The 57,671-nt window shown below is 51.6% G+C and carries 46 protein-coding genes and 2 pseudogenes; 21 read left to right on the top strand and 27 right to left on the bottom strand.

Annotated features, from left to right (window positions below; all coding sequences use genetic code 11):
- Positions 1 to 1,028: 1,028 nt before the first annotated feature.
- Positions 1,029 to 1,454 carry a hypothetical protein gene (locus JXQ78_RS14400; protein ID WP_330633222.1) on the top strand — a complete coding sequence of 142 codons (426 nt, stop codon included), beginning with the start codon at positions 1,029 to 1,031 and terminating at the stop codon, positions 1,452 to 1,454.
- A gap of 176 nt (positions 1,455 to 1,630) precedes the next feature.
- On the opposite strand, the gene JXQ78_RS14395 is transcribed toward JXQ78_RS14400, so the two are convergent.
- Complete coding sequence (locus JXQ78_RS14395) at positions 1,631 to 2,683, bottom strand: saccharopine dehydrogenase family protein (RefSeq protein ID WP_330633221.1); 1,053 nt, start codon at positions 2,681 to 2,683, stop codon at positions 1,631 to 1,633.
- 226 nt (positions 2,684 to 2,909) lie between these two features.
- On the opposite strand from JXQ78_RS14395, the gene JXQ78_RS14390 reads away from it, so the two are divergent.
- Positions 2,910 to 3,320 carry a winged helix-turn-helix transcriptional regulator gene (locus JXQ78_RS14390; protein ID WP_330633220.1) on the top strand — a complete coding sequence of 137 codons (411 nt, stop codon included), beginning with the start codon at positions 2,910 to 2,912 and terminating at the stop codon, positions 3,318 to 3,320.
- Between the two features lie 636 nt (positions 3,321 to 3,956).
- Here JXQ78_RS14390 and JXQ78_RS14385 read toward each other — a convergent pair.
- Positions 3,957 to 4,112, bottom strand: coding sequence for a hypothetical protein (locus JXQ78_RS14385; protein WP_330633219.1), 156 nt, complete (start codon positions 4,110 to 4,112; stop codon positions 3,957 to 3,959).
- 375 nt (positions 4,113 to 4,487) lie between these two features.
- On the opposite strand from JXQ78_RS14385, the pseudogene JXQ78_RS14380 reads away from it, so the two are divergent.
- The 4 genes and pseudogenes from JXQ78_RS14380 to JXQ78_RS14365 all read left to right on the top strand — a co-directional run bounded on the left by JXQ78_RS14380 (position 4,488) and on the right by JXQ78_RS14365 (position 10,028).
- Positions 4,488 to 5,016 (top strand): annotated as a pseudogene (locus JXQ78_RS14380) (site-specific integrase).
- 964 nt (positions 5,017 to 5,980) lie between these two features.
- Positions 5,981 to 7,342, top strand: coding sequence for an aldehyde dehydrogenase family protein (locus JXQ78_RS14375; RefSeq protein ID WP_330633218.1), 1,362 nt, complete (start codon positions 5,981 to 5,983; stop codon positions 7,340 to 7,342).
- 908 nt (positions 7,343 to 8,250) lie between these two features.
- Positions 8,251 to 9,837 carry an acyl-CoA carboxylase subunit beta gene (locus tag JXQ78_RS14370; protein WP_330633217.1) on the top strand — a complete coding sequence of 529 codons (1,587 nt, stop codon included), beginning with the start codon at positions 8,251 to 8,253 and terminating at the stop codon, positions 9,835 to 9,837.
- A gap of 47 nt (positions 9,838 to 9,884) precedes the next feature.
- Complete coding sequence (locus JXQ78_RS14365) at positions 9,885 to 10,028, top strand: hypothetical protein (protein WP_330633216.1); 144 nt, start codon at positions 9,885 to 9,887, stop codon at positions 10,026 to 10,028.
- 134 nt (positions 10,029 to 10,162) lie between these two features.
- Here the strand turns inward: JXQ78_RS14365 and JXQ78_RS14360 are convergent, their stop codons facing one another.
- Positions 10,163 to 11,092: an ACP S-malonyltransferase gene (locus tag JXQ78_RS14360; RefSeq protein ID WP_330633215.1), complete on the bottom strand. Its 930-nt coding sequence runs from the start codon at positions 11,090 to 11,092 to the stop codon at positions 10,163 to 10,165.
- Positions 11,093 to 11,190: 98 nt separating this feature from the next.
- Here JXQ78_RS14360 and JXQ78_RS14355 point away from each other — a divergent pair, with 98 nt between their 5' ends.
- Entirely contained in the window at positions 11,191 to 12,240 is a 1,050-nt protein-coding gene (locus tag JXQ78_RS14355) for a quinone oxidoreductase family protein (protein WP_330633214.1), read from the top strand.
- Positions 12,241 to 12,987: 747 nt separating this feature from the next.
- Here JXQ78_RS14355 and JXQ78_RS19070 read toward each other — a convergent pair.
- The 3 genes from JXQ78_RS19070 to JXQ78_RS14345 are packed head-to-tail and all read right to left on the bottom strand — an operon-like array spanning position 12,988 to position 14,932.
- On the bottom strand, positions 12,988 to 13,398 hold the full coding sequence (locus JXQ78_RS19070; RefSeq protein WP_407934068.1) for a holo-ACP synthase: 411 nt from the start codon (positions 13,396 to 13,398) through the stop codon (positions 12,988 to 12,990).
- On the bottom strand, positions 13,395 to 14,621 hold the full coding sequence (locus JXQ78_RS14350; protein WP_330633213.1) for a beta-ketoacyl-[acyl-carrier-protein] synthase family protein: 1,227 nt from the start codon (positions 14,619 to 14,621) through the stop codon (positions 13,395 to 13,397). The genes JXQ78_RS19070 and JXQ78_RS14350 overlap by 4 nt, the downstream gene beginning before the upstream one ends.
- Complete coding sequence (locus JXQ78_RS14345; protein WP_330633212.1) at positions 14,618 to 14,932, bottom strand: phosphopantetheine-binding protein; 315 nt, start codon at positions 14,930 to 14,932, stop codon at positions 14,618 to 14,620. Before JXQ78_RS14345 ends, JXQ78_RS14350 begins: the two co-directional genes overlap by 4 nt.
- Positions 14,933 to 15,152: 220 nt before the next feature.
- Between JXQ78_RS14345 and JXQ78_RS14340 the strand changes: the two genes are divergently transcribed.
- The 4 genes from JXQ78_RS14340 to JXQ78_RS14325 all read left to right on the top strand — a co-directional run bounded on the left by JXQ78_RS14340 (position 15,153) and on the right by JXQ78_RS14325 (position 18,375).
- On the top strand, positions 15,153 to 16,034 hold the full coding sequence (locus JXQ78_RS14340; RefSeq protein WP_330633211.1) for an SDR family oxidoreductase: 882 nt from the start codon (positions 15,153 to 15,155) through the stop codon (positions 16,032 to 16,034).
- Between the two features lie 23 nt (positions 16,035 to 16,057).
- On the top strand, positions 16,058 to 17,047 hold the full coding sequence (locus JXQ78_RS14335) for an ACP S-malonyltransferase (protein WP_330633210.1): 990 nt from the start codon (positions 16,058 to 16,060) through the stop codon (positions 17,045 to 17,047).
- Positions 17,044 to 17,793, top strand: a complete 750-nt coding sequence (locus JXQ78_RS14330; protein WP_330633209.1) for an SDR family NAD(P)-dependent oxidoreductase — start codon at positions 17,044 to 17,046, stop codon at positions 17,791 to 17,793. The genes JXQ78_RS14335 and JXQ78_RS14330 overlap by 4 nt, the downstream gene beginning before the upstream one ends.
- 99 nt (positions 17,794 to 17,892) lie before the next feature.
- Positions 17,893 to 18,375: a cupin domain-containing protein gene (locus JXQ78_RS14325; protein WP_330633208.1), complete on the top strand. Its 483-nt coding sequence runs from the start codon at positions 17,893 to 17,895 to the stop codon at positions 18,373 to 18,375.
- 119 nt (positions 18,376 to 18,494) lie between these two features.
- Here JXQ78_RS14325 and JXQ78_RS14320 read toward each other — a convergent pair whose 3' ends face one another.
- Positions 18,495 to 18,941: a MaoC family dehydratase gene (locus JXQ78_RS14320; RefSeq protein ID WP_330633207.1), complete on the bottom strand. Its 447-nt coding sequence runs from the start codon at positions 18,939 to 18,941 to the stop codon at positions 18,495 to 18,497.
- 415 nt (positions 18,942 to 19,356) lie between these two features.
- Positions 19,357 to 20,094, bottom strand: a complete 738-nt coding sequence (locus JXQ78_RS14315) for an alpha/beta fold hydrolase (RefSeq protein WP_407934067.1) — start codon at positions 20,092 to 20,094, stop codon at positions 19,357 to 19,359.
- A 1,178-nt stretch (positions 20,095 to 21,272) separates the two neighbouring features.
- Between JXQ78_RS14315 and JXQ78_RS14310 the strand changes: the two genes are divergently transcribed.
- The 4 genes from JXQ78_RS14310 (at position 21,273) to JXQ78_RS14295 (ending at position 29,230) form a co-directional block, all read left to right on the top strand.
- The gene (locus JXQ78_RS14310) at positions 21,273 to 23,420 is read left to right on the top strand and encodes a DUF1349 domain-containing protein (protein ID WP_330633205.1); all 2,148 of its coding nucleotides are present in this window, start codon (positions 21,273 to 21,275) and stop codon (positions 23,418 to 23,420) included.
- 992 nt (positions 23,421 to 24,412) lie between these two features.
- On the top strand, positions 24,413 to 26,827 hold the full coding sequence (locus JXQ78_RS14305) for a hypothetical protein (RefSeq protein WP_330633204.1): 2,415 nt from the start codon (positions 24,413 to 24,415) through the stop codon (positions 26,825 to 26,827).
- Positions 26,828 to 27,301: 474 nt separating this feature from the next.
- Positions 27,302 to 28,207, top strand: coding sequence for an ADP-ribosylglycohydrolase family protein (locus tag JXQ78_RS14300; RefSeq protein ID WP_330633203.1), 906 nt, complete (start codon positions 27,302 to 27,304; stop codon positions 28,205 to 28,207).
- Positions 28,208 to 28,465: 258 nt separating this feature from the next.
- Positions 28,466 to 29,230, top strand: coding sequence for an MBL fold metallo-hydrolase (locus JXQ78_RS14295; RefSeq protein ID WP_330633202.1), 765 nt, complete (start codon positions 28,466 to 28,468; stop codon positions 29,228 to 29,230).
- A 149-nt stretch (positions 29,231 to 29,379) separates the two neighbouring features.
- Here JXQ78_RS14295 and JXQ78_RS19065 read toward each other — a convergent pair.
- The 9 genes and pseudogenes from JXQ78_RS19065 to JXQ78_RS14250 form a co-directional block, all read right to left on the bottom strand.
- A pseudogene (locus JXQ78_RS19065) lies at positions 29,380 to 29,493 on the bottom strand (zinc ribbon domain-containing protein); the annotation flags it as partial.
- A gap of 49 nt (positions 29,494 to 29,542) precedes the next feature.
- Positions 29,543 to 30,208, bottom strand: a complete 666-nt coding sequence (locus tag JXQ78_RS14285; RefSeq protein ID WP_330633200.1) for an SPFH domain-containing protein — start codon at positions 30,206 to 30,208, stop codon at positions 29,543 to 29,545.
- Positions 30,209 to 30,411: 203 nt separating this feature from the next.
- Complete coding sequence (locus tag JXQ78_RS14280; RefSeq protein ID WP_330633199.1) at positions 30,412 to 31,281, bottom strand: energy-coupling factor ABC transporter ATP-binding protein; 870 nt, start codon at positions 31,279 to 31,281, stop codon at positions 30,412 to 30,414.
- Complete coding sequence (gene cbiQ, locus JXQ78_RS14275; RefSeq protein ID WP_330633198.1) at positions 31,278 to 32,090, bottom strand: cobalt ECF transporter T component CbiQ; 813 nt, start codon at positions 32,088 to 32,090, stop codon at positions 31,278 to 31,280. Before cbiQ ends, JXQ78_RS14280 begins: the two co-directional genes overlap by 4 nt.
- A 2-nt stretch (positions 32,091 to 32,092) precedes the next feature.
- On the bottom strand, positions 32,093 to 32,416 hold the full coding sequence (locus JXQ78_RS14270) for a cobalamin transport operon protein (protein ID WP_330633197.1): 324 nt from the start codon (positions 32,414 to 32,416) through the stop codon (positions 32,093 to 32,095).
- On the bottom strand, positions 32,416 to 33,096 hold the full coding sequence (locus tag JXQ78_RS14265; protein ID WP_330633196.1) for an energy-coupling factor ABC transporter permease: 681 nt from the start codon (positions 33,094 to 33,096) through the stop codon (positions 32,416 to 32,418). The genes JXQ78_RS14270 and JXQ78_RS14265 overlap by 1 nt, the downstream gene beginning before the upstream one ends.
- Positions 33,097 to 33,190: 94 nt before the next feature.
- The gene (locus JXQ78_RS14260) at positions 33,191 to 34,000 is read right to left on the bottom strand and encodes an ABC transporter ATP-binding protein (protein WP_330633195.1); all 810 of its coding nucleotides are present in this window, start codon (positions 33,998 to 34,000) and stop codon (positions 33,191 to 33,193) included.
- A complete protein-coding gene (locus JXQ78_RS14255) occupies positions 33,991 to 34,833 on the bottom strand; it encodes an ABC transporter permease (protein ID WP_330633194.1) in 843 nt (280 codons plus the stop codon). The genes JXQ78_RS14260 and JXQ78_RS14255 overlap by 10 nt, the downstream gene beginning before the upstream one ends.
- Complete coding sequence (locus JXQ78_RS14250; protein WP_330633193.1) at positions 34,830 to 35,810, bottom strand: ABC transporter substrate-binding protein; 981 nt, start codon at positions 35,808 to 35,810, stop codon at positions 34,830 to 34,832. Before JXQ78_RS14250 ends, JXQ78_RS14255 begins: the two co-directional genes overlap by 4 nt.
- 449 nt (positions 35,811 to 36,259) lie before the next feature.
- On the opposite strand from JXQ78_RS14250, the gene JXQ78_RS14245 reads away from it, so the two are divergent.
- The 3 genes from JXQ78_RS14245 (at position 36,260) to JXQ78_RS14235 (ending at position 39,175) form a co-directional block, all read left to right on the top strand.
- Complete coding sequence (locus JXQ78_RS14245; RefSeq protein WP_330633192.1) at positions 36,260 to 37,276, top strand: methyltransferase; 1,017 nt, start codon at positions 36,260 to 36,262, stop codon at positions 37,274 to 37,276.
- 162 nt (positions 37,277 to 37,438) lie between these two features.
- Complete coding sequence (locus JXQ78_RS14240) at positions 37,439 to 37,921, top strand: chorismate--pyruvate lyase family protein (RefSeq protein WP_330633191.1); 483 nt, start codon at positions 37,439 to 37,441, stop codon at positions 37,919 to 37,921.
- Between the two features lie 30 nt (positions 37,922 to 37,951).
- Complete coding sequence (locus JXQ78_RS14235; RefSeq protein ID WP_330633190.1) at positions 37,952 to 39,175, top strand: FAD-dependent monooxygenase; 1,224 nt, start codon at positions 37,952 to 37,954, stop codon at positions 39,173 to 39,175.
- A 101-nt stretch (positions 39,176 to 39,276) separates the two neighbouring features.
- Here JXQ78_RS14235 and menA read toward each other — a convergent pair whose 3' ends face one another.
- On the bottom strand, positions 39,277 to 40,236 hold the full coding sequence (gene menA, locus JXQ78_RS14230; RefSeq protein ID WP_330633189.1) for a 1,4-dihydroxy-2-naphthoate octaprenyltransferase: 960 nt from the start codon (positions 40,234 to 40,236) through the stop codon (positions 39,277 to 39,279).
- A gap of 368 nt (positions 40,237 to 40,604) precedes the next feature.
- Entirely contained in the window at positions 40,605 to 41,948 is a 1,344-nt protein-coding gene (locus JXQ78_RS14225) for a phenylacetate--CoA ligase family protein (RefSeq protein ID WP_330633188.1), read from the bottom strand.
- A gap of 473 nt (positions 41,949 to 42,421) precedes the next feature.
- Between JXQ78_RS14225 and JXQ78_RS14220 the strand changes: the two genes are divergently transcribed.
- Both JXQ78_RS14220 and JXQ78_RS14215 read left to right on the top strand, forming a co-directional pair.
- On the top strand, positions 42,422 to 44,974 hold the full coding sequence (locus tag JXQ78_RS14220) for an N-acetylmuramoyl-L-alanine amidase (RefSeq protein ID WP_330633187.1): 2,553 nt from the start codon (positions 42,422 to 42,424) through the stop codon (positions 44,972 to 44,974).
- A gap of 305 nt (positions 44,975 to 45,279) precedes the next feature.
- On the top strand, positions 45,280 to 46,416 hold the full coding sequence (locus JXQ78_RS14215) for a S8 family peptidase (protein ID WP_330633186.1): 1,137 nt from the start codon (positions 45,280 to 45,282) through the stop codon (positions 46,414 to 46,416).
- 168 nt (positions 46,417 to 46,584) lie between these two features.
- Here the strand turns inward: JXQ78_RS14215 and JXQ78_RS14210 are convergent, their stop codons facing one another.
- Positions 46,585 to 47,241 (bottom strand): helix-turn-helix domain-containing protein, encoded by a 657-nt coding sequence (locus JXQ78_RS14210; protein ID WP_330633185.1) that lies wholly within the window; start codon positions 47,239 to 47,241, stop codon positions 46,585 to 46,587.
- A gap of 82 nt (positions 47,242 to 47,323) precedes the next feature.
- Between JXQ78_RS14210 and JXQ78_RS14205 the strand changes: the two genes are divergently transcribed.
- Positions 47,324 to 48,697 carry a cytochrome P450 gene (locus tag JXQ78_RS14205; RefSeq protein WP_330633184.1) on the top strand — a complete coding sequence of 458 codons (1,374 nt, stop codon included), beginning with the start codon at positions 47,324 to 47,326 and terminating at the stop codon, positions 48,695 to 48,697.
- 234 nt (positions 48,698 to 48,931) lie between these two features.
- Here JXQ78_RS14205 and JXQ78_RS14200 read toward each other — a convergent pair whose 3' ends face one another.
- The 7 genes from JXQ78_RS14200 to JXQ78_RS14170 form a co-directional block, all read right to left on the bottom strand.
- Complete coding sequence (locus JXQ78_RS14200) at positions 48,932 to 49,786, bottom strand: DUF3891 family protein (RefSeq protein ID WP_330633183.1); 855 nt, start codon at positions 49,784 to 49,786, stop codon at positions 48,932 to 48,934.
- 243 nt (positions 49,787 to 50,029) lie between these two features.
- On the bottom strand, positions 50,030 to 50,626 hold the full coding sequence (locus JXQ78_RS14195; protein ID WP_330633182.1) for a DJ-1/PfpI family protein: 597 nt from the start codon (positions 50,624 to 50,626) through the stop codon (positions 50,030 to 50,032).
- Between the two features lie 302 nt (positions 50,627 to 50,928).
- Complete coding sequence (locus JXQ78_RS14190; RefSeq protein WP_330633181.1) at positions 50,929 to 52,362, bottom strand: PKD domain-containing protein; 1,434 nt, start codon at positions 52,360 to 52,362, stop codon at positions 50,929 to 50,931.
- Between the two features lie 1,164 nt (positions 52,363 to 53,526).
- The gene (locus JXQ78_RS14185) at positions 53,527 to 54,609 is read right to left on the bottom strand and encodes a Gfo/Idh/MocA family protein (RefSeq protein WP_330633180.1); all 1,083 of its coding nucleotides are present in this window, start codon (positions 54,607 to 54,609) and stop codon (positions 53,527 to 53,529) included.
- Between the two features lie 73 nt (positions 54,610 to 54,682).
- Complete coding sequence (locus JXQ78_RS14180; protein ID WP_330633179.1) at positions 54,683 to 55,531, bottom strand: hypothetical protein; 849 nt, start codon at positions 55,529 to 55,531, stop codon at positions 54,683 to 54,685.
- Positions 55,531 to 56,718, bottom strand: coding sequence for an ABC transporter ATP-binding protein (locus JXQ78_RS14175; protein ID WP_330633178.1), 1,188 nt, complete (start codon positions 56,716 to 56,718; stop codon positions 55,531 to 55,533). The genes JXQ78_RS14180 and JXQ78_RS14175 overlap by 1 nt, the downstream gene beginning before the upstream one ends.
- Before the next feature lie 22 nt (positions 56,719 to 56,740).
- The gene (locus tag JXQ78_RS14170; protein ID WP_407934066.1) at positions 56,741 to 57,670 is read right to left on the bottom strand and encodes a carbohydrate ABC transporter permease; all 930 of its coding nucleotides are present in this window, start codon (positions 57,668 to 57,670) and stop codon (positions 56,741 to 56,743) included.
- Position 57,671 lies beyond the last annotated feature (1 nt).

The following is a 57,671-nucleotide window of genomic DNA, read 5'->3' as shown; positions in this document are numbered from 1 at the left end:
AGGGTTTCCTTGTCCGGAATATTCGAGTCAACGTGTGCTCCCTCTATACGTCAGGGGAGAGTTGTGACTCCGTTCGCGAGGGCAGACACAATCCGTATCGATGTCTCATCCATGATCCGTGAGCCTCCAACTTCATTATCCAACAATATCATGACCTCCTCGCTGTTCTCTTAGAGAACGTGTTGGAACTGCAGAAGTACATCTTGTCAACGCGCCAGTGGTTGGTCTTTCCAGTCGCTTTGAGCTGCTACTGTCCAATTTGCAGCGTTGACATCTCTTTCAGTTGCAACCGAGACCTCACTGAACACCTCTCAAGTCGAAGGATTTTCGTCGGTCAGCGTTGAACCGCTCTAACCGCTAGTCCACTCACCATCTATGTAGTGAGCGTTCCAGTCGGCCTCAGGTGATAGATCCTTTGATATCGGTAGCTGATTAGTCTTAACTCGGAAGATGGATAGGAATGAGAAAGCTGACCACGGCCGATTGGTCACATGGAGTGGTGTCAATTTCAAGCGTCTAAATGTATCATCTGACCCACATAATTGTCAGTAAAATTATTTAATTGATGTATCTGTCGACGATTCAACAGTAGAGGTTGATCGTTGACCGTCACGATTGTGTCTGCGTGTTATCGGAGTTTTTCAATCCACTCGTTCGCGTTTTGTTCGCAGTCATCAACTGAGCGTCCGTTGAGACACACAACAAGTGTGTCCTGCACTGTGCCAGTGACTACAGGTGTGTTGTCCATTTCGGCAAAGCGATGAATAACCATCACACACTCGTGCAGTGAGTAATCGGATACATCCAGGAGTGACACAACATCCTTCAACGGAGCTGGTTCAGGACAATACCATCCTTGCGTACGCAGAACATTCAAAAATTCTATTAGTATCACCCGTTCGTCGTCAGTGAATTCAGTCATAGATATACCAATAGCCAATCCTCTCACACAAATATCTTTCTAAGCAATCAAAGGGAGACTAGTGATTCACGGAAAGGTTTATCTCATGTCCCAATAAGTATAGCGTATGTCAACGCCAGATGAGTCTACCGTCCTCGATGATTCTACCGAAACCTCAAGTGGGATTGCAGAAATCGTGGATTCTGTAGAATGGAGTGAGTCAGATATCGATTTTGATGAATCGACTCGAGAACTATTGGTAGACACACCAATCCTCCAGCTGCTGTATCCTGAATCGAAGATGAAAATCATTCTCTTATTGGATATAGCCGAGCGCCCACGATCGATGACGGACATTATCACTGCGCTCGACATGAGTACGCAGACGTGGTACAACAACTATGAGACGCTAATGGACTATGGCGTGATCGAGGTGGCGTATACGACCGGTAATTCTGATCTCTACCAATTGAACGAAAATTCAGCTTTAGTTGCATTACTCCAGCAGATGATTCAGAAATCAGCTGTGAAATATGCCAAAGACGTTCGGTGAAAGTCGAATAATCAAACGTATGTGAACTACCTGCGGCCCGCCCTTGGGGCTTCCCTCGGATTCTTCTACACACCCATCCGTCGCGGACCCGCTCGTTTGGTCGTTGTTTTGCCGTGAGCTCACGGGACGTTCGTGGCTCTACGAGCACCGCTCAACTGAGCACCCCGCCGTCGCCGTCACTCGTCTGTCCGCTCCACGCCGTCAATATCGAGTGCAACATCCGGGCCGAACGCACTGGCGGGTGTTTGGAAGCCGACAGGCGCCTCGCCGTCGCGAACGCGGGCAGCTAAGTAGGGCGCGCTGTGGCTGGTGAACAGATACGACTCCGGTGTCACTAGCCGCGAAACCACCGATTCCTCGCCGTTCGTCGCCCGTCCCCAGACGTACATCGACTCCTCACGGCGGGCGGCCTCGCTCGGCCCGTCGACGAATCGGTCGACGAGACCGTGCAACGCGGACTGCACGGGATCGCTCCCGAGCAGCCATCGCAGCCGGTTCGACAGCTGGAGGAATCGGATGGTCATCTCCGGTTGGTCGGCGTAGACAGTCACGTCCGGGATGCCTGTTGTGTGGTATGCCGTGGAGACATCACCCCAATGGATGGCCGCGGCAGTCGTCGGGCCGTCACCGAAGTCGATGGTGCGGATATCGTGTGCGACCGGCACATCCACGAGGATGCCGTCCCGACGGACCGTGCCGCTGTCATCAAGCGACTCGACGACCGTGTGGGCGGTGCCGGGCGAGAGTTCGTCAAGCCCCTGGAAGCCCAGTTCGAGGTGGGTCGCGTCGGGGAGCCGGTCGGCAAGGTGGGCAGCGAGGCTGTCGGTCGGAACCACGTCGAAGCCAACGCCCGGCAGAAGCATCACGCCAGCGGCTTCGGCCTCGCTGTCGCGTGTGGCGATGGCCTCGAACACCGCTATTTCGCCCGTAATGTCGAGATAGTGGGTACCCGTCTCGATGCAGGCGTCGACCAGCGGGGTGCTGGTCCGGTCAAACGGCCCGGCACAGTTGAGGACGACCGCCACGTCCGCAAGCGCGTCCGCGACCTCGCGGGGATTGTCCAGAGTAAAAACGCGATGGTCGAGACCATGGGTGACCGCCACCGATTCGACCTTCTCGGCGGAACGGCCGGCAACGATGGGGTCAAGACCGTCCGCGACGGCCTGCCTGGTTACGAGCCGCCCGGTGTAGCCGTACGCGCCGTAGATGAGGATGGGGTCGCTACCCATCGGACGCACCTGTAATGGAGAGAGGAGATAGTTCCGCGTCGATTCCGCCGGAGTCGTTCATGATGAGCGTCATCTCGTGAATTGCCGGTGTCATCCTATCTATTACTCCACACTCTGGAGCTATAAACTATCAAGTTTAGAGTGTTGGAGTAACTCCGTATTTCCGGAGTGATACCCAGTGATCCATTGAAGAAAGTGTTATTACTCCAGAAATAGGAGTATTGCCATGGCTGAGTCTACCGCCAGCGACGAACTGTCTCGCTCAGACGATGACTGCGGGCACCTAGAGGACCTCGAGGCAGAGAACGCCGTCAGAGACGTACTCTCGCTGTTCGGGAAGAAATACACACTCGCCATTATGTATGAATTCGCGTTCAGCGAAGGGGGCCTTCGATTCAAAGACTTGGACGCGCGGCTGGATATCTCCTCGACCACGCTGTCGAACCGACTGGCTGAACTCACGGAAGCAGAGTACGTCGAGCGCCACTCCTACGATGAGGTGCCGCCACGGGTGGAGTACGTCGCCACGGAGAAGACCCACGCGCTGACGCACATCTTCGAGGACCTCTACGACTGGGCTGGTACCTACGCAGCCGAAGATCGACACCTCGTCAGGAACGAGCCGGACGCGGAATAGGTACAGAATGGATCGAGGTTTTCATTGGGGGAGTACTATTTGTCGCCGCTCACCACACACTGCTATTTATTGGCCAACAATACGTAACTAGTGCGGTAACGAGTAGTGTCGTCAGTCTCGATCCAGTGCTCGCGGCCGTTTTTTCGAGCATTCGCTGTTAGTTCGTCTGCCCGCTGAAGAATCTCTCGTTGGGTGGAACCACCTTCTAATTCTTTTAACGGACGGGGGTCGTCCCAAGTGAACTGGATTTACTCACAGGAGTAAACTCGCCACATCGTCGGCTGGTCTGGAACATCTTCGAACCTCAGAGCGTGACGAGCGAGTCGGCCACCGAGATAGTTCACCAGCGCTGTTTCGTACTCCCTGCCGTGTAGCTCCAGCACCATCAGTGCACGAATCATCGGGACTACCGGCTTCGTCTTCGCGTGCCACGATGGGTGTGCGTCATGAGGACCGAAATCGAGGTGGTACAGCGAACACCAGCTGATGAATGTCACCAGAAATCTGAGATTTCTGGCTGGCGAACGAGATCTCCGATCTCGTCAACATCATCAGAATCGCTCTGCGATTCTGATTGGCCGACAAGAGCTTTGCTCTTGTCAACGCTTCTACGTCATCATGGGCGTCGTGTTTGAATCACTCGCAAGCGAGTAGGTGTACGTCGTGCTTGAACGCTTCGAGGTCGTTACTCGTGAGATCGGTCTCTAGATCACGGTAATACGGCCAGTAGGAATCTGAAGCGTCTGCTATCGTTTGAAACACAGCCCGTTTGGAGGCGACCGTTGACGGCATAGTCACCCTTTCAACAAAATATGTGTAGACTGTAGCTATTTTTAGCAGCGTAGAATTAATTAAAATATAATATTTCATTTCGTAGCAAGTATCTGCTGTCTTCTCTCAAATCGGGCTGAGTTCGAAGTCGGAATCGAATCACGCTGTTCGAGCTGTACTGTTGTCGAGTCGAAACCAAAATCATAGTCGTACAGACAGTCGTCCAGTCATTAGAGACGAATCCATGGTTGCCAAACTCGGGCTGGCAGGAAAGCAGTAACTAGAGGATAGAGAAAGTGGTGATTTATTCTACTAATCAGAAACTCACCCACTGATCAACCCTGAAAACGCCAGAATTACACACAAATTACCTCTGTTTTCTGTCCAATACAACGTATGGAACTCGAACACCTCTGGCGATCTGATGCCAGTCATCGCGACGATCTCATTCTCCAGTTCGGTGGGGGGTTCGAGATTCCCCAGGTGTGTCCGCAACATGTGAAAAAGACGACGGACGGTGATCACTACCGGCTGCGTGTCCCACGAGGGAAGAATACCACCGGTTCGGTGGAAAGCCTCGCGATGCCTACCTCCCACCCTACATCGAGAGTGATGTCCATCGCCATCCACTGCCGAGACGATCGCACCCGCCGCTCGTCGATCTCTCCGCCCGAGAGTACGCGCAGTTGTGAAGCGAACGGCTGAAAGAGCAGCTGAGGAAACTGGTGATCCCGACTATCGGCATGTCTCTTCGCACGATCTCCGGCGACGTTTCGCTCAGCGGCTCCTCGTCGATCGGCAGATAAACCCACGAGTCGTCATGCAGGCCGGCGGTTGGGACTCGTTCCAGGCCATCAAACCCTATCTCAATGCTCCAACGCCAGACGTCGTTAACGAAGCTTTTGAGGAAGCTGGGTTGACGTGATTTCCAATAATCCTAATTCCCGAAGATGGTGCCCATGAATATCCACAGGTCAACGGTCGGCGAAACTAGTATCTTTGGGCGACTGCTGACAATGAGTGAGTCAACTCTTTCTCTACACTACTCACTGAGTCCTAACAGTGGTAGCAAGGCTCATCGTTGCGGAAAACCTGTCCGTAGTCACATGATCGTGCCTCAGCCATTTGTCGGATAATGGACACAGGCAACTGTCATCGCTCCCGATCTCGGACGCAGCCTCTGCGAAGCCTACCCGAAACGCCGCTGAGCCGGCAGCCAGGCGCGGGAGCGGTCCCGATAAAGACAACACAAGGACTCGTATGATCCGGGAGAACCGTGTCGTGAGCATCACGCACCCATCTGCCGATCCTGAATCCCAGTCGGTAATCAGAGCCCGACACCTACAAACGAAGATGACCACAACCACGACAGTAATCCCGAGTCTTCGTACCGAAACCGTCACCAGCCATTGCTATCCTCAAAGCTCAGCTCGAATTAACGAATCTCACCGTCGACGTCGGTGCGGAGGGAAAAATGCTCATCGTCTCCAAATTCGGCCACGAGTATCAACCTTATGGCAGCGTCAAAGACACAGGCCTCCACCGAAAACATCTCTAACGGTCCCTCTCCGGCTGATCACTCTCAGTTCACTCCCACTATCCTCACGCTCTCGATTGGATAGTCATCCCCGAAACAGGAACCAAAGAAGAAACATCCTCTAAGAAAATTATCTATTAAAGTTGCATTTTCGAAACTAATATGTCATAGCAATATTTATTTTATAGTATGTGTGTATCAAATATAAAACCATCTACTCGTTACAGTATTGATCCAGCAGTCGTTTTTGCTGTTAGGAACTGCACGCCTGAGGCCTTAGACGCGACGGGTGAGAAAAATGAACGGAGATAATATAAATCTGCCTCGGGACGAGCGGTCACCCCAACCAATAGTGACCGATCTCATCGAGTCGGCGTCCAACGCCTACAAGCAAATTGCTGGATACGATCAGCAACAGGTTGATGATCTGATTCGGGCGATCGGGTGGACAATCTATCGAGAAGAACACGCAGAATCGATCGCGAAAACAGCCCATGAAGAGACTGGGCTCGGAAACAAGGCTGATAAAAAGCAAAAGATTCAGCGTTGTTGTAAGGGCGTTTTCACAGATATCATTGACGAACAGTCCGTTGGCGTCCGAAAAACAGAGAGCCCGAACATTATCGAAATCATGAAACCGGTCGGAGTTATCGGTACCTCCATTCCGTCAACGAATCCGGGTACGACGATAGTAAACGTCGCGATGCTTGCCGTGAAGGGTCGTAACTCGATTGTCATTTCCTCGCCTCCTCACTGTGTCAATACGGCGGCTCTGACGGTCCAATACGTCCGCGAGGCACTTGCTGATGCTGGTGCACCTCGTAACCTCATCCAGTTACTCCCGGTTCCGGTAAACAGAAATCGTGAGTACGAGCTCATGGAACACGTCGATCTGGTCCAGGTGACCGGTTCATCGAGAAAGGTCAAAGCTGGACAGGAGTCAGGAACGCCAAACTACTGCGTTGGCGAAGGAAACATCGTCGCAATCGTGGATGAGACAGCAGACGTTCGGGAGGCAGCAACGGATATTGTCACTGGGACGACGTTCGATAACAGCATCGTATGTGTGTGTGAAAACGCGGTCGTAGCCCATGCTGACGTGTATTCGAAACTGATAGCAGCACTCGAAGCAGAGGGCGGATACTTGTGCACCGAAACGGAAGCCAAATCCATTGAAGCGACCATGTTCCTTTCCGATTCGATCAACCCCTTAGTCATCGGAAAGTCGGCAAGAGAAATCGCCGAGAAAGCGAATGTGTCCGTATCTAACAAAACCGACCTTATTATGGTAGAAGAGAGCGGAGTGGGAGCTGCACACCCACTCAGTGGAGAAAAGCTCGCGCCGGTGCTAACAATGTATCAGGCGGATACCTTCGAGGATGCGGTGACGACGACCAAGCAGATACTCGACTACCAAGGAACGGGCCATTCCTGTGTCATCCATACTACATCTCCCGATCGGACCGAACAAGTTGGACGAGAAGTTGATGTTTGTCGTGTTGCTGTCAATCAATCGGGAATCGATATCGCCACTAGCTTTAGAAACGACCTTACCAATACGGCGGCGCTCGGCGCTGGACCATGGGGCGGAAACCAGCTCGATGAGAATCTTTCGTATGAGAGATTCATCACCTCGACACGAATCGCGTTGCCAACAGATCAGAAGGAGCCAATAGATGATGTCTTCGGCAACGATGAGACCACTGATATATAACTGGGAATTCATTCTTATTTCTTATAAATATTCACAAAATACTGATAGTCTGGAGAACGGAAAAGATAGACTTTGCTACTACGAAGTAGTTCGTATAACAGAATGTTACAGTCATCTCTATCTACTAATCGGATCGTGGAATCGCGATAAAATCATTGTAGGACTCAAAAAGCAACGGATCTAGTAAAAACAGTTCAATGTCGCTCTAAACTCCGCAGTTGCGAACGCCGCAGAAGATATATTGAAGTCCAAAGGATAATGCCAATATTCGTGAATAATGCTTGTATTACAGACAACAATTATTGGTATAAACAAGCGATGGAAGGGAATATATTATAAAGAGAATCTATGCAGTTCATTTTACTATTGTAAGAGGCGTGGAATAGAGGGATGTTCGAGAGAATCAAAGGAAGGTCAATATATAATAAGTTCAATATATACTTATGTGAGTGGAGTAGCTATGGATCGAGCAACGCTGGGTGATCCACATCACTCGAATCCTTGCACAAAAACTCGGTAGGTGGAACATTCGGAGGAATGCAATTGTCCCTGAGTCTACAAAATCTAGAATGTATCACACAACCTCCCACGGATTTGCGGGAGAACACACAAACTGCGGTTCCCTTCGGACGGCCTGTTGGCCAAGAAGTAATGGGCAGCTGATAATAATATTTGTTTGGAAAACACTGTAAGCTCAGCAGCTGTTCTCCGAAGAAAAACCACATTATTGATACAGGTCTATCAATAAAAAATTTTCTAATGTGAAGTCCTTTTATTATTTGAATGTTAATAGAAAAATAGTAGTGGATTAGTATTAAACATCGAAAACGTAGAATCGACAGTTAATGATGACACGTATTATTTGATAAATAAATATCATATGAACAAAATAATAGAGATAGTAAGTTATGGGACAGAGTAACAAGAATTCGAACGAGCAAAAAGAGAACATCGAGGCCCTGATTGCCGAGTTAAATCATCACCGCGAGCGTTCGCTATTGGGTGGTGGCGAGGAGCGGATCGCTGCCCAACACGAGAAGGGGAAGATGACCGCTTACGAGCGCATCGAGTACCTCCTTGATCCGGGCACCTTCCGGGAGATGGGGCCGTTCGTAGAGCACCGGTGTACCGAGTTTGGACTAGAAGACAACCATGTCCCCGGCGACGCGGTGGTGACAGGGCATGGTGAGATCGACGGACGCAAGACGTTCGTCTTCGCCCATGATTTTACTGTGTTAGGTGGCTCGGTCGGCGAAGTAGTCGCTGACAAGATCTGTCGGGTAATAGATCAAGCCGTCGAAGCGGGCGTGCCAGTCGTGGGACTGAACGACTCGGGAGGGGCACGGATCCAGGAGGGCGTCGACGCGCTGGGTGGATTCGCCAGGGTTTTCAAGCGCAACACAGACGCCAGCGGGATGATTCCCCAGATTTCCTGTATAATGGGGCCGTGTGCGGGCGGCGCGACCTACTCGCCGGCACTCACCGATTTTACCTTCATGGTTGCTGACACCAGCCACATGATGATCACCGGCCCGGACGTGGTCGAAACTGTCACCGGCGAGCAGATTTCGATGGCCGAGCTCGGGGGGGCGGCCGCTCACACTGCCACCAGTGGCGTCGCCCACCACGCCTACGAGAACGAGACCGATGCACTGGATGGTATCCGCCGACTGCTGTCCTACCTCCCTCAGAACACGATGGAAGATCCACCCCGCGTCAAGGCGTGGGACGATCCCGACCGGGCGTGTGACCGACTAACCAAGCTCGTCCCCACCGACGGAAAAAAACCCTACGACATGGTGGAGGTGATCGACGTACTCGTCGACAAAGACTCGTTATTCGAGTTGCACAGTCAGTTTGCACAGAACATGATCATCGGGTTTGCGCGCTTGGACGGCCGGGCAGTCGGCGTTGTCGCCAACCAGCCCCGGACCATCGCCGGCACCATCGACATCAACGCTAGCGTCAAGGCTGCCCGGTTCGTTCGATTCTGTGACGCCTACAACCTCCCTATCATTACACTGGTAGACACGCCAGGGTTTCTGCCCGGTACCGACCAAGAACATAGCGGCATCATCCGCCACGGCGCAAAACTCATCTACGCCTACGCCGAAGCCACGGTCCCGTTACTCACCGTCGTAGTCCGGAAAGCGTACGGAGGGGCCTATATCGTGATGGGCTCGAAAGAGCTGGGTGCCGACCGTGCGTACGCGTGGCCGACCGCTGAACTGGCAGTCCTCGGTCCGCGAGGCGCGGTCAACATTCTCCACCGTACGGAGCTGGCCGCCGCTGACGACACTGACGCCACACGCGAAGAGCTGATTGAGGAGTACCGCGAGGAGTTCGCCAACCCGTATACACCAGCCGAAAACGGCTATATCACCGACGTGATCGACCCACGGCAGACACGAAGTCGCCTTATTGAAGACCTTGATCTCTTCGCAGGCAAACGCGGTGAACGTCTCCCCAAAGAACATGGCAACATTCCGTTGTAATGACCCCAGATAAATCCATATCGACTCTCTACGGAGGTTTCGACTCGGTGTCACTCTGGGACTGTAGCGAAGACGAACGTGATTTTTCGTGTGATTCGAAGCTCACCGACCCCGAGATCACAGCCCTCGCGGTGTGTCTCTACGCATATCTCAACGAACAACGTGCAGAGAGAAATTCAGATCAGACTTGAGAGGAGGACCCAGTGAGTGATCGGACAATCGCTCACCGATGTACTCCCCCGGTTTCGAAGACGTAACAGGGCCTGTCGGACACGGAGATGCACAGAAACTAGCCAGTCGAGTGGTGAGCCTGTAACAGTACACATTATTTTATTGATGATTCCAAGCTCCGAATATCATCGTATGAATCGATGGACACTACGTTTTTATCAGGATATGTGTCTTCGAAGAATTTGCTGAGCGTGCCAGCAGGTGGGAACTCGACGATCGTGTCTACATCAGCATTATCTAACGTTTGCATGACTGCTCGCCAGTTGATCGGCTGTATTATTTGATCGGCAAGGATCGATGTAAGGTCTGACATAGCGGTGTACATCTCACCTGTAATATCGGAAACGATTGGGGACTCAGTCTCCTCTGAGAAATCCACCGCTTCGAGGACCTGTGAGAACTGCCTGTTTGCTTCGTTCATGAGTGGCGAATGGAACGCTTCATCCGTATCGACCTTGATGAATCGGGCGTTCGTCCTCTTTTGTAGCTCCTCTTGTACTGCTTCGACAGCACCTTTTTCTCCGCTGATCACCGTCTGGTTTGGCGTGTTAAACCCGGCAATTCCGACCGTATCGAACTCCTCGCAAACGTCACTGATATCATCCGAATCGGCAAACAGAACGGCGTACATCACACCCACTCGACCTGAGGACGTGGTCTCCATGAGCCTTCCCCGTGTTCGTACTAACCTAATGCCATCTTCATTGGCAATACCTCCTTCGGTAGTTATGGCCGTGTACTGACCGAGGCTGTGGCCGGTAACGACATCAGGCACAACAGGCGTTGTTTCGGTTACTGCAGCGTATGCGGCGACCCCTGTCGCAAGGACGGCAGGTTGTGTGTTCCGAGTTCGTCGCAGTTCCTTTGAGGGGGCTGTCAAACACAGTCTTTGGAGGTCGAACGTACATGCGCCATCAAGACAGTCCAGTTTCTCTCGAACGACACCACTTTTCTCGTAGAAATCCGCAGCCATCCCTTGTTTTTGGCTTCCTTGTCCTGGATATACGAAGGCAATCTTCCTCATATATTATTCATATTCTTGAAGATTATTAATATTGTCGTTATATATAATTTTTATCTTTTTTAGTAATTTATTTTTATTTGGCCTCCTACAATTATTATATGAGAGAAATAATTGTCCACGAGCCGGGGGGGCCTGAAGTTTTCCAAGTTGAGCAAGCACCGATGGTAGGTCCTAACGAAGGTGAGATGTGTATCCAAATGACGTACAGCGGGATTAACTACACATCAGTCGAGAAAAGACGTGGAAACTATCACGGTGTGGTTATGGATTGGAGTCCGCCGTATCAGGCGGGATTAGAAGGAGTAGGGACCATAACGGAAATCAATGGAAGACTGGAAGGTTGGAGCACTGGAGAACGCGTTGGAATGATAAAATTCCAAGGGGGAACATGGAGCGATCAGGCGACAGCCGATTTTTCGGAGGCGATTCATGGAACGAACTGTTTCTTTAATCCACAGTCGGCGGAATTGGTTTTCAAAATTCCAGATGGTATTTCCGACAAAAAGGCGGCAGCGATCCCTGTCTCATTCCTGACCGCCTATGGCATTCTAAAACCGATCGGCGAGATAGAGCCCTCAGACACCGTACTCGTCCATTCTGCTGCGGGGGGCGTTGGCAACGCTGCTACACAGATCGCCACCTGGTCTAACGCTACAGTGATTGGCATCGCCAGTAACGAAGATAAGATTGCGTTCGCGACTCGCATGGGGGCGGACCACACGATAAACTACGCGACCAACAGTATCACGACCGAAATCGACGACATTTGTGACGATACTGTCGGAATCGATATCGCACTCGAAAGCATCGGTGGCAGAACATTCAAACAGACGCTTGCGGTTATGAATGAAAGCGGATCGATAATCACGTATGGCGTTTCAAGTGGAACACCAGGTATCGTTACGACCCCCGATCTGATATTTTCTGGCGTGTCCATTCACGGATTCCACCTTTTGTTGGCATTGTTGAATGAGAAGACGAGAACGAGTATAATGGATGGCATCACCACCATGTTCGAAATGGTAGAGAGAGACACTTATCACGTAGAAATAGACGAGGTGTTTGATATGACAGACGTTTCATCTGCACATGAATACTTAGAGAGCAGAAACAGCATCGGTAACATAGTCATGGCGATCAATCCATAGGTACACTGCGACAGAACCGTTCGTTTAGTCGATGGCCACTGTGACACCGAGGTCAGGTGCCGTCGCCCAACTGGGCATAATCTATGAATGGAGAGCGGAAAGCGGCTATGAAGGCAGCGGTGTTTGGTGTCCGGTGGACCTGAGCAAGAAGACCTCCATCACACGACTTCCATTCTGGCGAGCGTGGGTGGGCGATTCCGTTTCGTTCTCATCTAGGATTTTGAGGAACCGCTACAGGTCCGTTGTGACCGCTCGCTCGATACACAAGCGACGGCAGGGGTACGAGCAGGATGGTCCTGCCTGTGTTGAATTCGATCACGAAATGGAGGATAAAGCTGGGGAGTGAGTCGATCAATCAGCCGTGTTTTATGTCGGCGCAGCCATGGGAACGAGACGTCGTACCGACGGATAAACCCCCAGTCCAAGAAGGGATGCGAACCAACGATCCCCGCTATAGGTAGTAGAATTTAGGGACTGTGCCGGTGTGGGCTGTCGTATCCAGCACCGTTTACCGTGATTGATTGGGTGCGTCGGTGTGATGGACTTTAACACCACGTAATCACCGTTGAGGTATGGATAACATTCCTGAAAAAGTTGGCAATAGAATTATTAGATAACTAGAATTATCATTCTCCATTTTTTCTTTATAAAATGCCGCATTGCTATACGGAGACTCAGCACAGCTCGTTCAATAGGATTGTGTTGAGACTGAACGACAGAAACGAGTGCCAACCAAGTCGACAATAGTCACGTTAGAATGACGATGATACACGATGCTGATGCGATATTGGCCACCTCATCGTGCGAGATGCTAATACTAATGCTGTATGATAGCATACCGCTAGGAAGTGATCGTTCGAACACACGCTTGGTGTCTCCTAGTAGTTCTAACTGCGGAGATCCGCCTTCTTTCCCAACTATTATTTCGTCAAAATGTACTGATTCTGTAGCACTCATTTCCTGAAGTGCCTTAATGAACGACTCCTTTACACACCATCTCCCACCGAAAAAACGTGCTGGACGCTCTTTACTGTCAGAGTAGTCAATCTCGCCCTCTGAGAAAATCCCTTGTTTAAATCCAGTATCCCGCGACAGCGCCTGTTTTATTCGCGTGATAGAAATTACATCTATCCCAGAACAAACTAGTAAATCATTCATGCATCCGTGAATATAACCGTCCCGTTTGTCCCACCGAATCCTGCAGAATTCGAGAGAACAGTAGAGACGTTTTGTTCTATCGGTTCTGTTACAACCGGAATATCGCACTCACTATCACGGTTCTCTAGATTTATCGTCGGGGGAATTACATTGTTGATAATCGATTGGACTGCGATAACGGCTTCGATCGCACCAGCGGCACCGAGCGTATGTCCGGTTTGGCTTTTCATCGCCGTGACATACGGCATCTTTTGATCACCAAAGACTTTGTTAACTGCAGTTGCTTCGTGGACATCCCCACCGGGGGTGCTCGTTCCGTGTGCACTGACGTAATCGATTGCATTCTTTTTGATTCCAGCGTCGGTAATCGCCATCTCGATCGCATGGATTAAACCGTGGGCATCATCCGGAGGACTGATCGGATGCATCGCGTCACTGGAGGCACCGAGACCAGCAACAGTCGCGTATACGTCAGCACCGCGTCGTTGGGCGTGTTCACGTGTTTCTAAAATCAATGCCCCACTACCATCTCCCACCACGACACCATCCCGGTCCTGGTCGAAGGGACGGCACGCTTTGGTCGGTTCGCCGTTGTGGCTGGTAGAGTAGGCACGGATCGCATCGAATCCACCAACGCCGAACCTATGCACTGCTTTTTCAGCACCACCGACAATCATTATGTCTGCACGTCCTTGCCTCAGTTCCTGAACTGCAGTATCGATCGCGTGTGTGCCGGCAGCACATGCTGTTGTTGGTGCTTTATTGGGACCTCTCGCGTTGAACTGGCTGCTAATATGGCCTGCAGCGAGATTGGGAAGGAATTGAATTGAGATATGGAAGCTAAATTTTCCGTTTCTTATATCATTCCCTAGTTCTTTGACACCGCCAAAGCAGGTGCCGAAGCTCGTTCCGACTCGGGATGACTCCCATTCTGAATCGTTTGGATCCAATCCTGCATCTTCAAGTGCTTCATTTGCTGCTACAAGACCAAACTGAGTGAATTCTCCAGTCACTCGTTGCTCAATAAAATCATAGTTTTCGGGAGAAAATGTGGTAATCTCGTGGGCAACTGAACCGCGTAAGGATGTTTCCGATGGATTGAACGCCTGAATGGTGTTGCCACCGCTTGTTCCTTCCACCACCGCATCCCACTGGGACTGTGCATTCTTACCGATGGAAGAAATAGCGCCCAGTCCAGTAATGACGATCTCCGGTACGTTCATAGTTGCGCTATTTCTTTGAACCGTGATTTATCCAGATCTAGCTTTTCTGCATCAGTAGCATCGAACTTGTCCGAATGCGTAATGATGTACAGCTTGAGATCTCCAACCGTCCTGATCTCCTCAATATTTTCATCAGCAATTTCGATCCCAAATTTATCAGTTACACTATACATAATCTCGACAATAGCGAGAGAATCAGCATCAAGCCCGTCCTCATCGAATGTTTCGTCGTTATTAATATCGCTACCACTCTCTGGGATCAATTGAAGTATTACTTCATTTGTCCACTTATCTAATTCACTAGATTCCATATTATTATTTTATTGCCAGTAATTATAAATCTTATTATAAAATTTATTAAATTTTATCTATGATATGAATGGGAATTTTTATTACGGTGTATTATCTATTAAACAAGATAGGATATGGCAAATACGATCCCAGTTACACCAGTGATACGAACCTGTCGGACCAATCTCAGGCAGTTGAGAGGGTCACTCACGCGAGGGCTCTACAATACCAGTATAGACCATGTTTGAGAAGCCGGATCTCACCGGTAAAGTTGCGCTTGTTACCGGTTCAACCCGTGGCATCGGCAAGGACATACTACTCTCACTTGCTGATTGTGGATGTAACGTTGTCTCAACAGGGAGAACCTCAAAACCACTGAGAAGCAGAGAAGGAACAATTCACCAGACCGCAAAAGAGGCACAGGCACGTGGGAATAAGTCGTTAGCAATCAAGATGAATGTACGTGATAAGCAAGAAATATACAATGCTATCGATGAGACTATTAATGAATTTGGACGACTCGATATTCTCATCAACAACGCTGGTGCAGTTCTAGCAGATATCGACAATATAACTGATATGTTAGATAATATGGGATCTGTTGAGACAGATTCTGTTGAAAAATTTGAGAAATTATTCGAAACGAATGTGCGCGCTGCATATATTTGCTCGCGTGCCGCGATCCCACATATGAAAAAACAGGATCATGGACACATCCTAATGAATTCACCACCTATCGGAACACACGATATATCGGGACGAGCTGCCTACGGTATCACGAAGTTTGGGATGACGCTCCTTGCGAAGGCATTGGCTGAGGAACTACGTGAATACAGTATTGGCGTAAACACATTCTGGCCCAGTACCGCTATCGAATCCCGTGCAACACAATACTACAGCATCGGAACTGAAAGAGACTGGCGAGACCCACAAATAGTGTCGGACGCCGTTCTTGAGATTGTTTCGAGACATCCCGATGATTGTACCGGTAATGCATTTTATGACGAAAAACTACTTCAGGAGGTAGGGGTAGAAGACTTCTCGCAGTATAATGTTGTAGACGGAGTAGAGCCGGAACCGTACTCAGCGTTAATGTTTGATCCAGACTATGAAAGATATTAATAAGAATACCACATCCAACATGGATGATTTGGAGTATTCGTCGCTACATAACCATTACGGAAAAATACATGAGTAGAGATAACTTCAGTACAAAGACAGCTTTCGTCTTTCCTGGTCAAGGAAGCCAGAAAACGGGCATGGCTCGATCGTTCTACGAGCAAGACTCCCATGCGCGAGCCGTATTCAAGGAGATGGACGCTGCCGTTGATTTCGAGTTATTGGATCTCTGTTTTGAGGGTGATTCTGAAGAATTGCGACCAACAAGAAATACGCAGCCAACAGTACTTGCAGCAGGTATTGCAGCCTACATGGCAGTACATAATCAAGTCGGCCGCTTTCCCCATTACATGAGTGGTCACAGTCTGGGACAGTATACAGCAGTTACAGCCGCTGGCGGTCTCGATCCAACAACCAGTGTCCAAGTGGTCCGAAAGCGCGGCGAAGTGATGGAAGCTGTCTGTGAGGATATCGATGGACGAATGGTTGCCGTTCTATTAGTCTCGCCTAATATTGTTGCCTCCATCTGTGAGGAGTTCACTGAGGTCAGTGTCGCGGGATTTAATGGACCGAAACAGACAGTGATAAGTGGTACTGCAACGGCCGTCGATGGTGTCATCGAAACACTTAAGAAGAGTGAAGATAACCCAATCCGTTTCATCGATCTCGACATCAGTGAACCGTTCCATTCGCCAATTATGAAACCTGCAGAGCAGAAACTCGCTCCAGTTCTTCAAAGATATCAACCAGACACTGTCCTTCACACACCGGTCGTTTCAAGTACCACGAAAGAGATGATCAAAAACCCGAATGAGGTGTTGGCTTCTCTCAAAACACAAATTACAAATCCAGTTGACTGGACTGGAGTGGTAGACCGACTGAAAGCAGAAGGAGTACAACAGTATGTCGAATTTCCACCCTCAGGAACGCTTGCTAGTTTTATCACCACAATTCACCCTGATGCAGAAGTAGTGGCAATTGATTCTATAGAAGACATAGATAAACTAAAAATATGACAAAAGGATATGAATTTGCAAATGACGTAGTGATAATTACTGGTGGCACACGTGGACTTGGACGAGGAATTACAAAGCGGTTCGCAGAGGAGGGCGCAGCCGTAATTCCAACATATTACTCAGACGACGAGGCTGCGGAGGAGATGAAAGAGATCCTTTCAAATTATGATGTTAAATCAGATATAATAAAATTTGATGTTGCCGATTATAACGCCGCAAAAGCAGCGATCGATAGTGTTGCAGAAGAGTTTGGTCCACCATCAGTGCTTGTCAACAACGCAGGAATGATGACCGCAAAAGTGCTGTTTCGTCTAGAAAAGGAAGAATGGGACCGTAACATAGCGGTTAACCTTGATGGGGCATGGAACTGCACAAAGATTGCAACAGAGTATATGAAAAGGGAAAACAATGGAGCCATCGTGAATATCTCATCGATGGCCGGTGTTCGCGGCTTCACAGGACAAACAGCATACTGTGCGAGTAAAACCGGTCTTATTGGGTTGACAAGGGCTGTCGCTCATGAGTATGCTCGACGAGGCATCCGATCGAATGCAGTCGCATTCGGATACGTAAAAACGGATCTGTTCGATCAACACATCTCTGAAAACGACGTGATTAAAGAGATTCCACAGCGGGAAATTCCATCACCAGAGGAGGTCGCAGGTGTCGTGGCGTTCCTCGCAAGCGATGAGGCCAGCTATATCACAGGTTCTGTCCTTCGGGCTGATGGAGGACAGCTTTCATAAAATGATCAATAATCGAACAATGGTATACCATGTATTGCTCCAATACTAAATTTCTATAATATTATAAAGATTTATTGGTCTGTATTTGCAATACTAACTATGGATAAGATAAATATTGAAGATGCACGAGTAGTATTAAGTCCATTAGATGTTCATAGCGAACGGCGACCGATCTCCTATGAACTCGGGACAACAGATTTCGTAATGAACTTTTTTCGTCTGGAGCCAGGAGAGTCGATCGCTGGTCTCTTCCACAAACACGACGATCAAGAAGAGGTCTTCTATGTCGAGAAAGGAATAGCTACGTTCACAGTGGGTGAGGACAAAAAAACAGTGAAAGTAAAAGAGGGAGAGCTAATCAGATTTCCTCCTGGCGAATTTCAGAGGGGAGATAATAAAGACGATGAACCACTCACAGTTTGGGCAATCGGTGCACCGGGTGCTGGACACGATCCGGACGAAGTGAGCGTATTATACCCATGCAATAGATGTCAAGAAGAAACAATACATGAGATAGATAGATCCACTATCGGTGAGACCCGGGTTATCTGTAATGAATGTTCAAACGATGAAATACTGTGAGCATAACCACCATCTCCATTAACTTGGGTGTGCTATGCTCCTATACGGTGCTCTTTATTAAATCAATTAATCAGATTTCTCGCGAATTTAAATCAAATATGGGTGCTGTGGGAAAGCCCCTACGCATCATCATTCATTCCAAACTGTATTAATACAATAAGAGATACTAATTTCTCATCATTCTGATTTACTACAGTCATTTGAATGCTAACAATTCCAAGGTCATCGATCCAAGGCCTTTTTTTTACTATTTCAGTCTTCACAGAGAGAGTATCTCCAGGACGAGTAGGTTGTTTCCACCGTAGATTATCGACTCCGAGAGCCCCCCTAGCACTGGAATTGAGAAGCATATTCTCAACCATCATCCGTTGTCCAATTCCAACAGTCTGGAGACCACTAGCAACGAGCCCTCCAAATGCCGACTCTTTGGCAACTTCCTCATCAACATGAAACGGCTGTGGATCGTACTGCTCAGCAAATGCGGTTATCTCCTCTTTGCTTACAGTATAGCTTCCGAATTCGTCTGTGTCACCAACTGAGATGTCTTCATAGTGTAGTTCCTCCATATGATAATATTCTAGTTACATTTATATTAATCTTTTTGTTCATATATAATTTATTATATATTATTATCTATGAATTGTATTTATAATATTCAAAAACTAATTGACGGTATCTGTGCTCAACTTGCGCATCTCATACTGATTTTACGAAAGGACACACATTCGGTCTGGATCAAAATTAGGGGTACGTTCTTGAGGATCAGCCATGATGTTTCATGGGAGAGACGATTGCCACCGTCGAATACCGGAACGCGCATCAGTATTACTTGCATGCGCTCTGGGCGTTACCGCTAGTTTCAGTGTGAGTGCCAGCACCACCTGCCGCTCGCAACTGCTCACAACACCCACACAATTCAAGCAATGAATTCGCGCTTTTTCTCACTGCCATTATACAGTATTAATCAAGGATGGAAATATTTCACCAAACACTGAATTGTGACTGAATCTGGCATGTCGAGACATCCGAAAGGAATTCTCGAATGGCGTGGTTTACGGGATCAGGTCGTTCAATCGGCGCGCTATGTCCGGCATCCTCAATCAACACCTGGTCTCCATACGGGACCTGTGTAAGCATTGATTCAGTGCGTTCTGGAGCAAGTACGGTATCTTCCGTGCCGTGGATCGAAAGAAACGGAACTGTAATATTGGACAATTTGTCCGTAAAGTCCTCTCGACCGATCCACGATTGCATCTCGTAGTAAATAGCCTCCCCAGGATAGGTGCGCCACCGATTGACCCAGTGCTCGACAAGGACTGGATTTGTTTCGCGTGTTGTCTCACCAAACATCCGGACTCGACCGATGTCGAGCAATTGATCGGTCGGTCCGTTCTTACGAACTTGCGCTGCGAGATTGCTGTACTCATTTCGTTCTGTTTCGGTATGCGACGCTGCCATACTGTTGATGAGGATGATCCCTCGAACGCGTTCAGGATAACGGTTCACAAAGTCCAACGCCATGAATCCTCCTGTCGAAACACCGGCAAGCACAATCGACTCGACGTTGAGGGTGTCGAGCAACGCTGCGAGATCATCAGCGAGTGCGGAAAGGTTGTACGGACCTTCGTATCGATCTGTCCGAGCGCGAAGATCGTAGGCAATCGTCCGATACGTGTCTGACAATGTTGACAACTGTGGCGTGAATAGCGTTCGATCCATCAACATACCGTGGGCGAATACGACCGGGGGGCCGTCACCAGATTCCGTTACGACTGATTTTGGGCGCTGCCGATATCGTTCCACCGAATTCGAATTCCCTACCATAGTATCTATAGTATATACTCAATAAAAATAATATTTCCTATACTATAATTTATTATTTATAGCAGTGAAATTTTATTGATGCAGAAGTGCGACACACATGTCATACACGATCAGACTCCGAGGACTATGTGGGGAGAACATCCTCCTTGTGAGTTATTGATGACCATCAGTTACAGAAACGGATATAAGTGGAGAAAAATTTGATAGGCTCTCTGTAGCAACTTAGATAGTATGAGAAGAACAACCATAAATATTCAATCCCAAATATTTGTAAACTTATTTATATAAAACTATATTAAGTAGTGTGTTTTATTTAAATATGGTTAAATTATCATATATAGGTATATTTTATATTTGGGAATTATAATAATATATTACAGGGAATAGTTCCATTAATATTGTGGCGAGATTAATGATTTTCAGACAGTGAAAAGGATGCCTTCGTTTGACACACACGATTCCTAGCCGCTTTACGTAGAAACGGCCGCTGCAGAAGAACCAATATTTAATGATCTCGTCGTGTAATTTCCATACGGTTTTCCAATTTTCGATTGCCTGCGATGGGCTCTCCCGTGTGTATGCATCTTCAAAGGAGATCCAGTTCACACGACGTGGCTTCAAACTGCCATCCCGTAGCGGTGGTAGCATCCGTGCCACCGGCTATATCATCGAGCAGGCGACCGCAGTACTGTTACAGTGGTACGTCTGTAATCGCTCGATTGCCTGGGCAAATTGCGACAGATATCCAGCCATCTGATCTTGTGGCTAACTGTTGATCTGACCCGATTACAGGGTAGACTTTGCAAACGGGGTTCACCATGTCGAGAATCAGCTGATTCAGGCCGCGTCGACCAACTTAACAACACTAATATGAATTCATTCTTTGAGTTCGTTGATACTGTCGATTCTGTTCCCGCCTCGGGAATTGATATCGGCCATAGCAGATGGCTGTCATCGTCGGAGCCGATCAGTGAAAATCGTAGTAGATCAGTTTCTCATCCTCACCCTAATGATAATTATTACTAGGATAATTTTATTATCTGACTTGTATATTGTCGTAATGGTGTCTATTGATGGCACACGACAGACGCACGTTTTTGCGTGCGATCGCAGCGGGGAGTATCGGGACGGCCGTGCTTGGCGGGACGGCCACGGCAGCACCCACGATCACCATCGAAGGTGGCGGTGAGGACATCTGGAACCAGGCGGATGAATTCCATTACTACTACGAGGAGATAGACGGAGACTTCGACGTTACTGTCCAAGTTGACAGCGTAGAGGACACCGATGAGTGGGCACGGGCGGGCATCATGGTTCGTCAGACACTAAACGATGATGCCGAGCACGCAATGGTTCGGAAGACGCCAGGAAACGAGACATCGTTTCAGTGGCGCTCCAATAACGGCACCGCAGCAAAAAGTACAACATCGGATGAAGGGGAAGGTGAGAGCGAAATCTCCGGCGGGACGATGGCAGCCGATTGGTTGCGATTAACGCGCACCGGTGACACGGTTTCGGCGTACGGGTCAAGCGACGGCAGCACCTGGACGCTCATCGCCGACATCTCGCCGAACCAGATCGATTTGGCGGCCAGCGCGTACGTCGGATTGGCCGTCTGTAGTCACGACGCGGGCACTCTCTGTACAGGGACATTCTCGAATCTTTCGGGCGTTGGGCCGAGCGACAACCAGGATATCGGAGCCGTCGATGTGGCGGGGGGCGTCTCGACCGACGATGGCGGTGGCGACACCGGTCCGGTCGTATCGACAGGCTCGGCGTCAAACGTAACCGATACGTCGGCGACACTGAACGGCGCGCTCGATGCGCTGGGCGGGGCATCCTCAGCCGATGTCTACTTCGAATGGCGCGAGTCTGGCGCGAGTGCGTGGACCACGACGAACAAGGAGACACTCACCACAACGGATTCATTCAGCCAGGGCGTATCGGGACTCTCTCCGGGAGCCGACTACGAATTCCGAGCCCTGACGGACGCCAGTGATGACGATTCCGATACCGGCTCGATAAACACGTTCACAGCCTCAGAAGATAATGGCGGTGGAACGTCCGGTGGATCGTATTTCGATGGCAGTGACGGCTTCGCATCGATGGGTTCGTGGCTCGATGACAGTACACAAGTCATCACGGTAACCGAGCCGACCCGTAGCGCCATCGAAAGCGCGTTCCACGCGAGTGGTTCGCGCGTGGTGGTCTTCGAGACCAGCGGCACGATCGATCTGGGCGGGGATACGCTCCAAATCACGGAGGACAACTGCTGGGTGGCAGGCCAGACCGCACCCTCACCGGGGATCACGTTCATCAAGGGAATGGTGCAAGTCGATGCCAATAACTGCGTCGTACAGCACATCCGTTCCCGCGTCGGGCCTGGTCCCGACGGCAACATTCAGGGCAACGACGCGATCAGTACCCAGGACGAGACCGTCAATAACGTCATCGATCACTGTACGGCTTCGTGGGGGGTCGATGAATGCATGTCGGTCGGATACGACACCGACCAGACAACGTACTCGAACAACCTGATCTACGAGGGGCTGTACGATCCGTACGGCGATGGATCCGACCATAATTACTGTACGCTGATCGGAGATGGGGCCGACCGGGTCGCGCTGCTTGGCAACGTCTGGGCGAAAGCTCGGAGCCGGATCCCACGGCTCAAAAGCAACACGCGAACCGTCGTCGCCAACAATCTCTGTTACTTCTTCGATGAAGCTTCGAGCACCGACGGATCGGCCGAAACGACGTGGGTCGGAAACAAGTACACTGGCGTGACCGCCACCGGCGAATCGATCGTCGAAGGCAGTGGGACGGTGTACGGCGAGGACAACAGCACAGCTGATCCACCCATCGACTCGGACGTTCCGTTCGTCGAGGAAGAAACGACCGACTCGAGACCGCTTTGGCCTAACGGATTGACTGCCATGCCATCCACCGATGTGGAGAGTCACAACCTCGCCACCGCTGGTGCACGGCCAGCTGACCGGACGGGGAACGATGAGCGCCTCATCCAAGAGATCATCGATCGGGCTGGAAACGATCGGCTCGATTCACCGTATGATTACTGGATCCCCGACCACAACGCTGTCGGCGGTTACCCAAGCCTCCCAGAGAACACACACTCGCTGTCGGTACCCAGCAGCGGTCTCCGCGACTGGCTCGAACAGTGGGCACTTTCCGTCGAAGAAGCGAGCGCAAGTCCACCCTAATCGTCCCTGGGCTTCTCAACCGAACGCGTCCCTGTACGAGCAACACCGTCGGAAAGGGTGACCGTTCGGGGGCTTTTTTGGAACGTTTCACCAGGATTATGGATAATCGGATGGCGCTGTTCGACAATTCATCTCTGTTGGTTCCCAGTCTTTGCCCATCGTTAACGTGAGTCGTGTGCATCTACAGCATCCCACTACATACTACTTAGCTTCCTAGGCGATGCCTGACCCCTAGTCACTCCATACTGTGTTCGTGTTCTCTCGGACAGGGTTGCCGTCATGCGTCGGCACGCCGGACTCGATGCTCCTCCAAACCGGTGCGAGCAGTCCCCGACCAGCATTCACCAGTCTGTTGGACGAGTTCGTCTCGATTCATCAATAGTGAACATATTCTGTTCCCGACAGAAGAACAGAATTCCTCTCAAATGTGCCACAGAGCAGCGATCGACTGCGATTCAACGGCATCAAAACCCATCAAATAGAATCCGTTCGATCCGTTGTTCCGTTACACCTAGTAAACCGGCTGAGTACAGCGGTGTCACAGTCAAATTTCGATGGATGATCCGGCCAGTCAGTGGTGGATCAGGGAAGGTTCTGTTCGAGAAGCACATTCAGCCGTTACAAGCGTATGGCTGTAATCCTTCTCTACATGAGAGTCGATTCCGATGTCGCCTGTTATCCCCTGCGAGACGAGTGCAATCTCATAGCAGAATGGCGTGGCTGAGCCAGGCACAAACACGTTCTCGACCGGGGAACGTCCCCGCTACGCGGTGGGGGTGTCCGACTGGTCGGTACTACTCGCCGCTTGTCGCAGACCTGCTGTGGTTTCTACAGATCCGCCCAGTACCTTCTTTCCGCTCGCCACGCGGGGCATCAAACAGCATCCTCAACTGTCTCAGTTAATTACTGTTAATATTATAGTCATATAATGATAATTATTACTAAGATAATTTTATTATCTGATCTGTATATTGTCGTAATGGTGTCTATTGATGACACACAACAGACGCGCGTTTTTGCGCGCGATCGCAGCAGGAAGTATCGGCACCGCCATGCTTGGCGGGACGGTCACAGCAGCATCCACGATCACCGTCGAAGGGGGCGGTGAAGATATTTGGGACGAGGCTGATGCGGGTCACTACTACTTCACCGACGTCAGGGGTGACTTCAACGCGGTCGTCAACGCAACGAGCATCGAAGACACGGACGGGTGGGCTAAAGCCGGCCTGATGTTCCGCGAGTCACTCGCGGCCGACGCGAAAAACGTCATGGTACGGAAGACGCCGGGGAACGACTCCTCGTTCTCCTGGCGCGCGAACACCGGCGGGTATACGGAGAGTACGACCTCAGACGGTGGGGATGTCATCCGTAACGGCGGACAAATGGCCGCCGACTGGCAGCGCCTCGTCCGGACGGACGATACACTTCAGGCGTACCTCTCGACAGATGGCAGCGACTGGACGCTAATCGCTGAGTTGGCCTCGGTGGACTTCACGACTGGCGGCTACCTCGGTTTGAGTGTGACGAGCGCGAACACTGGGACGCTGTGTACGGGTGAGTTCACCGGCCTCAAGAATATCTCTCTAACGAACAACCGGGATTTGGGCAATCCCGATGTCTCCGGGAGCGTCACCGGCGGTACCGGCGGGGACGATCCGTTACCGCTCGTCTCGACCGGATCGCCATCGAACGTCGGAGCGACCAGTGTGACGCTGTCGGCCTCGCTCGATTTGCTCGGGAACGCATCCTCGGCCGATGTTTTCTTCGAGTACCGGGAAACCGGTAGCACTTCGTGGAGCAGTTCCGAGACACAGACCCTTTCCTCGGTGGGGTCGTTCAACGCCGATGTCTCGGGGCTCACGAGCGAGGCCGACTACGAATACCGTGCGGTCGCGAACGCCAGCGACGGCGATGTCGATGCCGGCTTCGTCGAAACGGTCGCGACGCGACCGCCGGACACACAGCCGGTCGTCTCGACGGAAGCACCGTCTGACATCTCCTCAGCAGCGGCGACACTATCGGGAAACCTCGACGACCTCGGCGGTGCGTTCGACGCGGATGTTTTCTTCGAGTATCGGGAAGCCGGTAGCTCCACGTGGACCGAGACATCGTCCCAGAACCGGTCCGAGACCGGCCCATTCAAGCAGACCGAATTCGGGCTGACGAGTGACACCGACTACGAGTTTCGTGCGGCGCTTTCTGCCGAAGACAACGATACGGCCACCGGGGAGATAGTGACATTCTCGACGACGGAGGGTGTCGAGGGGGGACCACACTTCGACTACGAGGACGGCTTCGCGGACGTGGACTGGTTCGACGACAGCGTCGAAGTGATCAAGGTCGGCGCGAACTTCGACGAAATCGAGGACGCATTCACGACGGACAGCAGGCGCCTCATCATCTTCGAAGAGAGTGGTGTCGTCGACCTTGCGGGCGCGGACCTCTCGATCACCTACGGCGACTGCTGGGTTGCCGGCCAAACCGCGCCTTCGCCCGGTATCACGTTCATCAACGGGATGGTCCAGGTCGAACAGGACAACACCGTCGTCCAGCACATCCGCATCCTTCGAGGCGATCGAAGCGGCGGCGAGGGAACCGATCCGCTGAACAGTCGTGATGGCGCAAACAACGTTATCTTCGACCACTGTACGTCCTTCTGGGGCCGCGACGAGAACCTCTCGGTCGGCTACGACTCGAATAACACCACGGTCGCTAACTGCATGATCGCAGAAGGGCTTGAGGATCCCGAGGAGAACTCCAACGGGACACTGGTCGGCGACGGCGCTCAGAATGTCGCAATCCTCGGGACCATTTACGCGAAGAACAACGACCGCAACCCGCGGCTGAAATCAGAGACCAGCACGGTCGTCGTCAACGGATTGAACTTCTACCACGACAAGGCCATCTGGATCGACGACAGTGCCGAGGCATCGGTTGTGGGCAACGCGTATATCCACCGATTTAGCTTCAGAGATCCGGTCGTCTTCGGGAACGGGAGCGTCCACATGGACGATAACTACGTTGTGGACCCCTCGCTCAACGGCCGACCGTTCTCTGACGTCGGAACTGAACTCGATTCCCCGCCGCTGTGGCCAAGCGGTCTCGAAGCACTCCCTGCCGGAGATGTCGAGAGTCACAATAAGACCTACGCCGGAGCACGACCGGCCGACCGGATCTACCAGGAAGAGAAAATCGTCCAGCAGATCACCGACCGCTGGGGTAGCCTGGACGTGGATCCGAACGATGACAACGCCGGATTCTCCGACATTCCTGACAGCGTGAGTGAGGCCGGCGGATACCCGGAGCACGGGGGAACCACGCATTCGCTGACCGTCCCCGACTCGGGACTGAAAGACTGGCTTGACCAGCAGGCGGCCAACGTCGAAACCGGTAGCAACGGAAGGTGAAGTATACTGCACAGTCACGGGCGAAATGTGGGTGTCAAGCTAGTCGCTAAACGGACCATACATTAGAAAATCATACCCTCGTCGACCTCAAATAGATCGAGGATCGATATCTGCTTTATTTTTCAAAATATTGCATTATACGATAGATTTATGTATAAATCTCATGTGAAGAGAGATACCGACTGTCAAGTAGGTGGGTGGCCAACAATCGCACCGCAACTGTTGGGAGGGTGATCTCGAAACTGTAGAGTAGGATACCTGTCACAACTGATGAGAGGATAACCGACATGGTCAACGGAACGCCACTGGCATCCGTACGAGAAGCAAAAAGACAGTGCTAGGGTGATTATTTGGATGGTAATACGAAAACAGGGCACTACAGCCATTCGTAAAGAACAGAACTAGTGTGTTAAAATACATCGTATGTCGAAGCAATAGGTCATCTTTTTCTCAAATGGAAGTGTGCAATCACGTATGGACACAGATCGTGCCGAGGGCGTCCTTCTCGGCCTCGCATGTGGTGATGCACTCGGGCGGCCAGTTGAATTCAAATCAGCCTCTGAAATCGAAACAGAGCATGGCATCCTTCGGGAGATGGTCGGCCATGGAACGTGGGGGCAGCCAGCGGGGACGGTTACTGACGACACGGACCAGGCGCTCTGTATCGCTCGGAGTTTAGCGACTCATTCGGACTTTGAGCCCGCAGACATCGCGGACCGCTTCGTCCAGTGGTACGACACGGAGCCGTTTGATATCGGATCTATGACACGCCACTCGCTGCAACAGCTAAAGCAGGGCGCGACATGGGATGTTGCTGGTCGCGACGTGTGGGAGGCCAGTGCTGAGGGAAGCAATGCCGGCAATGGGAGTGTAATGCGCTGCCCACCACTTGCAGTTGCGTATCCTGATGATCCCTCCTGGCTCGTCCGGGTAAGTCGTCACTCATCCGAAATTACACACGCCGATCCACGGTGTACCGACGGATGCGCGGTGGTGAATCTCACACTCGCAGAAGTGCTGCGAGGTAACTCAGAACCGCTCACGACGGCTCTCGACTACATCAGGCCAGAGGCTCCCGAGGAGCTCGTTACGGCACTTGAGCCCATTGCTCGCGGGAACGAACTGAGAACACTCCCGACGTCAGGATACGTGATTCATACCCTCCAGACGGCACTCTACGATGGCCTCCGGGCAGAAAACGGTGAGCAGGCAATCGTGCGGAGTGTAAATCGCGGCGGTGATACGGATACGATTGGTGCTGTCACAGGAGCCATCGCTGGCGCTCGATTCGGGGCTAGTGCGTTTCCCGATCGATGGCTGGCACCACTCGACGAGGTGACCGAACTGCGAACGCTAGCCGCACAGCTCATGAAACTGTAACGAGAGTACTACGTTATTCGGAACCAGCTACTCCTGGGGAGGAACTAGCAGTCACATCAAGTCTCGTCGGGAGATGGAGAGGAGTCGTCACCTACTGTTCCGACGGGAGCAGCCCATCAACGTTGTAGGACAGGACCTTTCACTGGTACGTCTTCGTCGGGCGCAACAACGCTACTCTACGACATAATTGAAAATTATTATATGAATCATCTCATATGTTATCACTATATTCATACGTGGACAGTGTTTGGAAGTAATATGACTAGCACGGAGACGACCAATGGCAGACAAGAAGTGGCACATGACTCCAAAGTCGCACCCGGGGTCTATCGATTTGGAACGAACCGTGTCAATTGGTATGTCGTCGAGGCAGGAGGTGAACTAATTGTTATTGATGCAGGACTTCCAAACCATTGGGAACAGCTGTTAGACGGTCTCAATGGGCTCGGATACAGCCCTGAAAACATTGCAGCACTGGTACTGACACACGGCCATGGAGACCATATTGGCTTTGCTAATCAATTGCAAAAGACTGCCAATGTCCCCGTCCTGGTGCATACGGCGGATGTAGCACTGGTTGACGGTGATGGCGAAGAAAATATGCTGGAGCTAGTTCGGAATCTCTGGCGACCAGCCGTAATACGACTGTTAATCGAGTTTAGTCGCAGTGGGGGGATCCCATCGCCGCTAGAATCGGTCGAATCGTTTGCGGCTGGAACTGACCTCGAACTGTCGGCGACACTACGGGTAATTCACGTTCCGGGGCACTCTACTGGTTCATGCGCGCTATATCTACCGGATCGAAACGTTCTTTTCTGCGGCGATGCACTCGCTACAGTTGATCTCAAGACTGGTAATACTCGTGGTCCACAGATTATGTCAATGTTTAACGATAATAGAGAACAGGCCCTCGAGTCCCTCGATCGGCTCGGATCACTCGGTGAGGTCACGCTATTACCGGGGCATGGTGATCCATGGCGTGGTGAAATGCAGGAAGCCATCCAACTCGCACGTAGTGAATAGAAACATTGATTTTGAAATAGTAAATCGAGCAGGAAGCCATGGATTCTACGTTTGAAGTTGTGGAAGCTAACAATCGTCAAGTCAACTGACCTGCGTACAAATTGTCAACGGTACTCTTCACACACGTACAGACCACACTCAACACGCTAACTATCGTCGTTTCTCCCACAGACACAACACATCTTGCTCGTATCGTGTTCGAACACTGTTACGACTTCGATACCCTCGACGTTCGCTATGTATTCGAGAATACTAGTGAAGCGATAGTTACCCAATTCCCGTCCGCTTTTCCACACCGACGTGAGTGTTGGATCACAAGTCGTCCTCCTCGCGCTTAAGATGATTAAAGTGGGCGATAAGCTTCTGCTCAAGCTCCTCGTTCTCCGCAACATATCCACCTTCGATGACTGCCAGTAGGTCTGTCTGGAGGTGAGCCGTCGTTATGTTTTCCTCTTTCTCTTCGGTGGGGTCAAGGGAAGATCCCTCGACCACCTCGCGCACCTCGGCGAACTCGATGCGAAGACCCAACTTGTCGGTGCCTTCGTCCAGCTCGTTGCGGAGCTCTATGTTGATCTCTCGGCGCTTGCTCGGCATGCCGTCAAGCGCCTCGTCGAGATCTATGTCGCCGAACACAATCCGAAGCGCCGTCTGGGAGAGATGGGACACTGCTCGCTCGTGATCACCGACTTCGAGAAACACTTTCTTCGCGTCTATCACCTTGTAGTAGACGATCGCATCCACCGTCACGGGAGAATTATCCCGCGTGATCACCTCCTGGGGAGCAATATCGAGTGTCTGCGTCCGCATGTCGATCGGATGCGTCGATGAGACGAACGGTGGAACGAAATTGACACCGGGCTCAAGCAGCTTCCGGTACTTATTGAACACTGTGAGCACATACTTTTCGTGCGCCGGGACGGTCTCGATGGACTGATACACCACGACGATGAGTACGAGGAGAACGGCCAACTCGACCACGCCAGGACCCCCGGTCTGTAATGGCAAGGAGAGCATACCATATGAAGCCATCATTATTGTTTAAGTAATTCGGTGTGATGGGCAGGATATAGCCAGAAGACGAAAGCTGTCTACGTGAGCGTAGTCACAACGATTACCTACGCGTACCGTAAGGCAATAATCTCTTTTATTATGAGAGCAAATTGAGATATCTCAGGAAGCAGTCAATCGTATTCGCTGCCATCTGGTGGTAGTGTCTGTTCGGTTTCCGAGTTGCTAGCGTCCGTGAAGTGTGCAACGAGATGAGCTTCCGTCACTGGCTGTGCTCCCAACCCAGCATCACGAGCCACACGAACTGCACTCGGCGGATGAAGATTCGCTTTCGCCAACAACGGGTCGTCGTAGAAAACCTCTCGGGGGGTCCCGCACTCAACGACGGTACCGTCAGCCATCACGCAAACACGATCTGCGACCGTTGCAGCAAAGTCGAGGTCGTGCGTCGAGAAGACGACACTGATACCCCTCTCGTGAATCTGCCGAATCCGGTCGGTGACCAGTTGGGAGCGCTCAGGGTCGAGGCCCGCGAGCGGTTCATCAAGTACGACGACGCTCGGATCGAGGACGAGCACGCCAGCAAGGCCGACCAGGCGTTTTTCCCCGCCGCTCAGGTAGTGGGGAATCTGGTCTTCGAGGTGGCCTGCGTCGACGATTGCGAGCGCCTCACGAGCGCGCTGTTTCGATTCGTCGTCGGGGATGCCATAGTTCTGGAGGCCGAACATCACATCATCAAGAACCGTAGGTGCGACGAGTTGCATATCGGCGTCCTGAAAAACGATGCCAACTTCTTCTATAGCATATGATATATTGTTCTCAGTGATCTGCGTGCCGTCGATAACGAGTTCGCCGTCGCCGGGAACGAGTGTCGCATTCAGATGTTCGAGGAGTGTCGATTTCCCAGCTCCGTTGCCACCGACGAGCGCGATGACTTCATCGGGGTAAACGCTAAATTCTATGTCGTGTATCCCGACCGTCCCGTCAGGATACGTGTGCGCCTCACACTGTAGATTGACCAGCGGTACCTCATCCAGGCTCACAGTCCCACCCCATAAACCACGAACGTTGCGTAGCCGACAACAACAGCGTAGAAGCCGAGGACGATGACCAGTTCGTGAACCGGTGGGGTCGAGACATCGCCGTACAGTGTAATGTCGCCGTTGTAACCGCGGGCTTCCATCGACTTGACGAGCCGTTCGGATTGCTCAATTGCCGATAGCATCATCATACCGAAGATTTTCGCATACAGCCGCTTGTTCGACCAGAACTCCGAGAAGTTCGCACCTCGGGATTGTGCGGCTTTTACTAGGTTCTCGAGTGTCTCGAGCATGACGAACGTGAACCGATAGGTAAGTAACGCAATCTGATCGAGTGGCCGGGGGAGCAGCCGTCCGAGCACATACACGATGTCGGAGTATTCCGTGGTCATCGACGCTGTCAAAGTAAATGTGACGACCGTAAGTGATCGAAAGCTAAGCTCCAAGAAAAGAACGAGTCCCGCCCACGTGACCGAGAGTTCACCCAGCGATGTCGAGAGTGCCCCACCGATTGGTGTACCTGGCTCAAGAAACGCCAGCGGCCCGGCAACAGAAATGATGAACAGCATCGGAAGTGTATACCAGCCAGCCAGCCGCTGGAAGGGTAATTTCCCGAGCCCATACACGACCAGCACGGCTCCGTACAGTCCAGCCAGAAGCGCGAACCGGTCGAACACCGTGACGGCAATGACGAGGGCGCCACCGATACCGACCTTCGTCCAAGGATTAACGCGGTGCAACAGTCCGTCCCGCCGCTTGGCAATGGCCGTGATGAGTCGCGGGTCCGGGACGTGATTCGAGAGTGTCGTCACGATTAGGGTGCTGTGTGTTCTTCGTCGTCGAAACCGCCGTAGCGGTCCGCGTAGACGTATATGCCGACTCCGAGGACAACGAGCAAGAAAACGAGTGCGCCAAACTCGATTATCATACCGTTCTTTCGGATCGGACCAGCTACAACGATACCGCGACCGAAGTCAATGAGCACGCCGCCGCCTTCGTTTACGCCACGGTGGAGTGTCTTTGCGGAGCGCTTTGCCCACGGGAGTGCGCCGCCAGTAGAGCGAAAGCCCCACAGCCCAGCAGCAAGACAAACCGCAAACAGGCCAGCGAGCCCGCCGTACTGTTTCCATCGCTGCATCAAGCAGTCACCCCGGTCGTCTCTTCTCGTGTGTCACGATCGACGATCCCAATGAGGTCGGGTCGAACCGAGGCTAGAAACTGGACGATAAAGCCAGTGAGAATCCCCTCAATGACGGCGACGCCGAGATTCAACCCGACTAAACCTGCGACGGCTATCGTCAGTTCACCACGAGGCAGTGCGCTCCCGTTCACACCACTGATGACGATGATCGCACCCATCAGGAAGGCCCCTGCCGAGAGACCAAGCGTCGCCGCACTTGTGCTGGCAGAAAAGATGTCCCAATCCATCCCTATCAACGTTTTGAACGCGTAGTAGGCGACGATGGCTTCGGTAGCGTTAACAAGCGTATTCGCACCGAGCAGACCGACTGCACCGTGTCCGACCGCCGTAGAGAAGATGTTCACGACCAGCGTGATGAGTACCCCGAGCAGCGGCCCGGCGAGGATCCCAACGAGACCGGTGAGGTTCATGTGGATGCCACCCCACACGGGAATATTCAACTGGAAGATCGCGAAGCTCGCGGCCGCGCCGATACCCGCGAGGGCGATCTGGTGTGTCTCGATACCTCCCTTCCGGACCCGATACACCACAGCACTGATCAGTCCGACGCCAAGGAGTGTCCAGAAAAGCAGTGCCCACAGCGGGAATGTCCCTTCTCCGAGGTGAATGTGTGCCATCCGTATTAACAAATATGGATGCAATTATAATAATCTTACCTTGTTGGTTATCCATAGATAATAAATTTTTATAGATATTGGTTGTTCTTTAATGTTAAAAATCCTTCATTAACGATTCCTCGGTGACACCATGCGAGGTACCGAACTCATCTCTGATTTGAATAACATATTCGGTGAACTCTTGGGCCGTCCGCTGGCGCGGACGGTCGATACCGACAGTAACCATAGATTGGACAGTTCCCGGGTTGGCGTCCATGATGAGCACGCGATCGGCCAACGTCACCGCTTCGTTGATGTCGTGCGTGACGAACACAATGGTCTGTTCGGTCTGGTTCCAAATGTTGAGCAATTCGGCATGCAGGCGATCACGTGTCCGGGCATCAACACTGGCAAAGGGTTCGTCCATCAACAGGATCTCCGGATCGACGGCGAGCGCGCGTGCTATCCCGACGCGCTGTTTCATACCACCGGACAACTCCTTCGGATACGCGTCCTCGGAGCCGTCAAGTCCAACGAGGTCGACCAACTCCTGAACCCGTGTCTCGCAGTCCGGACACTCACACGAGGGACGGTCGAGACCAAACCGGATGTTTCCACGGACGGTTCGCCAGGGAAATAGTGCATACTCCTGAAAAACCATCCCCCGATTCAGATCTGGATTGGTGACCGAAACTCCATCAACCACAACCGAGCCGCTATCTACGTCTTCGAGGCCAGCTATCGCACGTAACAGCGTGGTCTTCCCACATCCCGAGGGACCAACCACACAGAAGAACTCGCCATCCGCAACCGAAAATGAAACATCTGCGAGTGCTCGGGTTGACCCATAGGATCTGCTGATATTCCGAACGCAGATCTTCTCGTTACACTCCCAACTGGTGGGTGAGTTCGAATTCAACGCCATGCAAGTACCCTCCGTTCGACGAATCGGAATCCAACGTCCATACAGACGAATGCCAAGCTGATCAGGAACATATACGCGACGCTAGTCGCCATCGCGAGATTGTTCGAGGCGTTGATGATCTCGTAGCCGACACCGGGTGCACCGAACAGCTCGGCGCCAACGACAATCATCCAGCACCGACCCATGCTCGTCCGGAACCCTGTCAATAACTGGGGAGCGGCGTTTGGTAGTGCGACGAGTTTCAGCATTGAAAGCTCTCGTTCTACGCCTAGCGTTGATGCAGCATCGGTCAGCTTGCTCGAGACGCCTTCGACACCACTGTACGCGCCGTAGAAATTGATCCAGAAGGCACCGACGAAGACGATGAACGCCGCACCGGTATGGTGAATGCCGAACCAGACAAGCGCAAAGACGACCCACGCCAGTGGCGGAATCGGTCGGAGCATCCGGACGATCGGACGCAACCAGTCATCGAGTGCACCGTTCCAGCCCATCGCTATCCCAAGCCCGATGCCACAGCTGGCTCCGAGGAGAAGACCCGGAACGTAGTGGAACAACGTCTGTACGAGATGTGCGAATCCGGTCGGTAGCACTAGCCGATTGCCCAGGACGGGGACGATAATCGCAGTCGAGGTTGCGAACAGGTCGACAAACGCACGCCCCGAATCGAGGGGGCCAGGTACCAGATATGACGGCTGGGTCGCCATTGCGCCGAGCCACCAGACAAGCAAGAACACGAGGAGACCACCCAACCCGCGTAGACACCGCTGCAGGTCCACCCCGAAAGTGTCGGCGACCATCGTGTGGGAACGAGTAGTAGTCTGTTGTCTCATCCCTGAATGGCGTCGTAGGATTCGTACGCGAACAGATTCTCTGTCGCGATCGGTTCTTCGGTGTTCCCGACATTTGCGACGAACTCACACATCGTCGCCGCCTGGTCGGTGATCTGATGAGGATTCGAAGTAAACGAAGACGCCCTAGAGTCCATGGCCGCCATAGCGAGACTCTCGCTCACTCCCGAACCGATCACCGATGCGGCATGACCAGCAGCCGTATCCGGTGAGTCTGCCGTGAACTCGGTTGCCGAGATATGTTGTTCGACCAGCGACTGCGAGATCTCTCTGTCATCGATTACCTTCTGATTTGCGAACAACACCGTAACCGGATGGTTTTCGAGAATACTTCCAGACCAGGAGAGTTCGCCGAAGCCGTTATCCTGTTCGATCACCGTCGCGAACGGCTCTTGGATGATCGTCGCATCGATATCACCCGATTGGATTGTCTGGACCGCCATTGCCGGCGAGACTTTCAACTTGGTGATGACGCTATCCATCTCGCCAACATCGAGACCCTCCTGAATCCAATACCGAAGCACAATATCAGGAACGCTTCCGGACGGAGGGCCACCGAATCGTATCTTGCGGCCATGCTCTTTCTCAAAGCGCTCAAACGTGTTCGGCCCCTCCTGTTCATAGAGGTCAACGAGCTCGGTTGTGGCCATGATCCTGAAGCCGTTTTTCGAATTGGCCGCGAGAATACCGGCGTTGGTGCCTTTGTCGACAAGAACCATCGCAGGGGTGATTCCAAAGAGGGCAACGTCGACATCCCCACTGGCAAACGCCTTTACGACGCTAGGACCTGAGCTGAATCGCTCTACTATGATATCCGCTGGGACATCCTCATAGTAATTCTCTTGTTCCATCACGTAGTGTTGCATGTTCGGATAAATCGGTACGTACGCGACTGTCACGGAATCGAGGGATCCACCTCCTCGACCGAGACAGCCAGCGATTCCCGTTGTGGCAACCATGGTTACACTTGCTCCCTGGATCAGTCTTCGGCGAGAGATTTGAACCATCAGTGTTACTAACTCCAGGACCTATTCTAATAATACCTATGATCTAGTAGTATAGAGTTAATAATCAAGAAGAATAAGGAGTGTAGATGTTGCCAGTCTCAGCCTGGATTCAACGAAAAAAACAGGCTATCAACTACGGACTGAAGAGACTGCCAACGTAAATTCGAAGGCAATGTCGGTTGGGTCTTCAACATCGAAATGCGTCCGTCCATTGTCTAGATACCCGTACTCTGCGCCCCACCAACTAATTACTTTGTACAATATAAATATTAACATAAGGTAATTGGAATAGACGAAGATAGATAGCTATATCATATATAACACTGATCTAGTGTATTGTAGAAAGGTGATTAAATGCCATCGATACCATATTATTTGGAAGTAGATAGCAATACAAACATATGAAATCTGCAAAAGAAGACATTCGAGATATAGTATTTGGACTTACACGTGGACGAATTCTCGGCGTAGGAATCAGGGTTGGTGTATTCGAAGCAGTTGGAACAGAGCCGAGAGATAGCAGCGAGATAACGAAAGCGTTGGATATTGATCCCGATCACGGTAATCGCCTGCTCCGGTCACTAGTAACGCTAGGGGTAATAAAGGAATCTGAAGCGGGGTATTCACTGACGGCGACAGGTGAATATCTCTCCGAAGACCACCCAGAAACGATTAAAGATTATTTTCTATTTGAAACCAGTGAATTAAGTAACGACCTCTGGAAACATCTCCCTGAACTGATAGCGGATGGTGAGCAAAATGCATTTGTTCGTGAGTTTGGACAGCCACTCTTTGATTACCTGGCATCAAACCTCGAAACTGCGATGATGGTGAATGATGGAATGAGAAGTTACTCACGACTACACGCCACCGAAATTCGTGAGTTGTTATCTTCCTCTCCCATCGCAGAAGAAGGTCACGCCTGTGATATTGGTGGTGGTCACGGTCATCTGCTATGTATGCTTCTCTCAGAGTATCAATCACTCACAGGCACTGTATACGACCAGTCCCCGCTTCTCAAAGCGGACACACTCCAACTAGCAAACGAATTCGGCGTCGCTAATCGCTGTTCATATGCTTGTGGAGACATGTTCGAAGAGATCCCTCATGCTAATATATATCTACTCAAACATATCATCCACGATTGGAGTGATACCCAGGCTATCCAGTTACTTTCCACAGTACGCGAGCAATCGCCAGATGATGCACAGCTCATCATGATCGAGCATGTAATTCCCAACTCAGAGCCGGCTCATTTCGGTTCGCTCTACGATATGCAGATGATTGTCTGGGCAGATGGCCGTGAACGCACGGTCGATGAATACAAATCGCTCCTCAATCGGAGTGGATGGGAACATACAGAGACCATGTTCGCAGATAACAAATTATTAGGAGCCATCCATGCCACCTCTAATTGAATATATTTCTAACTAGCTTTCTGTAAAAATACAAATTGGTGGCCTCAGATCCTATTTAGCTTTTCTACTATATTTAGATACGAAAGTAAATATATGTATCACGGAGTATTCTGTTGATCCATGGTACCAAAACAATCAATTCAGTCATTCAATACTCGACAGATGAGTATCGATGAAGATACGTTTTCTCCAATTGAGCGCGTAATTCTTACTCATGATGGGACTGTAACACGAATGCTTGAGGCACTAACTGGCCAACCAATCACAGTAACTATCCTCGCCCGATATATTCGTGGAGACACACTCTATCGGACAGTGGCGTTAGAATCCGCGTTAGATCCTGACCCATTGGTTTGGGCAACATCTGAGGTCGACTTACAGAGTCTAGATCCTCAATATGAGGCAATTCTCCGTGATCAAGACATTGGTATCGGGGCCATGTTTTGGAACGAACAATTCGAGACATTCCGCGAACTCGTGGATTTCGATAGTATAACAGCACAAGAGCAGTTTCCATCATTCATTAACGCAAACACCAGTAAGCTACTCAAACGGACATACACAATCTACCACGAAAAGAACAATATAATGGACATCGTAGAATACTTTCCAAAGGATAAATTTGAAAAGTTCATCGAGGAGTGAGCAATAGCTATCCTCCACCAATCAGTTACAATGAGTACCAGTAACAAATCAGCACCAGTCATCATCGTCGGTGCTGGTCCGACAGGATTAGCAACAGGGATTGCCCTTCGTGCGCGGGGCATCAAGGCAATCATTCTTGAATCAGATTCGAGGGATCGAAACCGAAGCGGGACCCGTGCGATATACATTCATGGCTCAACGCTTCATCGGCTAGAGCAGATTCATCCCGGAGTAGGCCAGAAGATCGCTCAAAAAGGCCTCGTATGGCCAACCAGACGAACGCTTTGGCGTGGCAACGAGATTTTTTCCCGCACGTATTCTGATCCAGGAGGGACTGGTAATTTACCGCATTTTACGAGTCTACCACAGAGCACGACCGAATCCTTCCTTCGAGAGTCATTCAATCTACAGGGTGGAACCATTCACTGGAGCTCTGAAGTTGAACACGTAGAACCACAGCAAGATGGTGTTCGCGTCCAAACTGTCGATGGTGACGTATGGAGAACAGAGTATCTCGTCGGTGCTGATGGAGCTGGGTCGACAGTTCGTAACGGGATCAATGCAGATTTTCAGGGAGAAGCGTCGGAAAATTCATTTATTGTCATCGATATTGAAGAAACACCTGAAACCCCTCGGGAAGTTGAGCGGGTATTCCACTACAGTCACCCAGACGTCGGCGGACGAAATGTCCTGATTATTCCGTTTACGGGCGGTTGGCGGATTGATATCCAATGCAAACAATCTGATGACCCGTCCAACGTAGAAAATGTGGACGTCGCAAGCGAGATGGTAGCGACGATTCTGGGAGAACGATACCGATCCCGTATTTCCTGGATTTCCCGGTATACGTTCAAACAAGTAACAGCGGACTCATTTGTCGACGCTCACCAACGCATCTTGCTCGCAGGTGAAGCCGCTCATTTATTCGCACCATTTGGCGCACGAGGAATGAACTCGGGAATCGCCGACGCAGACGAGGCAGCATCGGCCATCACTGTGGCAATTACTGCAGAGACTGCTTCGATTGCGGAAGCTGAAATCAAACGATATGGTACGCGAAGAAAGAAAGCAGCTGAGTATAACAAATATGCCGCTGGAAAAGCCCTTGAGCACCTCCAGAGTAATCGCCTAACAACGAAAATCAAGAAGACTGCCGCTGCGAAACTGTCCAGGTACTGGGAGGGAGCTGGCGAATGGCTCGACGACGCACCGTATGGTCCTCGCAAAAATCCAGATGCCACACAGTTCTATTGATACAAATTAGTAACAAAACGATTGCCCACCAACAATGGTGATTGGATGAAAAACTCACTCCCCAACCCTCTTACCGCACTTATCCTAATTTATATTATAATTCACCTAACTAATTGTGGAATAACCAATCCAAGAGTGAATAATATAGAATGAAACGTGGTTAGATGTCCTTCTCTGATCAGGGTGCGATTTAACGCACTATCAGTGTTGGTCAGTACACTATATATGACGATAGCTGCATACGGAAGCGACAGAACGGGGAGAAGGATCCACAATTCGAATCCGTATACACTCCAAAGCGCGATCGGCGCGAGATACACTACTCCGATCACAACGATAAATTCGATACGGGTAAATTGATACCCAAATCGAACTGGAATCGTACACTTACCTGCGTTTGCATCAGTTTCGCAGTCTCGAATATTATTTATTATCATCATGCCAGTGGCAAAGCCTGCCGCTGCTAAACTGGCGATGATAGCTACGGGTGGGACAGTTCCTGGTGGTAGTCCAATAGGAAATGGTCCAACTCCCGAACTCGCTACTGCCATCAAGTAGTATGTGGCACACGAAGGAAATACTCCGAATCCAAAGAATATGGTAAAATCGCCGAGACCAACATCTCCGAAATACAAGGGAGGACCTGCATAGAGAAATCCACCGACCGCTAGAACGATCCCCATCACAAGCATTGGAATCCCACCAACGTAAACGGGATACATTCCCGCTAGAAAGATCAATGTGTAGATCACAAGTATCCCCCTCTTTACATTCTCTGTGGGAATGAGTCCTGACTGGGTAACACGTACAAATCCCTCCCGTTCATCAGTGTCAATTCCCCGTATGGCATCATAATAGTCGTTTACAAAATGTGTTCCCTGCTGATTGAGTAAATTCGCCACAAGCGAAGCCACTGCGATCTCAAGTACGAAGATACCATGGTGAAAAGCGAGACCCGCACCGATGAGGATGGGGGAGACCCCTACCGGGATAGTCATAGGTCGTGTTGCCAATATCCAAGCCTCAACCCGTGTGGTCTCACCATCATTTATGATTCCCATATGTTATATAGACACCACCGAGATCAGTTATAATTTATTTAGATATACAAAGATAACTGATAGGATGTGATAAACACCGCTAACGTATTTTTTGCTATCTTCTACAGGCACAAAATCTCAAAGGCTGCGCTTTGTGGTAGTAAGCTCCTAGAAAGCTTATTCTTCGGAATCCTCCAAACGAGGTGGTAAATGCAATTCCATGGTCCGAAGAACACTCCGAAGTTGCGTCGTATTACGCTCAAGCGCTGGAATTTGACAGCTCTCAGATAGCCGTTCGATATGTGCGAGTTCCTCCCGAATCGTTTCTGTGTGGTCTCGTACTTCTTCGAATGTTTCTTCAGGTATTTTTGGGATATTTTCTTCTTCTATCATTGTCTATATTGGGCTCTCCGTTGACGTAAATCAGAAAATCGATTGCTTTTGAGCGTGTTTCTATCTAGTGTACCGGATTGAAGCACGTTCACGGTGAAGTTAAGATGAGTATGCCTTCGCAATTCTTTGCGTAGCTGCTTTCTGATGCGTTGATTATTATAATCGTGGTTCTGGTCAGCTTCAACGTCTACAGAGACGGTATCAAGATCTTTTTTCGGATGGTCTTCAATCCGCACGTGAAATTCATTCAGTACAGTATCAAACCCATGAACGATATCTTCGACAGTACGGGGCGACAGCAGTGTTCCATTGACCGTCTTGAACTCGTCTCTCCTGCCTAAGACACCCCCATCCACGAACCGGTATGCCCGGCCACAATCACAACCATTCTTTTCAGAAAGACGAACCCGATCGTTGAGTTCAAAGCGAACGTATGGTTGTGCATAGCGATTGAGCGGTGTTACTACAAGGCGACCGACGTCACCGGGAGAGACTGGCTCATCATCTGGACCGAGGACTTCAACAAGAAAGCGAGCTTCGTTAACGTGCAGTCCGAGATCATCACTACTACAAGAGAATCCCCACGCACCAGCTTCAGTTGCTCCCGCATGATCGTACACCTCCGCCCCCCAGAGGTCTTCTAACGCTGCCTTCGTGCTTGCTACGCTGGCCCCTGGTTCACCCGCACAGATAATTATAGCTACTTCTGACCCACGTAAGTCGATACCTTCTTGCTCAGCAACTTCAGCAAGGCGGAATGCGTATGTTGGCGTCATAGCAACGACTGTCGGATCCAAGTCAGCAATTTTTTCTACACGCTGTACTGACGACATTCCCCCACCAGGGATAACCTGGGCTCCGATTCGTTTGGCAGCTGAGTGTGCAGCCCAGAAGGCTACAAAGACCCCATAAGAGAACGGAAAGAAGACTCGATCGTCTGGACGGACTCCATGCGCCCAAAGTACGGTTGCCCAGCAGTCAGTCCACCATTCCCAGTCACGTAGCGAATCACTCTGTCGAATCGGGGGTCCAGTAGTTCCAGATGTTTGGTGATACGAGATAATTGATTCTGTATCATCTGCGAGCAGATTGCCATACAATCCATCACCCATATGTTGGGCTTCCCGGAGCTCAGATTTCGTTGTGGTTGGAATGGTAGTCACCATCTCCATCGTCGTGATTTTGTCTGGCTGAATATCTGATAATTTTTCTTTATAAAATGCAGTATTGTCTTTTGCATGTCTTATTTGCGCTTGAAGCCGATTTAGTTGATACTCCCTGAAATATTCCCGTGACATCGTCTCTAAAGCGGGATTCCACATTGTATTGCTGTTACCCATCTACTACAGACTAGAGTAGTTTATGAGTGTACTTAACACTAATAATTAGTATACTTTAAAATGCATTCTACATACGATCAAAGAGACTATATTGACAAAGAGATACTGCTCTACGCCAAAGAGTACATTCCAAAACCCACCACAATCATGAATATGATATATAATAAGAATAGTATCACACATACAAGAGTGTGATCAAAAGATGACTGGCTATCAGCCTCGGTCTGGGCAGTTTGGATCACACATTATCCTCCATCAGCCTCTCCAACGTCCACGTCAATGGCTCCTGAGTGATCTCATTAACGGAGGCTCCTCCACATTGCTGTGCATACTAAAGCGGCGATGCAGCCGGACTCTGTGCCGACCGATAAGCCCGCGTCGATATATCAAACACTCCCATTTCATATTGATATGATCAAATATGTATTCTATTCCCAGAAGAAGTATATACCACTCAATTGTCTGTAGACGGTATGAAACGGAGACAGCTGCTTCAGACCGGACTCACGGTGACTGCAATGTCCACCATTTCAAGTGCGGTTACGAGCAAATCAAATCCTAAAATCCCGATTATCTCGACACGAGGTCACTTTACGCAGAAACAAACGTGGAACGGGAGACAGTATACCGGAGAAAAGGTCCTGCTAACAGATGGTCACACGGAGACCGACTACGACACACGTGGCTCTATTCCCGGTGTCAGTCGTGGCTGTGCCCCAGAACTCACCGTCGTCGTTCACGGCTGGGAGAAAGATGCAACCGGTGCCAAAGCAAAATCCAAGGCCAAGGACAAGATTGCCCACTACAATCAGAAGTTGCACTCGGCTGGATACAATGGCAAAGTAGTTGGGTTCAGTTGGGACTCCGATATCGGGGGAACGAATTTTACATCCTTCAACCCGGCACAAACGGCTGCTGAAAAGAACGGGCCAAAGTTGGCCCGATTCCTCTTGCAGTATCGACAGTCCTGTCCGAATGGCGTCCTCCGACTAATCAGCCATTCGCTCGGGGCGCGTGTTGTCACGTATGCACTTCGGACGCTTCGGGAAAGCCCGACTTGGCAGAGCAAAGGGTACAAAATCAACACCGTCAGTATGCTTGCTGCCGCAATCGACAACGAGACGCCAACTCCTGAGCATCCAACATCGCACAAAGCGTTCGTTCACGAAGTTGGACACACATTCAACTACCACAGCTGGGAGGACGACGCCCTGACGTGGTTCAATGTCGGTGAGTCCGACCAGGCACTCGGGGAGTCCGGCATTGAGAGCGGTAACACACCACCGTCAAACTACACAGAGCACGACGTAACGTCCCAGGCTGGAGACGACCACTCAGGATATATGGATGCGCTCTCAGAACGCATTGTCCAGGAGATGTATCAGGCGGCAGCTTTCCCCTCCAAAGACGAACCGAGCGACACCGAAGACGATGACAGCGATGAATCTGGTGGTCGGTTCAGCAATGGTGATCAAGTTGCATCGACCGCCGATCTGAACACCCGAACTAACCCTGGTACTGATTCGTCCGTCCGTGATACCGTAACACCCGGAACAGTCGGAGAGGTCACAGCCGGGCCAACGCAGGCAGATGGCTATACGTGGTGGAAAGTCCAGTGGAACAGTACTGTCCACGGCTGGTCGGCCGAGAAGTATCTCAAACCCAGCGATGACAACGATGAATCTGGTAGTCGGTTCAGCAATGGTGATCAAGTTGCATCGACCGCTGATCTGAACACCCGAACTAACCCCGGTACTGATTCGTCCGTCCGTGATACCGTAACACCCGGAACAGTCGGAGAGATCACAGCTGGACCCACTCAAGCAGACGGCTATACGTGGTGGAAAGTCCAGTGGAACAGTACTGTCCACGGCTGGTCGGCCGGGAAGTATCTCAAGTCCAGTGATGGCAGCGGTGGCGGCGGGGACAATGCGAGTAGTGATGCAGACGCGTGGGATCCCGCGCATTCGAGCAATTACACGAGTGCGTCTCGTGGTGCACAAAAGATCAACTGGATCGTGATCCACGTCACGGAGGGGAGCTACTCGGGATCGATTAGCTGGCTCAAGAATCCTAATTCGAACGTAAGCGCTCACTACGTGATTCGCAACGCCGATGGTCACACAACCCAGATGGTTCGCCACAAGGACGTCGCGTGGCACGCAGGTGGGCAAAACTACAATACTCACTCAATCGGAATCGAACACGAGGGTCACGTCGGGAAAACGACGTTCACCGATGCGATGTACCAGAAGTCTGCCGCAATCGTCCGTACCCTGTGTGAGCAGTATAATATCCCGAAACGCCGCCCATCGGGCGTTGCACCGTGTGATGCGACCGCCGGTGGCGGTATCATCGGCCATCACCAGGTCCCAGAAGCGGACTGTGGCCCGAACGACCACACTGACCCAGGTTCCACGTGGGACTGGGAAAAATTCATGGCACTCGTCAGAGGTGATGATAGTGGCAACAACGATGGCAGTGACGAGAGCACCGATGACAGTAGCGACGATTCCGGAAGTTCTGGCCAGCAGTTCAGTGATGGAGAGCAAGTGGCCACGACGGTCAATCTGAACACTCGAAACCGCCCCGGCACAAACTCACGCATACTGAAAACAATGTCTCCCGGAGCGACCGGTGAGATCACCGATGGCCCTATCCAGAAAGGTGGGTACACATGGTGGAAGATCCAATGGAACAACAGCGGCGTTCATGGGTGGTCGGCTGGGAAGTATCTCAAGTCAAGTGATGGCGGGGGTGGAACCGGCGGGGGCAGTAGCGACGACACCGGGAGTTCGGGCCAACAGTTCAGTGATGGAGATCGAGTGGCCCCATCGGTCAATCTGAACACTCGCCATCGCCCAGGCACAAACTCACGCGTACTGAAAACGATGACACCAGGAACGGCCGGTGAGATTATGAACGGTCCGGTGCACAAAGACGGCTACACATGGTGGGGAGTCCACTGGCTAGATGATAACATCTGGGGCTGGTCGGCCGGAAAATACCTCAACCAGCATCAGTAGGAATCAGTGCCAGCACGGCTCGAATGTGTGGCTATTTTCGCTCAGCAATCCCGATATCGTGCCCTGTTACGGGACCCTACCGCCGTCGCAGTCTCAAGGCTCGCTTCCGTCGTGTCGATTGTCACTGGGGTTGCACCAAAATCCGTGAACGATGATATGGGTTTGGCCAGCAGTCTCCGCATAGCCATCAATGGCTATCCCCATACCTATAACCAGATGATAATATCCAATCATGTCTATTTACCAATACTGTAATATATTATCCAATAAGTATAATATAATTCAATAATATGTTTGGATTGGGTATGCGAATGGCCAACAGAGAACTAACGAGGAGACAGCTACTCCAGACAATCGGGGGGACCACAGCACTTGTGACAGCAGGTGGGCTCGCCACTGCTCGTCCAACCGCCGAGGTAGAAGTAAACATCGGATTCAAAAACACTGCAGGGCGTGTCGCAGCTGAACGAGCTGCCACAGCGAAAGTTCGAGACTTTTCATTCGATGCCGTAACGCTCCGAGTCCCAAAGCAGGCACTCAATGGCTTACAGCAACGTCCTGATGTCCGCTATATCGAGCCGAACGGTCGGCTGCACGCGTTTTCCCAGTCGACCCCGTGGGGAATCGACCGCGTTGACGCAGACGTTGCTCACGATAGCGGCTACACTGGAAGCGGAGCAGACATCGCCATCATCGACAGCGGTATCGATAGTGACCATCCAGACCTCCAGTCGAATCTGGGTTCAGGCGTCGCTATGGTCGGCTGTAAGGGCAGATGTGCGTACGACTGGGACGACGACAATGGCCACGGGACCCACTGTGCTGGCACGGCTGACGCAGTCGATAACACCGAGGGTGTCGTTGGCGTGAGCACGGAGGCAACTCTGCACGCCGTCAAAGTGTTGGACAAACGTGGCAGTGGATCGTACTCAGATGTCGCAGCAGGCATCGAATACGTGGCCGACCAGGGCTGGGACGTTGGAAGCCTCAGTCTGGGTGGTAGCAAATCAGCAGTGGTCGAGGATGCCTGTGAGTACGCATACGGGAAGGGAGTACTACTCGTCGCTGCCGCTGGAAACAGCGGACCATGTACAGACTGTGTGGGATATCCAGCAGCGGAACCGGAGTGCATTGCGGTAAGCGCAACGAACGACACCGACGGCCTCGCTTCGTATTCATCGACAGGATCCGAAGTCGAACTGGCAGCGCCTGGCACAGACATTTATTCGACATACACCAACGGAGGATATGAAACGCTCAGTGGTACTTCAATGTCGTGCCCGCACGTCGCTGGTGCTGGTGGTCAGCTGATGGCACAGGGCTATTCGAATACGGAGGCTCGCCAACAGCTCACAGACACTGCAGAAGATATCGGATTGGCCAGTAACGAACAGGGTGCCGGGTTGCTCGACATCGCGGCTGCACTTGGACTGAGTTCCTGACCGAAAGTCACCACTTGTTGACATTTCCGAGCACATTTTTGCGATATGGCCATCATACGGGTGACACATCCGTTCATACTGTGGTGCACCAAAAGCGATCACTGCTCGGGAGGATCCATTACATCCAAGCTCACTGCGTTCGACATGGTCGGCAAGCGTGAATAGCAACTATCCGACCGTATGTTCGACCAGCCGTGCTTCGGCCTTTCTGAGATGGTTCGAGGCAGTACTTGGCGCACAGCCCAGGGCCTCGGCCACGTCTGCGACACTACCCTCGCGTGGCACCTCGTAGTACCCGACGTTGCTCGCCGCAGCCAGCGCCTCGCGCTGGCGTGCTGTGAGAGTCGTGGTAAATATCCCGGGACGAGCATCGTACTCGCCAACTTCACGGATTTCTGCCGAAATTCCTTTGGGGAGTTGATCGAGTACGGCTTCAAGCGACGCGGGTTCGCCGACGACATCGAACGTTAGCATGCCGTTCGAGCGGTAGTCCAACGGCGGAACCGCCATCAACGACGGCTGCTCGAATGCCGCACGGAAGCGACGGAACCGATCAGTGTCGCGCTCGCGAAGATAGGCATAGAAGGTCCCGTCATGCACGGGAGTGAGATCGTAGCTCTCGTTGGTATCGACAGCTTCGAGTGCTGTTTCGTACGACTCGCGGTCGCCAACCACGTAAAACAGAGCATACGTGATGTCTGTCTCAGCGGTGAGATTCCACGCCACAAGCAGTTCTCGGTCGATGGCGTCGCTCTCGCTCATGAAGCGGTGCATCGGATGCTGGGCTGCCGGCGCGTACCGAAGGTTCAGACGGAGGTACTTCATGATCGAGTATTGTCGCTTCGCTAATAAAGGCACTAGTAGATGCGACTGAACACCATTGACGCAGGGCATTCAATTCTCGACTATGGCGACGGAAACTCCCTCGACGACTGGCGATGGGAACATCGAGTCCACAGGATCCGGACGCGAGCCACCGGGACCGGACGGGCTTCCCGTGATTGGCAACACGTTCGCACTCATGCGCGACGTCTTTAGCTTCTACGAGCGACTAGCACAGGAGTACGATGGCGACGTGGCTCGCTACCGCGCCGCAGGTGACACCGCATACCTGCTTACGAACCCCGATTACGTTGCACAGGTGCTCGTGACCGACGCACCACGATTCGTCAAAGGCGAGATGCAACAACGCCAGATCGGCTCGGCGTTCGGTGAGGGGATGTTGCTCGCCGAGTATGACGACTGGCGTGACCAGCGGACCACCGCCCAACCAGCTTTCTACCGAGATCGTATCGAGGCGTACGCGCCGGTCGCGGTTTCTCACGCCGAGGCCATGATGACCGAATGGGACGACGCGGAAACCATCAAGGTCCACGATGCAATGACCGAGCTCACGCTCTCGGTGCTCGCCCAGGCGCTGTTCGGGATCGACGTTCGGGGACGCCAATCACCAGTTCGGGCGGCGGCCACCGCTGCGCGCAAGCGCTTCGACACCTCTCGGCTTGGCGCATACCTGCCCGAGTGGCTCCCGACGCGGGTGAACCGGCAGTACAAGCACTCGCTATCCTCGTTTCGAGCATTCATCGACGAACTCATCGCCGAGCGCAGAGCGGCCGACGAACTCGATGAGGATCTCCTCTCCTTACTCGTTGGGGCCACCGACGCAGGTGGGATGGACGACAACACTCTCCGGGACAACATGGCAACCTTCCTCTTTGCTGGCCACGAGACGACCGCGCTTGCGCTCACATACACGTGGTTCTTGCTCGGCCACCATCCTGATATTCAGGAGCGACTACATGCCGAACTCGACGCGGTGCTTGACGATAGCCCCCCGACAGCGGCCGACCTCCCCAAACTGGACTACACCGAGCAGGTCGTCACGGAAGCGATGCGCCTCTATCCGCCGGTTTGGACAACGTTCCGCGAGCCGACCGTGGACATCGAGATTGGCGGCTACACCATCCCAGAAGGAACGGTTGTGTCGCTTCCACAGTGGATCGTCCATCGCGACGAGCGATGGTACGACGATCCGCTCGAATTCCGGCCCGAACGCTGGGGAGGAGACGACGACCGCCCGGAGTACGCTTACTATCCCTTCGGCGGCGGTCCGCGCCACTGTATCGGGATGCGCTTTGCAAGGATGGAAGCCCGGCTCGTCGTAGCGACCCTTGCCCAGGAGTTCACGATCGAGTCTCTGACTGACGCGCCGCTCGATCTGACCGCGAGTGCGAACACGCTACCAGCTGAGCCGGTAGAGATAGGTCTATTCCGACGATAGCAGCCAGCACGGCGTAGTCCACGACGATCGTGCTGGCCCGTGCGATGGTGGTAGGACCGATGATTCCGCAGAAATTACCCATAATGCTATCAATTAAATTAAAAATTCTAATTTAAAACTTTTAGAAAAATTCTCTCGCTCCCTGAGCAAGCAAACACAAGGAGAACAAATTGATTGGCCCATCCTGGTGCTCTTCTTCAACGATGTAAAGAAATCGTTATCGTCATCCCGTGCTCAGCGATGAAATATGAATTCGACAGAATATCGCTCGGCCTGATAGTATGCCTTGATAAGATCAGCCTCTGAATCGAAACTAGTTGGAACAGTACGGGCGGCTACGAACACAGAAAGCGGTGCGGTATCGAATGGATACGGGTCAAGCCGGATCGTTGCTGGATCTGATTCCTCAAACTCGGAAAAAATACTATCATCCGTCGAATTGACCAGGGGTCCGACTGTCCTCGAATCAAGTGTTTGGTTAGTACACAAGTGCACTGATAGATCGTCCAAAAACTCGAGCAAGAGATAATGTTTCCACAGTTGGCTGCTATTGTTCATATCATCCGGAACACCATGCTCGTGGAGTGTCGCCAGGAGATCTCTGTCACGTTCGCCAATTTGCTCGGCATATCGCGAGGTTGCTTCGAGTTTGGACAGAAGTTTCCGTTGAAAGCGTTCCAGTTCTGCAACGAATGCCTCAAAGCCAGGATCCGCCGATGTGCTCGTTGTTTCCGTCCAGATCCCATAATTTTGTCGGCACAAACCAGCAGCATGCATCGCTGCCAGCAGACCGGCATACGGGTCGATCTCTGCCACGTCAGTAACACCCCGTTCATAAAATTCAGTCAAATCTTCCTGTGCTGGACCAGTTCCATCCAGTCTCTCGATGCTATCATTTATAATATGTGGACGGAGATCGTACCCGATCCATCCAAAATCGTGGTGTTCAGCTGCGATAATAAACGAATGACGGGATGTAGGTTGATCAAATGCTTCGTTTCCCCAGTGTCTCGCTAGCTGTCCGACGAGGATGGCATAGTCGGGCTGTGTAATAAATCGATACTGGTCGTGAGTTTTAGTGACAAACATCTATGTGTAACTCTTTAACTGGCCCGTGGTCGATTCGGCACAATCACAGACAACCGATGTGATTGGATCACTACTCAATTTCGGGTACATGAAAGTCATTTTCAATAGGCATCCATACCGGGTAAAATTTTACAGGAATACATTTTTAGACAGGCAAATCAAGACCTGAGTAGGTATGTACTTCGGCGCACGGTGACGCATGTCTACTACCTCAAGAAAATGGTCGATTTTCCGTATCAGTACTCAACTGTCCGTTGCAGTGTCAACTGACCCGTGCTCGATCTTTGTTCCGAGGAGATCGATGAACTGGGCGAGCCACTCCGAGTGATCAGGCCAGGCCTGTGCTGTCACGAGATTACGGTCGGTTGTAACTTCGTCGACCCAGGTACATCCAGCAGCTTCGACCTCAGGCTGAACAGCTGGGTAGGACGTCATCTCGTATCCCTCGAGAACACCCGCAGCTGCAAGGATCTGAGGCCCGTGACAGAGCGTTGCGACCGGCTTATCAGTGCTGAAGAAATGCTGGACGGCCTCAAGCACTGCATCATATCCGCGGAGATACTCCGGCGCACGACCACCAGGAACGACCAGAGCGTCGTAGTCCGTCGGATCTACATTGTCGAATCCGTGGGTTAATTCGAAGTCGTGCCCGCGCTCTTCGAGATACGTCTGATCGCCGCGAAAGTCGTGAATCGCGGTTTTGACGGTTTCACCGCCGTCCTTTTCGGGACAGACAGCATGAACATCGTGGCCGACAGCTTCGAGCGTCTGGAATGGCACCATAATTTCGTAGTCCTCACCGTAATCGCCGACGATCATCAGAATTCTCTTACTGGACATGCTCACTCACGAGTAGGGCGACCACCGACATTAGATGACATGGTTATTCTCGAGAGCTAGAAACGTCAAGCAAGCCAGACTCCGACGAGCGCTATCTCACAACTGGTAGCAAAAGAAACATCGCCCTTTCGGTGATATGCTTCAAGAACATCTGTTCGAATACACCCAATACGAATCCGTTGCGAGATGTTCGTTGCGTTATCGATGGCCGCTGTGACAGCCGAACAGTTCTCTATCGTGCGCCGTTCAAGCGATGGGACGACGCTGATTCTATGAGTTCCGGGAAGATCCACACTCGTGGGCTACTGAACCTGGTTGTAAATTTGTGAGAACGCGTACGGATCCTGTGAGATCCCACTACACGTAGCTGAGACGGAACCGTCCGGACAACCGCCATTGTCTCGGTCAAGCGACCAGAACGAAACGAGACCGATGCCCTTGTTCTGGACGAACGACGCAACTTCCTGTGCGTCCGACAATTCGTGGCTGCCACCCACGTTGTTGACACCAATCATCGGCGTGAGACCGACCATGTTCCAGATCTCTGTGGCAGATTTATTCGGGAAGATCGACGTCAGATCCGAGTGAGTACCGTTGGCCGAGTCCTTGACCGTACTCGCATTCGGTGGAACCCACCCATAGTTCATTGTCATTACATTAATGAATTCGAGATCGACGCCGTGGGTCTTTGCGTTCTCGACGATGTACTGTCCATGGTTGGTAAGACCGGTTGTCCGACAGCGCAAGGTGTAGGAAATCTTCACCGCTGGATTTTCTGCTTGGAGTTCGGCGAGCGCCTGATTGCGCCGGTCGACAGCAGCCTCATCGACGGATTCAATGTCGAAATCGAGATGTGTGACGCCGTAGGTGTCGATGACACTCTGGTACTCTGTTTTGATTGAGGCGATATCGGTCGTATCCTGTGCGATCATCGTTCCAACCGCACCACCAAAGGAGATGATAACAGTGCCGCCCTGGTCCTGGTACGCCTGAATTTCTGACCCCAGGCCGGCCTCCCCGACGCGCATGTCTGGGCTGCCGTCCCAGGCCGCATTGCCATTGCCGTCCGAGAGGACGAATGCTGTCGTCACGGCGTCGTTACCGGCTTGCTGATAATGATCGACGAGGGTGGTTTCTGACTTCGTCGTCATGTGATCGTAAGGCGCAAACACTGAATCGCTGGGGGTTCCACCACCGCCACCATCGGTTTGAACGGTGATGATAGTGGAACTCGACGCAGTGGCACCCGTGTCGTCGGTGACGGTCAACGTCACGGTGTACTCGCCGGGGGAATCGTAGCTATGAGTAACTGACTGGCCAGTGGCGTCGACGGCTCCGTTGTCCGTGAAATCCCACTCATAGCTGCTGATAGCACCATCGGCATCCGATGATCCCGAAGCGTCGAACGACACTTGCTGCTCTGGATTTGGCGAAGAAGGTGAGAGAGTGAACGATGCCGTTGGAGACTCGTTACCATCGCCACCGTCGTTACCATCACAGTCGCCGATCTGTTGCCAGACGCTGTCTTCGGTGTCGGGTTCGTTGGCCCGAGTCCACCACTCAGCCTCCCAGAGGGCGTCGTTGTAGACGACCCGATCGCCATCCGTATAGGAAACGTCAGACTGCCACTGGGAGATTTCGCTACAATCCGCTGCCGCCGCGAGACCGCTCGTGCCGAGGGGCAATACTGAAAGTGCCGATACCTTCCGTAATACATTGCGTCGTGTGAACTTCATGTGTTATGTGTCCGTCGTCGAGTGCTGTTGTGTGTCACAGGTTTGGGATCGATGGCTCTCGCCACCGGCGATAAGCCACAATTCGTGGCTATAACGATCTGACCACGATCGACGCCTACCCGACTCGCGTCGCGGTGATCGCCGTGTCGGAACCATTCCTGTCGTGTACTGTGCTCGCAAACCTCTTTGTGGCCGTATAATATGGTATATTCACACTATATAATAGTTTCTAAAGAAATGAAATATTTGTTGAGAGTTTTACCGATAGGAACCGTGCTAGACGTTCATCCACTCGTCCGATTAGTTCGATGCTAGTGCAAGCACCATAGAGAACTCCTTCGATACAGCCACCATCCATCAACCATGAACAAAAAACGAATATTTATATAAATAATCTGATAATTACAGCAATACGTATGTAACATCAGAGTACTATCACGGGAGAAGACCAACCATCGGTTCTTAATCACAGTCCGTTCACGAGAGCGAAATTCGAGTGGCCGAAAACAGTCATAGAAAGTCGAGAGCATTCAGTAGCTTCGCAGATTCCAGATCGTTGACTGTGGGTTCTGGCAGTGCCGTATCGTGGCAGATTTTGGGAGACATGGCAACCATGAAACAACAGCTCTAGTGGATACAGAATGAACGGATTCCTCCACAGCAAGGGTGGTGTCAGGTTTCCAATCCACGTGTTCGTTGTGCTTGAACCACCGCAGGCAAGTCAGTAAACGTCCGAGTGTTCAGCAATGGTTCAAAATACGGCGCGTTTGGATCCGTTACTGACATAGCCACCATATCATCAAAGAGAGAACAGATTGCGGCCATTTACATTATCATATGATCCTCCAGCGAGTGGAGGGACTAATAGCACAGGACAGTAGCGGATCCTTCCGACAGTTCGCCTTCATCACACCGAGTAGGCGTCGATTCCGGTAGCAGTATTCTGGGAGTTACAGCCGTACCTCAGACGACTGTATGTTGCATCGATATGGTCAAAGAACTCGATTCGAGCGTGATTATCCATCAGAACCACGAGACCGGGCACAACGAGACTGGAGCCACAGGCTGGCAACCACGGCTGTATCGACCAACGATGAGGCGAATCAGGACCACCTTTCGGTCAGCGTAGCAGTCCCGACCGATTCACACCAACATATTTTATAGTCAACTGTCGACAGTATTTAGTGCCTCTGTAAGTAGTCGTTGAACCGCGACCGGTTCGTTAGTCTGGCTACTCTGTCTGGCTGCCTCAATTAGTGCTATCGATTGAAGATTATCCTGAACATTCGTCGCCATTTTCGCTCCCCCATCGAGCCACTCGATAAATTGTTCGACAAGCCACGTGTTACCCCATTTATCCTGCGCATCGAGTGGAACCGTCTCACCAGCGCCCTTATCGCAACCGCTGACAGTCTCCATGTCCGGATTATAGGGATGACGTATGATCGTGCGATCATCAAGCACTACTGTTTCATTGCGACATTCTGCCCGGAGGTAATCGCTGCCCCAGCCGTTCAATGTGACTGCATTGGCCTTTGCACCCTCCCACGTCGCTCGCGTCCCGTCTTCGAAGCGCATCTGGACGAGAGCCTGCACGTCGCCCTCATATTCTGCCCACTCGGGTAACCAGGTATCAGCATAAATCGTGTCACAGAGGCTGTCGGCCATGTCTGCAATGAAGTCAAGCTGGTGAACGGCACCTTCGATCAGGAGGACATCAGCCATCTCGTGACGGAACGCGCCCCAGGTACCGTACGACCGGGCATTACACGTGAAGCGACCGACGAGGTAATCGATGGAACCGGGATCTCCAGAACGGAGGTACCGGCGGAACGTCGTCTTGTCCCGGTCAAACCGATGGCTCATCGTTACTCCCATCTTCACGCCTGCTCGTTCGACTTTCTTCGCGATCCGTACGGACGCTTCGAGGGTATCGGCAATCGGCTTCTCCGAGAGGATATGTACGTCGTGTTCGAGTGCCACGTCGACGATCTCTTCGTGAATCCAGGGAGGAACGACAACGGTACAGAGATCCGCCTCGTGCGCTTCGAACGCCGTTTCCACGTCCGTATAACACTGGTTTTCATCCAGCTGTAAGTGCTTCTGGGCGTTCTCGTGCTGTTCGGAATCGACATCGACCGCGGCAACGACCTCGATCGATCCATCCGCAACGTTCGGCGGCAGGTACGTAGAACACCAGCGCTCACCCTGTCCACCGGTTCCGATCTGAATGACTCGATATGTCACGGTATACTACTCACATACAACTTTCATTAGATTTGTAATAACTCTTATTGACCATTATCTGTTAATTTCACCATCATTCACCGCTAGAGACCCGCCTTTCATTCATTTGTGCTGTATCTGCGATGATTTCGTCGCATTCCGGACAGGCAAGAACGTGTTCTGATTCTGTATCGATGCGTTGTGGACTACCACAACACGAGTCTACCGACGTTTTTTCGATTGGTGTTTCGCACATTGGACAACGCTCTAGGAACGATCGGAGCGAAGGAACAGCGACGATTCGTCGCCTGTGATCCATGTCGGGAGCGTAGTTTCGAAGGGCACGTACTGCCGCCAGTTCAGCTGTTGCTATAACGACCGTTAGCCACGATTCTTTTTCGACTCGTTGGCCCTCAGCAGAGAGAACGATCCACGAACTCCCCTGGTGTTCGATGAATTCACTCTCCTTGACCCACGGAATGACGGCTTCCAGATTCGACGTCAGCGCATCATCTGAGAATCCACGAACGGTGCGGATCTCTCGTCGCCATTGTTCGCGGAACGCCCGAGCGAGACCGATTTGACCATCACACTCACGTACTATGCCATGTTTGATGCAGCTATCTACGAGCGCCGCCGGATCGATGTCGTTGGTAGTTGTAATCGGATCCGGGGTGGAGATCGGCCTCTCGGGGTGAAACACGTCGAGTGGAAGGCGTGCTGCAATGTAGGACCCGAAATACGGCGTTCCGGGGAAAAGATAGCCACGAAGCCAGACGACTGCTCCCCCCACGACCGCCAGAGGAACGGCGACAAGCGGTCCCAGTACGTACCCAATCGAAGCAGTGACGAATCCCAGTACGATGATGTTGAATATAGTGCATGGCCAGCACCGGTTTGGGCCCGTATACGCCTGAGATCGGAGCGTATCGAGGGTCACCATTATCTAGTTTCGGCAGTCGTATCCCCAGCAGGAGCAAGTCCATGGTGGATTGCGTTGCCCGACCTCGCATCAAAGAAGTGGAGATTTCGTCTATCGAATACGATATCCACTTCCTGTTCCTCTGTGATATCGCTATCAGGATCAACACTCATCAATAATTCATCCGACACATTTCGATTGACCGCTTCGTTGGCATCTGAAGGCTCTATCGTTACGTCGCTGTCGTCGTGTTCGGTCCTGAGATAGACAAGGATCTGTTCACCGATCGGTTCAAGAACGTCGACAGTCGCAGTGATCGGTCGGCTCATAGTGGGTTTCCCAGCCGCGTCAGCAAGGGTAACGTCTTCCGGGCGGATCCCAACTATCACCGCGTCGTTGTCGTCCATATTACGAATACTGGATGAGCTGATGTCGATAGAGAACGCCTCGGTAATGAACGCTTCATTACTGATCGTTCCGTTGATAAAGTTCATTGATGGACTGCCAATAAAGCCAGCAACGAAGACGTTGGATGGCTTGTTATAGCACTCAAGCGGCGGTGCAACCTGTTGCAGTTCACCATCATTGATCACGGCGATGCGGTCCGACATGGTCATCGCCTCCTCTTGATCGTGAGTGACATAAATCGTCGTGACAGCAAGGTCCCGCTGGATACGTTGTAGTTCAGTCCGCATGTGCATACGGAGTTTTGCATCGAGATTTGCGAGTGGTTCGTCCATCAAGAAGACATCAGGATTACGAACGATCGCACGTCCGATCCCAACGCGCTGGCGTTGTCCCCCCGAAAGCTCGCTTGGCATCCGCTCTAACATCCCATCGAGCTGAAGGATTTCGGCCACCCGATCGACTTGCCGATCCTTTTTTTCTTTGCCGACGTTACGCACATTGAGTCCATAGCTGATGTTATCATAGACGTCCATGTGCGGGAATAACGCGATATTCTGAAAGACCATCGCGATACCTCGGTCCTTCGGTGGAAGGTCGGTCACATCTTTTCCGTCGATTTCAATCGTGCCGTTGCTCGGCCTGGTGAGTCCTGCCACCATCTCAAGCGTGGTCGATTTCCCACATCCAGAGGGACCGACAAACGTCATGAACTCTCCATCCTCGACATCGAGGTCCATTCCGTCGACGGCCACGACGTCGCTGTATCGTTTCGTTACGTTCGTGAGTTGAACATTACCCATTTTTATACACCTTATTATTGATTTACTCTTTGAGAGCTCCGCTTGTTAATCCACTGACGATCTTGTTTTGTGCTATTGCTACTAATATAGCCATCGGAATTACACCAACGATACTCGCTGCCGCTATGAGATTATAGAATACGTGTCGGGTGCTCTGAAACCGAAACAGCCCGTGAACGATTGGGGCCCAGTGATTCGCCATTCCCTCAACCATCAGATACGAGAAAAAGAACTCGTTGTAGGTGATAATGAATGTCACCACGGCAATCGTTGCGACGCCGGGGGCCGAAAGTGGCATGATCACCTTGAATAATGCGCCGATTCGAGTCGATCCTTCGACTCTTGCCGCGTCCTCCAGGCCGTCCGGGATCTGTCGATAGAACGTTGCCAGGAAGTAAATCGCCAGTGGTAACGTCAGTGCACTGAGTGGGAGCGTAACGGCTCCTGCTGTGTTGAATAACTCTGGCGACGAAACCCCCAATAAAGACACGTTCCCGGTGAATAACTGGAAGAGTGGGATGAAAAACGTGACTGATGGGAAATACGAAATCACCAGCACTCCCAGAAGTATACCTGCCCGTCCTGGAAAGTCGAACCGACCAAACGCGTAGCCAGCAAGACTCCCAACTAATAACACGATGACCGTTGCCATCGTAGCGAGCAGGACACTATTCAGCATGTACAGGTGGAACGGTACCAGTTCGAACACTCGTATGAATGCTCCTGGATTGAACCCGTTCGGGAACAGACCGAGATTCGTTATCTGCTCGCTCGGTGTAAGGGCCAAGATCGTGAGCCAATAGATCGGAAAGAGGGCAACGAGCAGGAAGAACCCAGTCGCAACGTAAAACAGAATGCGATACACGGATTGTGGTCGCTGGATCATTCGCTGTGCTACATCCTCGACCCGATTGGTCTCAGTCCGTTGTTCCGGTGTGGTCTTTTGGCTCATG

Source organism: Halocatena halophila (assembly GCA_027563145.1).
Lineage (GTDB): Archaea > Halobacteriota > Halobacteria > Halobacteriales > Haloarculaceae > Halocatena > Halocatena halophila.
The sequence above is the reverse complement of the archived record's forward strand: the minus strand, read 5'-3'. Positions and strand labels throughout refer to the sequence as shown.

What these genes read in the sequence shown, in the direction of transcription:
- JXQ78_RS14400 (WP_330633222.1), top strand. Translation starts at nt 1,029, where the DNA reads ATGTCAACGCCAGATGAGTCTACCGTCCTCGATGATTCTACCGAAACC.
- JXQ78_RS14395 (WP_330633221.1), bottom strand. Translation starts at nt 2,683, where the DNA reads ATGGGTAGCGACCCCATCCTCATCTACGGCGCGTACGGCTACACCGGG.
- JXQ78_RS14390 (WP_330633220.1), top strand. Translation starts at nt 2,910, where the DNA reads ATGGCTGAGTCTACCGCCAGCGACGAACTGTCTCGCTCAGACGATGAC.
- JXQ78_RS14385 (WP_330633219.1), bottom strand. Translation starts at nt 4,112, where the DNA reads ATGCCGTCAACGGTCGCCTCCAAACGGGCTGTGTTTCAAACGATAGCA.
- JXQ78_RS14370 (WP_330633217.1), top strand. Translation starts at nt 8,251, where the DNA reads ATGGGACAGAGTAACAAGAATTCGAACGAGCAAAAAGAGAACATCGAG.
- JXQ78_RS14360 (WP_330633215.1), bottom strand. Translation starts at nt 11,092, where the DNA reads ATGAGGAAGATTGCCTTCGTATATCCAGGACAAGGAAGCCAAAAACAA.
- JXQ78_RS14355 (WP_330633214.1), top strand. Translation starts at nt 11,191, where the DNA reads ATGAGAGAAATAATTGTCCACGAGCCGGGGGGGCCTGAAGTTTTCCAA.
- JXQ78_RS19070 (WP_407934068.1), bottom strand. Translation starts at nt 13,398, where the DNA reads ATGAATGATTTACTAGTTTGTTCTGGGATAGATGTAATTTCTATCACG.
- JXQ78_RS14350 (WP_330633213.1), bottom strand. Translation starts at nt 14,621, where the DNA reads ATGAACGTACCGGAGATCGTCATTACTGGACTGGGCGCTATTTCTTCC.
- JXQ78_RS14345 (WP_330633212.1), bottom strand. Translation starts at nt 14,932, where the DNA reads ATGGAATCTAGTGAATTAGATAAGTGGACAAATGAAGTAATACTTCAA.
- JXQ78_RS14340 (WP_330633211.1), top strand. Translation starts at nt 15,153, where the DNA reads ATGTTTGAGAAGCCGGATCTCACCGGTAAAGTTGCGCTTGTTACCGGT.
- JXQ78_RS14335 (WP_330633210.1), top strand. Translation starts at nt 16,058, where the DNA reads ATGATTTGGAGTATTCGTCGCTACATAACCATTACGGAAAAATACATG.
- JXQ78_RS14330 (WP_330633209.1), top strand. Translation starts at nt 17,044, where the DNA reads ATGACAAAAGGATATGAATTTGCAAATGACGTAGTGATAATTACTGGT.
- JXQ78_RS14325 (WP_330633208.1), top strand. Translation starts at nt 17,893, where the DNA reads ATGGATAAGATAAATATTGAAGATGCACGAGTAGTATTAAGTCCATTA.
- JXQ78_RS14320 (WP_330633207.1), bottom strand. Translation starts at nt 18,941, where the DNA reads ATGGAGGAACTACACTATGAAGACATCTCAGTTGGTGACACAGACGAA.
- JXQ78_RS14315 (WP_407934067.1), bottom strand. Translation starts at nt 20,094, where the DNA reads ATGGATCGAACGCTATTCACGCCACAGTTGTCAACATTGTCAGACACG.
- JXQ78_RS14310 (WP_330633205.1), top strand. Translation starts at nt 21,273, where the DNA reads ATGGCACACGACAGACGCACGTTTTTGCGTGCGATCGCAGCGGGGAGT.
- JXQ78_RS14305 (WP_330633204.1), top strand. Translation starts at nt 24,413, where the DNA reads ATGACACACAACAGACGCGCGTTTTTGCGCGCGATCGCAGCAGGAAGT.
- JXQ78_RS14300 (WP_330633203.1), top strand. Translation starts at nt 27,302, where the DNA reads ATGGACACAGATCGTGCCGAGGGCGTCCTTCTCGGCCTCGCATGTGGT.
- JXQ78_RS14295 (WP_330633202.1), top strand. Translation starts at nt 28,466, where the DNA reads ATGACTAGCACGGAGACGACCAATGGCAGACAAGAAGTGGCACATGAC.
- JXQ78_RS14270 (WP_330633197.1), bottom strand. Translation starts at nt 32,416, where the DNA reads ATGCAGCGATGGAAACAGTACGGCGGGCTCGCTGGCCTGTTTGCGGTT.
- JXQ78_RS14265 (WP_330633196.1), bottom strand. Translation starts at nt 33,096, where the DNA reads ATGGCACACATTCACCTCGGAGAAGGGACATTCCCGCTGTGGGCACTG.
- JXQ78_RS14260 (WP_330633195.1), bottom strand. Translation starts at nt 34,000, where the DNA reads ATGGCGTTGAATTCGAACTCACCCACCAGTTGGGAGTGTAACGAGAAG.
- JXQ78_RS14255 (WP_330633194.1), bottom strand. Translation starts at nt 34,833, where the DNA reads ATGAGACAACAGACTACTACTCGTTCCCACACGATGGTCGCCGACACT.
- JXQ78_RS14250 (WP_330633193.1), bottom strand. Translation starts at nt 35,810, where the DNA reads ATGGTTGCCACAACGGGAATCGCTGGCTGTCTCGGTCGAGGAGGTGGA.
- JXQ78_RS14245 (WP_330633192.1), top strand. Translation starts at nt 36,260, where the DNA reads ATGAAATCTGCAAAAGAAGACATTCGAGATATAGTATTTGGACTTACA.
- JXQ78_RS14240 (WP_330633191.1), top strand. Translation starts at nt 37,439, where the DNA reads ATGAGTATCGATGAAGATACGTTTTCTCCAATTGAGCGCGTAATTCTT.
- JXQ78_RS14235 (WP_330633190.1), top strand. Translation starts at nt 37,952, where the DNA reads ATGAGTACCAGTAACAAATCAGCACCAGTCATCATCGTCGGTGCTGGT.
- menA (WP_330633189.1), bottom strand. Translation starts at nt 40,236, where the DNA reads ATGGGAATCATAAATGATGGTGAGACCACACGGGTTGAGGCTTGGATA.
- JXQ78_RS14225 (WP_330633188.1), bottom strand. Translation starts at nt 41,948, where the DNA reads ATGGGTAACAGCAATACAATGTGGAATCCCGCTTTAGAGACGATGTCA.
- JXQ78_RS14220 (WP_330633187.1), top strand. Translation starts at nt 42,422, where the DNA reads ATGAAACGGAGACAGCTGCTTCAGACCGGACTCACGGTGACTGCAATG.
- JXQ78_RS14215 (WP_330633186.1), top strand. Translation starts at nt 45,280, where the DNA reads ATGCGAATGGCCAACAGAGAACTAACGAGGAGACAGCTACTCCAGACA.
- JXQ78_RS14210 (WP_330633185.1), bottom strand. Translation starts at nt 47,241, where the DNA reads ATGAAGTACCTCCGTCTGAACCTTCGGTACGCGCCGGCAGCCCAGCAT.
- JXQ78_RS14205 (WP_330633184.1), top strand. Translation starts at nt 47,324, where the DNA reads ATGGCGACGGAAACTCCCTCGACGACTGGCGATGGGAACATCGAGTCC.
- JXQ78_RS14200 (WP_330633183.1), bottom strand. Translation starts at nt 49,786, where the DNA reads ATGTTTGTCACTAAAACTCACGACCAGTATCGATTTATTACACAGCCC.
- JXQ78_RS14195 (WP_330633182.1), bottom strand. Translation starts at nt 50,626, where the DNA reads ATGTCCAGTAAGAGAATTCTGATGATCGTCGGCGATTACGGTGAGGAC.
- JXQ78_RS14190 (WP_330633181.1), bottom strand. Translation starts at nt 52,362, where the DNA reads ATGAAGTTCACACGACGCAATGTATTACGGAAGGTATCGGCACTTTCA.
- JXQ78_RS14180 (WP_330633179.1), bottom strand. Translation starts at nt 55,531, where the DNA reads ATGGTGACCCTCGATACGCTCCGATCTCAGGCGTATACGGGCCCAAAC.
- JXQ78_RS14175 (WP_330633178.1), bottom strand. Translation starts at nt 56,718, where the DNA reads ATGGGTAATGTTCAACTCACGAACGTAACGAAACGATACAGCGACGTC.
- JXQ78_RS14170 (WP_407934066.1), bottom strand. Translation starts at nt 57,670, where the DNA reads ATGAGCCAAAAGACCACACCGGAACAACGGACTGAGACCAATCGGGTC.